This is a genomic window from Franconibacter daqui (assembly GCF_014644275.1).
Lineage (GTDB): Bacteria > Pseudomonadota > Gammaproteobacteria > Enterobacterales > Enterobacteriaceae > Franconibacter > Franconibacter pulveris.
The window spans coordinates 1-57,671 of sequence record NZ_BMKJ01000007.1 but is presented as its reverse complement, the minus strand read 5'-3'; the positions used below and the strand labels follow the sequence as shown (position 1 = coordinate 57,671).

The 57,671-nt window shown below is 56.5% G+C and carries 44 protein-coding genes, 3 pseudogenes and 1 riboswitch (1 of these 48 running past the window's edge); of the genes and pseudogenes, 32 read left to right on the top strand and 15 right to left on the bottom strand.

The window, feature by feature from the left end; translation table 11 throughout:
• From menA to priA, 6 genes are all read right to left on the bottom strand, one after another.
• Window positions 1-289, bottom strand: partial view of a 1,4-dihydroxy-2-naphthoate polyprenyltransferase gene (menA, locus tag IEX01_RS18950; RefSeq protein ID WP_188724359.1) — the beginning only. The gene continues 641 nt to the left of window position 1, outside the view; 289 of the gene's 930 nt are visible here — the first part of the coding sequence; it begins with the start codon at window positions 287-289; its stop codon lies beyond the left edge, outside the window.
• Window positions 290-357: 68 nt separating this feature from the next.
• Window positions 358-1,689: an ATP-dependent protease ATPase subunit HslU gene (gene hslU / locus IEX01_RS18945; protein WP_024556739.1), complete on the bottom strand. Its 1,332-nt coding sequence runs from the start codon at window positions 1,687-1,689 to the stop codon at window positions 358-360.
• A 9-nt stretch (window positions 1,690-1,698) separates the two neighbouring features.
• On the bottom strand, window positions 1,699-2,229 hold the full coding sequence (gene hslV / locus IEX01_RS18940; protein ID WP_024553821.1) for an ATP-dependent protease subunit HslV: 531 nt from the start codon (window positions 2,227-2,229) through the stop codon (window positions 1,699-1,701).
• Between the two features lie 90 nt (window positions 2,230-2,319).
• Window positions 2,320-3,372, bottom strand: coding sequence for a cell division protein FtsN (gene ftsN / locus IEX01_RS18935; RefSeq protein WP_188724358.1), 1,053 nt, complete (start codon window positions 3,370-3,372; stop codon window positions 2,320-2,322).
• 87 nt (window positions 3,373-3,459) lie between these two features.
• Window positions 3,460-4,494 (bottom strand): DNA-binding transcriptional regulator CytR, encoded by a 1,035-nt coding sequence (gene cytR, locus IEX01_RS18930; protein WP_048887627.1) that lies wholly within the window; start codon window positions 4,492-4,494, stop codon window positions 3,460-3,462.
• Window positions 4,495-4,657: 163 nt separating this feature from the next.
• Window positions 4,658-6,853 (bottom strand): primosomal protein N', encoded by a 2,196-nt coding sequence (gene priA / locus IEX01_RS18925; RefSeq protein WP_048887628.1) that lies wholly within the window; start codon window positions 6,851-6,853, stop codon window positions 4,658-4,660.
• A gap of 248 nt (window positions 6,854-7,101) precedes the next feature.
• Between priA and rpmE the strand changes: the two genes are divergently transcribed.
• Window positions 7,102-7,314, top strand: a complete 213-nt coding sequence (rpmE, locus tag IEX01_RS18920; protein WP_024553817.1) for a 50S ribosomal protein L31 — start codon at window positions 7,102-7,104, stop codon at window positions 7,312-7,314.
• Between the two features lie 48 nt (window positions 7,315-7,362).
• On the opposite strand, the gene metJ is transcribed toward rpmE, so the two are convergent.
• The gene (metJ, locus tag IEX01_RS18915; protein WP_024556735.1) at window positions 7,363-7,680 is read right to left on the bottom strand and encodes a met regulon transcriptional regulator MetJ; all 318 of its coding nucleotides are present in this window, start codon (window positions 7,678-7,680) and stop codon (window positions 7,363-7,365) included.
• 276 nt (window positions 7,681-7,956) lie between these two features.
• Between metJ and metB the strand changes: the two genes are divergently transcribed.
• The 7 genes and pseudogenes from metB to IEX01_RS18885 all read left to right on the top strand — a co-directional run bounded on the left by metB (window position 7,957) and on the right by IEX01_RS18885 (window position 28,104).
• Entirely contained in the window at window positions 7,957-9,117 is a 1,161-nt protein-coding gene (metB, locus tag IEX01_RS18910) for a cystathionine gamma-synthase (protein WP_024560423.1), read from the top strand.
• Between the two features lie 2 nt (window positions 9,118-9,119).
• Entirely contained in the window at window positions 9,120-11,552 is a 2,433-nt protein-coding gene (locus tag IEX01_RS18905) for a bifunctional aspartate kinase/homoserine dehydrogenase II (RefSeq protein WP_024556733.1), read from the top strand.
• Window positions 11,553-11,921: 369 nt separating this feature from the next.
• On the top strand, window positions 11,922-12,818 hold the full coding sequence (gene metF / locus IEX01_RS18900; RefSeq protein ID WP_024556731.1) for a methylenetetrahydrofolate reductase: 897 nt from the start codon (window positions 11,922-11,924) through the stop codon (window positions 12,816-12,818).
• Window positions 12,819-13,192: 374 nt separating this feature from the next.
• Window positions 13,193-14,857, top strand: a complete 1,665-nt coding sequence (locus IEX01_RS18895; protein ID WP_188724357.1) for a ShlB/FhaC/HecB family hemolysin secretion/activation protein — start codon at window positions 13,193-13,195, stop codon at window positions 14,855-14,857.
• Window positions 14,858-14,869: 12 nt separating this feature from the next.
• Window positions 14,870-16,049, top strand: a pseudogene (locus IEX01_RS21925) (filamentous hemagglutinin N-terminal domain-containing protein); the annotation flags it as partial.
• A gap of 617 nt (window positions 16,050-16,666) precedes the next feature.
• A complete protein-coding gene (locus tag IEX01_RS18890) occupies window positions 16,667-27,721 on the top strand; it encodes a hemagglutinin repeat-containing protein (protein WP_444542685.1) in 11,055 nt (3,684 codons plus the stop codon).
• Window positions 27,718-28,104, top strand: a complete 387-nt coding sequence (locus IEX01_RS18885) for a contact-dependent growth inhibition system immunity protein (RefSeq protein ID WP_188724355.1) — start codon at window positions 27,718-27,720, stop codon at window positions 28,102-28,104. Before IEX01_RS18890 ends, IEX01_RS18885 begins: the two co-directional genes overlap by 4 nt.
• A gap of 39 nt (window positions 28,105-28,143) precedes the next feature.
• On the opposite strand, the gene IEX01_RS21630 is transcribed toward IEX01_RS18885, so the two are convergent.
• Window positions 28,144-28,407 carry a SymE family type I addiction module toxin gene (locus IEX01_RS21630; RefSeq protein WP_308423983.1) on the bottom strand — a complete coding sequence of 88 codons (264 nt, stop codon included), beginning with the start codon at window positions 28,405-28,407 and terminating at the stop codon, window positions 28,144-28,146.
• Between the two features lie 131 nt (window positions 28,408-28,538).
• On the opposite strand from IEX01_RS21630, the pseudogene IEX01_RS21865 reads away from it, so the two are divergent.
• The 4 genes and pseudogenes from IEX01_RS21865 to IEX01_RS18860 all read left to right on the top strand — a co-directional run.
• Window positions 28,539-28,946 (top strand): annotated as a pseudogene (locus tag IEX01_RS21865) (VENN motif pre-toxin domain-containing protein); the annotation flags it as partial.
• An 848-nt stretch (window positions 28,947-29,794) separates the two neighbouring features.
• Window positions 29,795-30,130 (top strand): hypothetical protein, encoded by a 336-nt coding sequence (locus tag IEX01_RS18870; protein WP_188724354.1) that lies wholly within the window; start codon window positions 29,795-29,797, stop codon window positions 30,128-30,130.
• A 140-nt stretch (window positions 30,131-30,270) separates the two neighbouring features.
• Window positions 30,271-30,897 carry a VENN motif pre-toxin domain-containing protein gene (locus IEX01_RS18865; protein ID WP_188724353.1) on the top strand — a complete coding sequence of 209 codons (627 nt, stop codon included), beginning with the start codon at window positions 30,271-30,273 and terminating at the stop codon, window positions 30,895-30,897.
• 12 nt (window positions 30,898-30,909) lie between these two features.
• The gene (locus IEX01_RS18860; protein WP_029590827.1) at window positions 30,910-31,209 is read left to right on the top strand and encodes a MafI2 family immunity protein; all 300 of its coding nucleotides are present in this window, start codon (window positions 30,910-30,912) and stop codon (window positions 31,207-31,209) included.
• A 50-nt stretch (window positions 31,210-31,259) separates the two neighbouring features.
• Here the strand turns inward: IEX01_RS18860 and IEX01_RS18855 are convergent, their stop codons facing one another.
• Both IEX01_RS18855 and IEX01_RS21765 read right to left on the bottom strand, forming a co-directional pair.
• On the bottom strand, window positions 31,260-31,463 hold the full coding sequence (locus IEX01_RS18855) for a hypothetical protein (protein WP_308423991.1): 204 nt from the start codon (window positions 31,461-31,463) through the stop codon (window positions 31,260-31,262).
• Window positions 31,464-31,523: pseudogene (locus IEX01_RS21765) on the bottom strand (hypothetical protein); the annotation flags it as partial. It lies immediately after the preceding gene.
• Between the two features lie 76 nt (window positions 31,524-31,599).
• Here IEX01_RS21765 and IEX01_RS21625 point away from each other — a divergent pair.
• Window positions 31,600-32,628, top strand: coding sequence for a VENN motif pre-toxin domain-containing protein (locus tag IEX01_RS21625; protein ID WP_308423982.1), 1,029 nt, complete (start codon window positions 31,600-31,602; stop codon window positions 32,626-32,628).
• Window positions 32,629-32,644: 16 nt separating this feature from the next.
• Window positions 32,645-32,911, top strand: a complete 267-nt coding sequence (locus tag IEX01_RS18840) for a colicin immunity domain-containing protein (protein WP_024560417.1) — start codon at window positions 32,645-32,647, stop codon at window positions 32,909-32,911.
• A gap of 54 nt (window positions 32,912-32,965) precedes the next feature.
• On the opposite strand, the gene IEX01_RS18835 is transcribed toward IEX01_RS18840, so the two are convergent.
• The gene (locus IEX01_RS18835) at window positions 32,966-33,163 is read right to left on the bottom strand and encodes a hypothetical protein (protein WP_024560416.1); all 198 of its coding nucleotides are present in this window, start codon (window positions 33,161-33,163) and stop codon (window positions 32,966-32,968) included.
• Window positions 33,164-33,283: 120 nt separating this feature from the next.
• On the opposite strand from IEX01_RS18835, the gene IEX01_RS18830 reads away from it, so the two are divergent.
• The 8 genes from IEX01_RS18830 to IEX01_RS18790 all read left to right on the top strand — a co-directional run bounded on the left by IEX01_RS18830 (window position 33,284) and on the right by IEX01_RS18790 (window position 38,604).
• Window positions 33,284-33,601 carry a DUF6572 domain-containing protein gene (locus IEX01_RS18830; protein WP_188724351.1) on the top strand — a complete coding sequence of 106 codons (318 nt, stop codon included), beginning with the start codon at window positions 33,284-33,286 and terminating at the stop codon, window positions 33,599-33,601.
• 397 nt (window positions 33,602-33,998) lie between these two features.
• Complete coding sequence (locus IEX01_RS18820; RefSeq protein ID WP_188724350.1) at window positions 33,999-34,178, top strand: hypothetical protein; 180 nt, start codon at window positions 33,999-34,001, stop codon at window positions 34,176-34,178.
• Window positions 34,179-34,612: 434 nt separating this feature from the next.
• Window positions 34,613-35,113 carry a contact-dependent growth inhibition system immunity protein gene (locus IEX01_RS18815; protein WP_188724349.1) on the top strand — a complete coding sequence of 167 codons (501 nt, stop codon included), beginning with the start codon at window positions 34,613-34,615 and terminating at the stop codon, window positions 35,111-35,113.
• A gap of 57 nt (window positions 35,114-35,170) precedes the next feature.
• Window positions 35,171-35,503: a hypothetical protein gene (locus IEX01_RS18810; RefSeq protein WP_188724348.1), complete on the top strand. Its 333-nt coding sequence runs from the start codon at window positions 35,171-35,173 to the stop codon at window positions 35,501-35,503.
• Between the two features lie 580 nt (window positions 35,504-36,083).
• Complete coding sequence (locus IEX01_RS18805) at window positions 36,084-36,584, top strand: contact-dependent growth inhibition system immunity protein (protein WP_188724347.1); 501 nt, start codon at window positions 36,084-36,086, stop codon at window positions 36,582-36,584.
• 211 nt (window positions 36,585-36,795) lie between these two features.
• Window positions 36,796-37,404 (top strand): hypothetical protein, encoded by a 609-nt coding sequence (locus IEX01_RS18800; protein ID WP_188724346.1) that lies wholly within the window; start codon window positions 36,796-36,798, stop codon window positions 37,402-37,404.
• Between the two features lie 4 nt (window positions 37,405-37,408).
• Window positions 37,409-37,795 (top strand): CDI toxin immunity protein, encoded by a 387-nt coding sequence (locus IEX01_RS18795; protein ID WP_188724345.1) that lies wholly within the window; start codon window positions 37,409-37,411, stop codon window positions 37,793-37,795.
• Between the two features lie 335 nt (window positions 37,796-38,130).
• Window positions 38,131-38,604 (top strand): hypothetical protein, encoded by a 474-nt coding sequence (locus tag IEX01_RS18790; protein ID WP_188724344.1) that lies wholly within the window; start codon window positions 38,131-38,133, stop codon window positions 38,602-38,604.
• A gap of 192 nt (window positions 38,605-38,796) precedes the next feature.
• On the opposite strand, the gene ppc is transcribed toward IEX01_RS18790, so the two are convergent.
• Both ppc and argE read right to left on the bottom strand, forming a co-directional pair.
• A complete protein-coding gene (gene ppc / locus IEX01_RS18785) occupies window positions 38,797-41,448 on the bottom strand; it encodes a phosphoenolpyruvate carboxylase (protein ID WP_024557930.1) in 2,652 nt (883 codons plus the stop codon).
• 344 nt (window positions 41,449-41,792) lie between these two features.
• Window positions 41,793-42,944 carry an acetylornithine deacetylase gene (gene argE / locus IEX01_RS18780; RefSeq protein WP_024557931.1) on the bottom strand — a complete coding sequence of 384 codons (1,152 nt, stop codon included), beginning with the start codon at window positions 42,942-42,944 and terminating at the stop codon, window positions 41,793-41,795.
• 180 nt (window positions 42,945-43,124) lie between these two features.
• Here argE and argC point away from each other — a divergent pair, with 180 nt between their 5' ends.
• The 5 genes from argC (at window position 43,125) to oxyR (ending at window position 48,884) form a co-directional block, all read left to right on the top strand.
• Entirely contained in the window at window positions 43,125-44,129 is a 1,005-nt protein-coding gene (argC, locus tag IEX01_RS18775) for an N-acetyl-gamma-glutamyl-phosphate reductase (protein ID WP_024557932.1), read from the top strand.
• Between the two features lie 16 nt (window positions 44,130-44,145).
• Entirely contained in the window at window positions 44,146-44,922 is a 777-nt protein-coding gene (argB, locus tag IEX01_RS18770) for an acetylglutamate kinase (protein ID WP_125454208.1), read from the top strand.
• A 26-nt stretch (window positions 44,923-44,948) separates the two neighbouring features.
• Window positions 44,949-46,166: an argininosuccinate synthase gene (locus tag IEX01_RS18765; protein WP_024557934.1), complete on the top strand. Its 1,218-nt coding sequence runs from the start codon at window positions 44,949-44,951 to the stop codon at window positions 46,164-46,166.
• A gap of 136 nt (window positions 46,167-46,302) precedes the next feature.
• On the top strand, window positions 46,303-47,676 hold the full coding sequence (gene argH / locus IEX01_RS18760) for an argininosuccinate lyase (protein WP_188724343.1): 1,374 nt from the start codon (window positions 46,303-46,305) through the stop codon (window positions 47,674-47,676).
• A gap of 290 nt (window positions 47,677-47,966) precedes the next feature.
• Window positions 47,967-48,884 carry a DNA-binding transcriptional regulator OxyR gene (gene oxyR, locus IEX01_RS18755; RefSeq protein ID WP_024557936.1) on the top strand — a complete coding sequence of 306 codons (918 nt, stop codon included), beginning with the start codon at window positions 47,967-47,969 and terminating at the stop codon, window positions 48,882-48,884.
• Here oxyR and sthA read toward each other — a convergent pair.
• A complete protein-coding gene (gene sthA / locus IEX01_RS18750) occupies window positions 48,867-50,267 on the bottom strand; it encodes a Si-specific NAD(P)(+) transhydrogenase (RefSeq protein WP_024557937.1) in 1,401 nt (466 codons plus the stop codon). The two genes, oxyR and sthA, sit on opposite strands and share 18 nt — an antisense overlap.
• Window positions 50,268-50,462: 195 nt before the next feature.
• Here sthA and fabR point away from each other — a divergent pair, with 195 nt between their 5' ends.
• The 3 genes from fabR (at window position 50,463) to IEX01_RS18735 (ending at window position 53,296) form a co-directional block, all read left to right on the top strand.
• On the top strand, window positions 50,463-51,101 hold the full coding sequence (fabR, locus tag IEX01_RS18745; protein WP_034881898.1) for an HTH-type transcriptional repressor FabR: 639 nt from the start codon (window positions 50,463-50,465) through the stop codon (window positions 51,099-51,101).
• A 10-nt stretch (window positions 51,102-51,111) separates the two neighbouring features.
• Window positions 51,112-51,471 carry a YijD family membrane protein gene (locus tag IEX01_RS18740; protein WP_024557939.1) on the top strand — a complete coding sequence of 120 codons (360 nt, stop codon included), beginning with the start codon at window positions 51,112-51,114 and terminating at the stop codon, window positions 51,469-51,471.
• Window positions 51,472-52,015: 544 nt separating this feature from the next.
• Complete coding sequence (locus IEX01_RS18735; protein WP_188724342.1) at window positions 52,016-53,296, top strand: MFS transporter; 1,281 nt, start codon at window positions 52,016-52,018, stop codon at window positions 53,294-53,296.
• Window positions 53,297-53,350: 54 nt separating this feature from the next.
• On the opposite strand, the gene trmA is transcribed toward IEX01_RS18735, so the two are convergent.
• Window positions 53,351-54,463 (bottom strand): tRNA (uridine(54)-C5)-methyltransferase TrmA, encoded by a 1,113-nt coding sequence (gene trmA / locus IEX01_RS18730; RefSeq protein ID WP_188724341.1) that lies wholly within the window; start codon window positions 54,461-54,463, stop codon window positions 53,351-53,353.
• Window positions 54,464-54,582: 119 nt separating this feature from the next.
• Window positions 54,583-54,764: riboswitch (cobalamin riboswitch) on the top strand.
• Window positions 54,765-54,833: 69 nt separating this feature from the next.
• Between trmA and btuB the strand changes: the two genes are divergently transcribed.
• A complete protein-coding gene (btuB, locus tag IEX01_RS18725) occupies window positions 54,834-56,678 on the top strand; it encodes a TonB-dependent vitamin B12 receptor BtuB (RefSeq protein ID WP_188724402.1) in 1,845 nt (614 codons plus the stop codon).
• Entirely contained in the window at window positions 56,623-57,474 is an 852-nt protein-coding gene (gene murI / locus IEX01_RS18720) for a glutamate racemase (protein ID WP_188724340.1), read from the top strand. The genes btuB and murI overlap by 56 nt, the downstream gene beginning before the upstream one ends.
• Window positions 57,475-57,671 lie beyond the last annotated feature (197 nt).

Genomic DNA, 57,671 nt, shown 5'->3' with positions numbered 1-57,671 from the left:
TCATCTGCGTCGCGGTGATCACCCCTTTTTGCATGCCGCGCAACGGGCCGATGCGGTCCGCCTTGTCGCTGCCTTTTACCGCGTCGCCATAATCATTGGCGAGGTTCGAGAGAATTTGTAGAAGCCCGGCGGTGAGCAGCGCCAGCAGAGCGACGAGGGGATCGAACATGCCTTGCCAGTAGGCAAGCGCCGTGCCGACCACAATCGAGGCGAAAGCGAGAGGCAGCGTACGCGGGCGCAGGCTTTCCAGCCAGGCCTGGGTACGGCTTAAAGAAACGGTTTCAGTCATGAGTGCGCCAACAATAAAAAATGGGGGCATTGCCCCCATCAACTGTGATGAAAATGCGTTGCGCGCGATTATAGGATAAAACGGCTCAGATCTTCATCTGCCACCAGCTCATCCAGATGTTTGCTTACGTATTGCGCATCAATGGTAATGCTCTGGCCGCCGAGGTCGCTGGCGTCGTAAGAGATATCTTCCATCAGGCGCTCCAGCACGGTGTGCAGACGACGCGCGCCGATGTTTTCGGTGGTTTCGTTCACCTGCCACGCGGCCTGGGCGATACGGCGGATGCCATCGTCAGTAAAGTCGATGTTCACCCCTTCGGTCGCCATCAGCGCTTTGTACTGCATGGTGACCGATGCGTTCGGCTCAGTCAGGATGCGCTCAAAGTCTTCGGTGGTCAGCGCCTGCAGCTCTACGCGGATAGGCAAGCGGCCCTGCAGTTCCGGAATAAGGTCAGACGGGCTTGCCACCTGGAACGCGCCGGAGGCGATAAACAGGATGTGGTCGGTTTTCACCATGCCGTGCTTGGTGGAGACGGTGCAGCCTTCCACCAGCGGCAGCAGGTCGCGTTGCACGCCTTCGCGGGAGACATCCGGGCCGGAAACGTTGCCGCGCTTACAGATTTTGTCGATCTCGTCGATAAAGACGATGCCGTGCTGCTCAACCGCTTCGATAGCCTGCTCTTTCAGCTCTTCCGGGTTAACCAGCTTCGCCGCTTCTTCTTCCACCAGCAGCTTCATGGCGTCTTTGATTTTCAGCTTGCGCGGTTTCTGCTTCTGGCCGCCCAGGTTCTGGAACATCGACTGCAGCTGGCTGGTCATCTCTTCCATACCAGGAGGCGCCATAATCTCCACGCCCATCGGCGCGGCGGCGAGATTGATTTCAATCTCTTTGTCGTCGAGCTCGCCTTCACGCAGTTTTTTGCGGAACGCCTGACGGGCGGCGGAAGGCTCCTGCGCCTGCTCCGGCTGGCCCCAGTTGTTCTTTGCTGGCGGGATCAGAACGTCAAGAATACGCTCTTCGGCCAGCTCTTCAGCGCGATAGCGGTTTTTCTCGATGGACTGCATGCGCACCATTTTAATAGCGGAATCGGTTAGATCGCGGATGATAGAATCCACTTCTTTACCTACGTAGCCCACTTCGGTGAACTTGGTCGCTTCCACTTTAATAAACGGCGCGTTGGCGAGCTTCGCCAGACGACGGGCGATTTCGGTTTTACCGACGCCGGTCGGGCCAATCATCAGAATATTTTTCGGCGTCACTTCATGGCGCAGCTCTTCGTTAAGCTGCATACGGCGCCAGCGGTTACGCAGCGCGATAGCGACAGAACGCTTCGCCGCGTCCTGACCGATAATGTGTTTGTCGAGTTCGCTGACAATTTCGCGAGGAGTCATTTCAGACATGGGAGATCCTTACGCTTTAGAAGGTAATTCTTCGATGGTGAGGAAGTGGTTGGTGTAGATGCAGATATCACCCGCAATCCCCAGCGACTTCTCTACGATTTCACGAGCGCCAAGCTCGGTGTTTTCCAGCAGCGCGCGCGCCGCGGCCTGCGCGTAAGGCCCGCCGGAACCGATGGCGATCAGGTCGTTTTCCGGCTGCACCACGTCGCCGTTGCCGGTGATGATAAGCGAGGCGTTTTCATCCGCCACCGCCAGCAGCGCTTCGAGGCGGCGCAGCATACGGTCGGTGCGCCAGTCTTTCGCCAGCTCAACGGCGGCTTTGACCAGATGGCCCTGGTGCATTTCCAGCTTGCGTTCAAACAGTTCAAACAGCGTGAAGGCGTCTGCGGTGCCGCCTGCAAAACCGGCGATAACTTTGTCGTTATACAGGCGACGCACTTTTTTCACGTTGCCTTTCATCACGGTATTGCCCAGGGTGGCCTGTCCGTCACCACCAATCACGACCTGGCCGTTGCGGCGCACACTTACTATTGTTGTCACGAGCAATCCCCTTATTGCATAGGCTAAAGAAGGGCCCCGCACGGTGTACGGGGCAGAATGCAATTATAGATGGGGGGCGTTTCGGGGCTTTCAACCCCCGGCGGCGAGACGAATGCAGTTTGAATGGCCCGCAAGCTTCAGGCGGGTGAGGGTGCCGTCGGCGTTCTCTTTGCCTTTCATCGGGCCGATAACCACGCGGTTCCAGCCGTTGTTGGCGGTAATGCGTGAATCAAAGCCCTCGAAGGCCAGCTGCGCGCGTACGGTTTCCGCCTGTTCCGCGCCTTTAAACGAGCCGCACTGCACCATCCAGCGGCGCTCGTCTTTTTTCGCGGCAGGTTGTTTTGCCGTTTCCGCCTCGCGGGTGACCGGTGCGCTCTGCTCGGTTTTCGGCTGCGTACGCGTCGCGGTGTTATGCGGCGGCGTTTGCAGCAGATCCTGATAAGGCTGCTGTTGCGCGTTGCTGCGAACCGGCTGCGCGGTTTTCACTTGCGGCTGCTGATACGCCTCGGTGCGCACAGGCTGTTGCTGATAGCTCTGCGTCTGACGCGTTTGCTGCTGATATGCCTGCGGCTGACGAGTCTGCTGCGGCTGGTATGGCTGCTGCTGCTCGGCGACACGCTGCGGGTTACGCTGCTGCTGCGCCGCCGCGTTCAGCTGTTGCTGCTGAATAAGCCGCTGGCGCTGCAGCGTTTGCTGGCGCTGCTCCGGCGTCTGCTCATTCCACGGCACTTCGCTTAGTTGCGTCGGCTGCTGGCGCATATCCGCCTGCATCTGATCAAGCAGCTGGCGCTGTTCGTTGGTCAGTTGCTCCTGGTTCATGATTTCCCCGCCTGCCGTAGGCTCGGTGGGTTTCACAACGCCAGGCTGGCGGCTTTCCAGCTCTTTAATATAACGCCAGCGCTCTTCCGGCTTCGGCGGCAGCCCGTTGCCCGCCACTTTATGGCCCGGCAGCGTCTCCGCCTCTTCTTTCTTGTGATGGGTAATAAAGTACAGGGCGCCGATAAAAGCGACCACCACAGCGGCCGCGATGGCGACCATAGCCGGGGAAACAGCAGGCAGGTTACGTTGCTTTTTGCGGGTAGGACTCTTTTTGCGCCGCGCGGGAGCCGGCTGTCCGCGGCGTACATAATCTCTTTGTGCCACTATCGTTTCGCTGTATTCGTTCGTTATCAGCCCGCCATGTTACTTAAGGGGCGGCCCTTTGACCAGTCGGGGGCGTCTTAAAGCCGCTTATTTTCGCGGCTTCGGCGCGCTGCTTGAGCCGCGGACCACCAGCTCGCAATCGAGCAGGCGCGAACCGCTGTTGACCGTCTGCCCGTGAAGTTGATCGAGCAGCAGCAGCATCGCTTCGCGGCCGATATCAAAACGCGGCTGCGCGACGGTGGTCAGCGGCGGGTCGCAGAAGGCGGAAAGCGAAATATTATCGAAACCTATCAGCGAGATATCGTCCGGCACCTTATAGCCGCGGCGTTTAGCGAGCGAGAGCGCCCCAAGGGCCATTACGTCGCTGTGACAAAAAACGGCGGTGGGAGGCTTAGGCAGGTCGAGCAGTTGTGAAAGCGCGTTGGCGCCCGCCTCGTAGGTAAAATCGCCCCGGGCGATATAGTGCGGGTCGACGGTAATGCCGCAGCGGCGCAGCGCCTGTATGTAACCCTGCAGGCGATAATGGCACAGCGGCATCTCTTCCGGCCCGGCGATGCAGGCGATGCGCTCGTGGCCCAACTCATGCAGGTAATTGACCGCGTTAAAAGCGGCGGTGAGGTTATCAATATGCACCGTCGGCAGTTCCAGCTCCGGCGCGAATTCATTCGCCATCACCATCGGCGGCAGGTTGCGCTGCTCCTCTTTGCTGGCGTCGAAAGGCAGCCGGGAGCCGAGCAGCAGCATGCCGTCGATTTGCTTGGTAATAATCAGGTCGATGAATGTTTTTTCCTGCTGGTTCTGGTGGGCGCAGTCGCCAATCAATACCAGATAGCCTTGCTCCGCCGCCGTGACTTCAATGCCGCGAATAATTTCGCTGAAAAAAGGGTCGCAAATATCCGGTACGATAACGAGGATAGTGCGGGATTCGTTGCGCTTGAGGCTGCGGCTGAGCGAGTTGGGCAGGTAGCCCACGTCGATAGCCGCCTGTTCAACGCGGTGGCGGGTGGTCTGCGATACCTTTTCCGGGTTCATTAAGGCGCGCGATACCGTGGCCGTCGAAACGCGAGCTTTGGCGGCGACATCTTTCATGGTTGCGGCGGCAACCTGCTTCTTGGGCTTCAACTTCTTCTCCTCACCTGCGCCACGGCGGACGCAGATACATCCTGTATCTGACCTACATCACATTCATATCAGCTATTTAAAGCACCGACTTACAAAAATTACATCAGTAATGTGATGGAGATTTTATTTTTTTCGATATGTTTCGCAGAAATCGGCAGGTTGGTTAACTTTCGATCGGGTCGACATCCAGCACCCACTTCACTTTACGCGCGGCGGGCAGGGTGTTGACGAGCGCCAGGCTGTTGCCAAGCAGGCGCTGTAAATGTTGCCGGGAGGGATGCTGTAAAAGCAGTTGCCAGCGGTAGCGGCCGCCGCGTTTGGGTTGCAGCGCGGGCACCGGGCCGAGGATCCATAAATGGTCGTCCGCCAGCGGGCTGGAGCGCAGCAGGTTATGCATCTGATGCAGGAACTGCGGCGCTTCCTGGTTGTTATGATCTTCAGCGCGAATCAGCACATGGCTGCTGAACGGCGGCAGTGAAACGCCGACGCGCTCCGCCAGCGCCTGATCGGCGAAGGCGTCATACCCCTGGCTTAAGAGCGTCTGTAATAAAGGATGCTCCGGGTGGTGGGTCTGTAGGATCACTTCGCCCTGTTTGCCGGCGCGGCCAGCGCGGCCCGCCACCTGGGTATAAAGCTGCGCGAAACGTTCGGCGGAGCGGAAATCGGCGGAAAACAGCGCGCCGTCGACATCCAGCAGCGCCACCAGCGTGACGTCAGGAAAGTGATGCCCCTTCGCCAGCATCTGGGTGCCGATAAGAATACGCGCGCCGCCGCGATGCACTTCCGCCAGGTATTGCTCCAGCGCCCCCTTGCGGCTGGTGGTGTCGCGGTCGATGCGGGAAATTGGCACGTCGGGGAAAAGCGGCGCGAGCGTCTGCTCCAGCTGCTCTGTGCCCAGCCCCACCGGCACGGTATGCGTGGAGCCGCACTGCGGGCACTGGCGCGGCACCGGGCGCTGGCTGTCGCAGTGATGGCAGCGCAACTGATGCGTCGCCTGATGCAGCGTGTAGTAATGGTCGCAGCGCGGGCATTCGGCAATCCAGCCGCAGTCATGGCACAGCAGCGCAGGGGCGAAGCCGCGGCGGTTAAGAAACAGGATGACCTGGTTATTGGCCTGCAAATGCTGGCGCATGCTGGCGATAAGCGCGGGCGCAAGCCCCGCCTGCAGCGGCTGGCCTTTTAAGTCCAGAACGTGCTGCAGAGCCGGGCGCGCGTTGCCGGCGCGACGGGTTAGCTTCAGCATGCGGTATTTACGCTGGCGCACGTTGTGCAGCGTTTCCAGCGCAGGCGTGGCGGAGCCAAGGATAATAGGGATCTGCTCGGTATGGGCGCGATAAACCGCGAGATCCCGGGCGTGGTAGCGGAACCCTTCCTGCTGCTTGTAGGAGCTGTCGTGTTCTTCGTCGATAACGATGACGCCCAGATTTTTAAACGGCGTGAAGAGCGCGGAGCGGGTGCCGATAACGATGGCCGCTTCGCCGCTTTTCGCCTTAAGCCAGGCGCTCAGCCGCTCGCTGTCGTTAAGCCCGGAGTGTAAAACTTCCACCGGCGCGTTAAAGCGTTCGCGAAAGCGGGCGATGGTCTGCGGCGTCAGGCCGATTTCCGGCACCAGCACCAGCGCCTGGCGGCCCTGGGCAAGCACATTCTCCAGCACGCTGAGGTAAACCTCCGTTTTGCCGGAGCCGGTTACGCCCGCCAGCAGCCAGGCGGAAAAGCTGTCCGCCGCGCTGTGAATGGCGCCTACCGCAGTCGCCTGTTCGGTATTAAGCCGCAGACGATCGCCGGAAACGTGGAACGCGGCGCGCCAGTCGGTAACGGCAGGCGATTCGCTGCGCAAATCGCTTAGCGCCTTTTCCCGCAGCGCCTGGAAAGCGGCGTCGGTAAAGCCGAGCTCATTGACTTCATGGCGCCAGATATTGCGCTGGCGCAGCGCGGCCAGCGCCTGCTGCTGCTTCGGCGCGCGCTTAAGGCTTTGCAGGTCGACGCTGCGTCCTTCGTCGGTGGCGAACCAGTACCATAAAGGCGCCGGGCTTGCGGGTTTACCCTGGCGCAACAGCACCGGCAAGGCGTGAAACAGCACGTCGCCAAGCGGATGATGATAATAATCTGCCGCCCACAGCAGTATCCGCCACAGCGCGGGCGGAAAGAGCGTCTCTGCGTCGAGCGTTTCCACCACGCTTTTTAGCTCATCACGCGGCAGTTCGCTCTGCTCGCTCACGGAGACCACAATGCCGACGCGCTGCTGCTTGCCGAAAGGCACGCGCACGCGGCAGCCTGCGGCCGCCGTCATTTCGTCAGGCAGCAGGTAGTCAAAAGTGCGGGCTAAAGGAACGGGCAAGGCAACATGAGCAACAGGCATGAAAATCATCCGGCTGATAAATACGACGCCATAGTGTACACTGTGTGTCCGTAAAATGGCGCACTCTCTGCTGGGCTGTCCGGCGTTGCCGGCGCGGAAGATTGCAGACAGATTTGCATTGGGTGGTTATTTTCTGTATGATTCGCCGCCTTTGATGTGCAGTTCCGCCATCAAACCTTACTATCAACATCGCGTGGTGTCTGGCGTCAGGGCCGGAAGAGCGACGCGGCCTTAACCGAGGTTTTCCCATGAAAAAAGGTATTCACCCGAATTATGTAGAAATTACTGCAACTTGCTCTTGCGGTAATGTTATCAAAACCCGCTCTACTGTGGGTCACGACCTGAACCTGGACGTGTGCGGCAAATGCCACCCGTTCTTCACTGGTAAGCAGCGTGTTGTTGATACCGGTGGTCGTGTTGAGCGTTTCAACAAACGCTTCAGCATCCCGGGCAGCAAATAAGCTACCCAAAGAAAAGGCGCCGAAAGGCGCCTTTTTTGTTTCTGCGAATCAGTATTCCCAGGTATCCGGGTCGATGCCCAGCTCACGCATAATAACCTTCGCCTCTTCCGGGATCTCGTCGCTGCGGTCTTTACGCAGGTCTTCATCGTTCGGCAGGGGCTGGCCGGTAAACGCGTGCAGGAACGCTTCGCACAGCAGCTCACTGTTAGTGGCGTGACGCAGGTTGTTCACCTGACGACGCGTGCGTTCATCGGTGAGGATTTTTAACACTTTCAGAGGAATGGAAACCGTAATTTTTTTAACTTGTTCACTCTTCTTGCCGTGCTCAGCGTAGGGGCTGATATATTCGCCGCTCCATTCAGCCATGAGATACCTTTAATCCTCTCAGTCATTGGTCCAGGGTCAAAACCTGACGAATCTCACGGTCTTAACCATAACGTCTTTTAGTGTACAGCGTAGAATATACCGTGATGACGGCGCTCGCGCTGCTGCACTGCTCTAAAACCCCAATTTTAACGGTTATTACGCTTTTGCTCAATCTATACGCAAAGAAGTTTAGATGTCCAGATGTATTGACGTCTATTGCCTCAGTGTTTACTCTGTGGCCTGACTTTTATCCGATAAGCCAGGAAACGACTCACCATGACGCGTAAACAGGCCACCATCGCAGTTCGCAGCGGATTAAACGACGACGAGCAGTACGGCTGCGTTGTCCCGCCTATTCATCTCTCCAGCACCTACAATTTCACCGGCTTCAACGAGCCCCGCGCTCACGATTACTCCCGTCGCGGCAACCCGACGCGTGACGTCGTGCAGCGTGCGCTGGCGGAGCTGGAAGGGGGCGCGGGCGCGGTGTTGACCAATACCGGCATGTCGGCCATACATCTGGTCACTACCGTCTTCCTTAAGCCTGGCGATCTGCTGGTGGCGCCGCACGACTGCTACGGCGGCAGCTACCGTCTGTTCGACAGCCTGGCGAAACGCGGCTGCTATCGCGTTAAATTCGTCGATCAGGGCGATGAGGCGGCGTTAAACGCGGCGCTGGCGGAAAAACCGAAGCTGGTGCTGGTGGAAAGCCCGAGCAACCCGCTCCTGCGCGTGGTGGATATTGCGAAAATCTGCGAACTTTCTCGCGAAGCCGGAGCCATAAGCGTGGTGGATAACACCTTCCTGAGCCCGGCGCTGCAAAACCCGCTGGCGCTGGGGGCGGATCTGGTGCTCCATTCCTGCACCAAATACCTCAACGGCCACTCCGATGTTGTGGCGGGGGTGGTCATTGCAAAGGATCCGGACACCGTCACCGAACTGGCATGGTGGGCCAATAATATCGGCGTCACCGGCAGCGCATTCGACAGCTACCTGCTGCTGCGCGGCTTGCGCACGTTAAGCCCGCGCATGGAGGTGGCGCAGCGTAACGCCCAGGCGATTGTCGACTTCCTGAAGACCCAGCCGCTGGTGAAAAAGTTGTATCATCCCTCCCTGCCGGATAACGCGGGGCATGAGATTGCCGCGCGCCAGCAAAAAGGGTTCGGCGCGATGCTGAGTTTTGAGCTGGACGGCGACGAACAGACGCTGCGCCGTTTCCTGGGAGGGTTATCGCTGTTTACGCTGGCGGAGTCGCTTGGCGGCGTCGAGAGCCTGATTTCCCACGCGGCGACCATGACGCATGCAGGCATGGCGCCGGAAGCGCGCGCCGCAGCCGGCATTTCCGAGACGCTGTTGCGCATCTCGACAGGTATTGAAGATAGCGAAGATTTGATTGCCGACCTGGAAAATGGCTTCCGGGCGGCGAGTAAGGGGTAAGCATGAGTGTTACAGCGCCTGCAGGGACGAAGGGTCGTCAACTGCATAAATTTGGTGGCAGCAGTCTCGCCGATGTGAAGTGTTACCTGCGGGTGGCGGGCATCATGGCCGACTACTCCCTGCCTGGCGACATGATGGTGGTGTCGGCGGCGGGCAGCACCACCAACCAGTTGATAAGCTGGCTGAAGCTTAGCCAGAGCGACCGTCTCTCCGCCCATCAGGTGCAGCAGGCGCTGCGCCGCTATCAGAGCGAACTGATTAGCGGTCTGCTGCCGCCGGATGTCGCTGATGGACTGATTAGCGAATTCATCCACGACCTTGAACGCCTGGCGGGGCTGCTCGACGGCACCATTACCGATGCGGTTTACGCTGAGGTGGTAGGGCACGGCGAGGTCTGGTCCGCACGGCTGATGGCGGCGGTGCTAAACCAGCAAGGGCTGGAAGCTGCCTGGCTGGATGCGCGCGATTTCCTGCGCGCTGAACGCGCGGCGCAGCCGCAGGTTAATGAAGGGCTCTCTTACCCTCTGTTGCAACAACTGCTGGTTCAGCATCCTGGCAAACGCGTGGTCGTGACCGGCTTTATCTGCCGTAACGACGCGGGCGAAACCGTGCTGCTGGGCCGCAACGGCTCCGACTACTCCGCCACCCAAATCGGCGCGCTGGCCGGGGTTTCTCGCGTCACCATCTGGAGCGACGTGGCGGGCGTTTACAGCGCCGACCCGCGCAAAGTGAAAGACGCCTGCCTGCTGCCGCTGCTGCGCCTGGACGAAGCGAGCGAGCTGGCGCGCCTGGCCGCGCCCGTGCTGCATGCCCGGACTTTACAGCCGGTATCCGGCAGCGATATCGACCTTCAGCTGCGCTGCAGCTACAACCCGGAGCAGGGTTCCACGCGCATTGAGCGCGTACTGGCTTCCGGCACTGGCGCGCGCATCGTCACCAGCCACGACGATGTCTGCCTGATTGAATTCGAAGTGGCCTCGCACCAGGATTTCAAACTGGCGCATAAAGAGGTGGATGCGCTGCTCAAGCGCGCGCAGGTGCGCCCGCTTTCCGTGGGCGTCCACCCGGACCGCAGCCTGCTGCAGCTCTGCTACACCTCAGAGGTGGTGGGCAGCGCGTTGCAGATCCTGGAAGAAGCGGGGCTGCCAGGCGAGCTGCGTCTTCGCGAAGGGCTGGCGCTGGTGGCGCTGGTTGGCGCGGGCGTATGCCGCAATCCGCTGCACAGCCACCGCTTCTGGCAGCAGCTGAAAGACCAGCCGGTGGAGTTTATCTGGCAGTCGGACGACGGCATCAGCCTCGTGGCGGTGCTGCGCGTCGGGCCGACCGAACACCTGATCCAGGGGCTGCACCAGTCGCTGTTCCGCGCCGAGAAACGCATCGGCCTGATGCTGTTCGGCAAGGGCAACATTGGTTCGCGCTGGCTGGAGCTGTTCGCCCGTGAGCAGGAGACCTTCTCCGCCCGCACCGGGTTTGAGTTTGTGCTGGCGGGCGTGGTGGATAGCCGCCGCAGCCTGCTTAATTACAATGGGCTGGACGCCAGCCGCGCGCTCGCCTTCTTTAATGATGAAGCGGTGGAGCATGACGAAGAGTCGCTGTTCCTGTGGATGCGCGCCCACCCTTACGACGACCTGGTGGTGCTCGACGTGACCGCAAGCCAGGAGCTGGCGGACCAGTATCTTGATTTCGCCAGCCACGGCTTCCATGTCATCAGCGCCAACAAGCTGGCCGGGGCAAGCACCAGCAATAAATTCCGCCAGATCCGCGACGCGTTCGCCAAGACGGGCCGTCACTGGCTCTACAACGCCACCGTCGGCGCCGGGCTGCCGGTTAACCACACGGTGCGCGACCTGCGCGACAGCGGCGATAACATTCTGGCTATCAGCGGCATTTTCTCCGGCACGCTTTCCTGGCTGTTCCTGCAGTTCGACGGCACGGTGCCGTTTACCGATCTCGTCGACCAGGCCTGGCAGCAGGGGCTGACGGAGCCGGACCCGCGCGTGGACCTTTCCGGTAAAGACGTGATGCGCAAGCTGGTGATCCTGGCGCGTGAAGCGGGCTATGACATCGAGCCGGAACAGGTGCGCGTGGAATCGCTGGTGCCGGCGGGCTGCGAAGCGGGCTCGGTGGACCATTTCTTCGAAAACGGCGATGAACTGAACGAGCAGATGGTGCAGCGGCTGGAAGCGGCGCGCGAAATGGGCCTGGTGCTGCGCTATGTAGCGCGTTTCGACGCCAGCGGCAAAGCGCGCGTGGGGGTGGAGGCGGTGCGAGCCGAGCACCCGCTGGCCTCGCTGCTGCCGTGCGATAACGTGTTTGCGATTGAGAGCCGCTGGTATCGCGATAACCCGCTGGTGATCCGCGGGCCGGGCGCCGGGCGCGACGTTACCGCCGGCGCGATCCAGTCAGACCTCAACCGGCTGGCGCAGCTGCTCTAATAAAGGCAGGTAATGAAAAAGGAGCCAATGGCTCCTTTTTTTATGCAGCAAGTTACTGGCAGGCGACGCTTATCGCCATGACCTTTCCCCTCACCCTGTCGGGGTGAGGGGCGAAGCGCAAACGCCGCAGGCGTTAACCCCCGGGCGAGTCAGCGTGGCGCCACCGCCATACGTTACCTGCCTTAAGCTCACCTCCGCTCCCCTTGCCTTAACATGAACTTTTTTCATGTTGGCTGAATATTCGTCACGCAAGATAACTATTTTTCTGTTGACGGCCCCTCGCTTTTCCGTCATTTTTACATCTGGACGTCTAAACGTATAGAAGTTCACGACACAACAACGATTATGTAGCGATTGATGAGGTAAGGTATGAGCTTTTTTCACGCCAACCAGCGGGAAGCCCTGAATCAGAGCCTGGCCGAAGTGCAGGGCCAGATTAACGTCTCTTTTGAATTTTTCCCGCCGCGCACCAGTGAAATGGAGCAAACCCTGTGGACCTCCATCGACCGTTTAAGCAGCCTGAAGCCGAAATTCGTTTCGGTGACCTACGGCGCAAACTCCGGCGAGCGCGACCGCACGCACAGCATTATCAAGGGCATTAAAGAGCGCACCGGGCTTGAGGCTGCGCCGCATCTCACCTGCATCGACGCCACCCGCGACGAGCTGCGCGCCATCGCGCGTGATTACTGGGACAACGGCATCCGTCATATTGTGGCGCTTCGCGGCGATCTGCCGCCGGGCAGCGGCAAGCCGGACATGTACGCAAGCGATCTGGTGGCGCTGCTCAAAGAGGTGGCGGATTTTGATATCTCCGTCGCCGCTTACCCGGAAGTCCACCCGGAAGCAAAAAGCGCGCAGGCGGACCTGCTTAACCTCAAGCGCAAAATCGACGCGGGCGCCAACCGCGCCATCACCCAGTTCTTCTTTGATGTGGAAAGCTACCTGCGCTTTCGCGACCGCTGCGCGGCGACGGGCATTGATGTGGAGATAATCCCGGGCATTCTGCCTGTCTCCAACTTCAAACAGGCGAAAAAGTTTGCCGATATGACCAATGTGCGCATCCCTTCCTGGATGTCGCAAATGTTCGCAGGCCTTGATGACGACGCTGAAACCCGCAAGCTGGTGGGCGCCAATATCGCCATGGACATGGTGAAAATCTTAAGTCGCGAAGGGGTGAAGGACTTCCACTTCTATACGCTCAACCGCGCGGAGATGAGCTACGCCATCTGCCATACGCTTGGGGTAAGACCGGCGGTGGCGGCATAAGCCAGGCAATGAAATAAAGGAGGCGATTGCCTCCTTTATTATTTTGCGCAGAAATGACCTGGTCATCCTGGAATGTGATCTTGCACAGTAGAGATGAAATAAAATTACCGCTTAATTTATGATTTTTCTTTCTTTTTAAATTAATCTTCCTGTTATTTACAGGCATTCATTACACCAATTTAATTTAAGTCGGTAAATGCATTGCCTTTAAATTAAATCAATACCGCCCACCTGTCAGAAAGATATATCTTTCCTGTCTATATTGCTGTCACAGAAAAAATTGATATTCTATCGGAAAACTCTCTTCCTTAAATTTGACGCCATTTAATTTCTGCGCGTTATTATTTAATTTGATCATGGACAGGATCCAGGGAATGTTTTCTCGTTTTTTAATTTTATTATTTGCTGCAGGCCAGATCTGTACTGCGGTAGCTGCGCCTTTATCGCCAGCGGACCGCGATACAATTCGCCAGCAGCAAGAACAATTATTATTACAAAACCAGCAGCAGCGCGAAGAGTTAGAGCGCAGCACGCCGCTGCCGCGCGCGGCCACGCCTGCGCCCGCGCAGCCTGCCGCCGGGCCCTGCTTTCAGATCAACAAAATAATCCTTTCCGGCGCGACGCTGCCTTCCCGTAAGGCGCAGCAGAAACTGACGGCGCCGTGGCGCGGCCAGTGTCTGGATATGAAAAAAATAACCGAGCTGACGGCGGCGGTTTCCGACTGGTATATCAGCCGCGGGTATATTACCAGCCGCGCGTTTTTAACCGAGCAGGATCTCTCTGGCGGTGAATTAACGCTCGCCGTGCTGGAAGGGAAATTAAGTGAAATTCGCCTGGAAGGGAAAAAGCCGCTGATGCTGAAAATGGCCTTTCCGGGGCTTGAAGGGCGGGTGCTTAATTTACGCGATATAGAACAGGGCATGGAGCAAATAAACCGTTTGCGCGCCACGCCAGTGCAGATAGAAATTCTGCCTGCTGAACAGCAGGGCTATTCGGTGGTGAATTTAACCGCCACGCCGGAATTTCCATTAAGCGTTAGCGTCAGCCTGGATAACAGCGGGCAGAAAAGCACGGGCGAGGAGCAGCTCACCGGTTCGCTGACTGCGAATAACCTGCTGCGGATCGCGGATAAATGGTTTGTGAGCGGCGGGCGCAGCAGCGATTTCGCTACCGCTTACGACGCGCAGAATTTCCAGGCGGGCGTCAGCGTGCCGTTTGGCTACGGCTTGCTGGATTACAGCTATTCGTGGAGCAACTACCGCACCACCCTCGACAACATGGGCTACAAATGGATTTCCACGGGCGACACCAAAACCCATCGCCTGAACGCCTCGTGGGTGGTGTTTCGCAACGGCGACATCAAAACCGGCGTCGCGGCGAGCGTAACGCAGCGCAGCAGCCGCAACTGGCTTAACGATGCGCCGCTCGCCAGCAGCACGCGCAACCTCTCAAGCCTCACCCTTGGCATCAACCATACGCAGAAAATGGGGGGCGGCGTCGCCACCTTCAACCCCAGCTACAGCCACGGCGCCCCCTGGTTTAACGCCGAAACCGACGAAAACAAGCATGGCGACGAGCCGCGCGCGCAGTTTCGCAAATGGAGTCTCAGTGCCAGCTTCCAGCGCCCGGTGACGAACAACCTGTGGTGGCTCGCCAGCGCCTACGGCCAGTGGTCGCCCGACCGCCTGTATGGCTCAGAGCGCCTGACGCTCGGCGGCGAAAGTTCGGTGCGCGGCTTCAAAGAGCAGTACCTCTCCGGCGACAACGGCGGCTATCTGCGCAACGAACTCAACTATCTCCTCTTCACCCTGCCGGTTATCGGCCAGGTCAGCGCCACCGCTGCGCTGGATGGCGGCTGGCTGGAGAAAGACCGCGAAGACCGCTACGCCTCCGGCACCCTGTGGGGCGCAGCGGCGGGGCTTGGCAGCGCCAACCGTTGGTACAGCAGCCAGATTTCCGTCGGCACGCCGCTGCGCTACCCCGACTGGCTTGGCCCGGATCACCTCAGCGTCAACTGGCGCATCATGTTCACGCTTTAAGAGATAACGATTATGGATAACCGTCACCCTCCCGTGAGTCTTGCTAAACGTCTGCTGAGCTGGACTATCAGCGTGCTGCTGGTCTGGCAGCCGGTCGCGCCCGCTTTTGCGGCGGCGATGACGCCAACAGGGCAGACCACCATGGACCAGGCGGGTAACGGGGTGCCGGTTGTCAACATCGCAACGCCGAACGCGGCGGGGCTCTCGCATAACCAGTTCCAGGATTACAACGTCGGCAAAGAGGGGCTCATCCTCAACAATACCACCGACAGGCTGACCCAGACGCAGCTGGGCGGGCTTATCCAGAACAACCCGCACCTGCAAGCGGACCAGGAAGCGAAAGGCATTATCAACGAAGTGACGGGCGCCAGCCGCTCGCAGCTGCAGGGCTACACCGAGGTGGCGGGGAAAGCGGCTAACGTGATGGTGGCGAACCCCTACGGCATCACCTGTAACGGCTGCGGATTTATTAACACGCCGAACGTCACCTTAACCACCGGCAAGCCGCAGTTCGACGCGAATGGCAACCTGATGGCGCTGGATGTCACTAAAGGCGCGATTACCGTCGAAGGGCAGGGGCTGGACGCCAGCCAGAGCGACGCGCTTGCTATCATCTCCCGCGCCAGCGAAGTGAACGCCGCTATCCACGCGAAAGATCTCAGCGTGACCGCAGGCGCGAACCGCGTCGGGGCGGACGGTAGCGTGCGGGCGCAGGCGGGCGAAGGCCCGGCGCCGACGGTGGCGGTGGATACCGGCGCGCTCGGCGGCATGTACGCCAACCGTATTCGCCTTGTTTCCAGCGAAAAAGGGGTAGGGGTCAACCTTGGCAACCTCAACGCGCGGCAGGGGGATATTCAGCTCGACGCCAGCGGCCGGATGACGGTGAAAAACAGCCTCGCCAGCGGCGCGCTTAGCGCGAAAGGCGAAGGGGTGACACTGGCGGGAAGCCACCAGACGGGCGGCGCGCTGAACGTCGCCAGCAGTGAGGGGATGACGCTGGATAACGCCACGCTCGCCAGCGGCGGCGACGCGCGCCTTACCAGCGACGGGCATTTGCAGATTAACGGCGGCGGCGTGACCAGCAGCGGCGCGCTTGATGTCGCAAGCGGGCAGGATGCGGCGCTCGCCAGCGCCACTCTGGTAGGCCAGGGCAACACCACCCTCAGCAGCAACGGCAGGCTGAACATCAACGGCGGCGGCATTTCCGGCAACGGCGCGCTGACTATCGCCAGCCAGCAGGACGCCACTATCGCGAACGCTACGCTGGTAGGGCAGGCTGACACTCGCCTGCATAGCGGCGGCGCGCTGAGCGTGCAGGGCGGCAGCCTGGCCAGCCGGGGCGAACTGAAGGTTTCCGGCAACCAGTCCATGCGGCTGGAAAACACCTCCGCAGGCAGTGAAGCGAAGGCGACATTCGCCAGCGGCGGCCACATCGCCGCCGTGGGCAGCACGCTCACCGCTGGCAGCGACCTGCTGCTGAGCGGCGGCTCGCTCGCGGTTTCCGGCGGCGCGCTGTCAGGACATGGCGCGCTTGACCTCAGCGGCGCGCAGGGCTTATCGCTTGAAAACAGCAAAGCGGGCGGCGGCACTCACGCCACCCTGACAAGCAGCGGCCAGCTTACGGTCACGGGCGGCTCGCTCACCGCAGGCAGTGACCTGCTGCTTAACGGCGGCGCGCTGGCTGTTCGCGGCGGCACGCTCTCCGGCAAGGGCGCGCTGACGCTCACCGGCTCGCAGGGGCTGCTGCTTGAAGAGACCACCGCAGGCAGCAGTTTAAGTGCGACCCTCAGCAGCGGCGGCGCGCTTGAGATGACCGGCGGTTCGCTTATCGCCGATGGCGACCTGACGCTTAACGGCGGTTCGCTGGCGGTGCGCAACGGCAGCCTCTCCGGCCAGGGCGCGCTGAGCCTGACGGGCGGGCAGAGCGTCGCGTTAGATAACGCCACGGTCGGCAGCGGCGCGAACGCCACCTTCAGCAGCGGCGGCGCGCTTACCGCAACCGGCAGCGCGCTCACCGCGGGCAACGACCTCACCCTTACCGGCACGCAGATCGCGCTGGATGGCGCCAACCGCGCCGAGGCGAAAGCGACTGTGCGCCTGAACGGCGGCGATATTCATAACCAGGGGCAGGTGAACGCGGGCGGCAACGCGCGGGTTGCCGGCCAGAAGGTGGTGAACGAAGGCCAGCTGGCGGCCAATGGCCGTCTTGATGCGCAAACCGCAAGCCTCAACAACAGCGGGCTGTTGCAGGGCAACGGCGTAACGCTGAAGGGCGACGCGCTGGAAAACAGCGGCACGCTGCAAAGCGGCGCTGCGCTTGACGTTAACGTTAAAAACCTCGCCCAGCAGGGCACGCTCAGCGCGAAAGGCGACGCGAACATCACCGCGGAAGCGGCGCTGCGCAACGGCGGCAGCCTGCTCGCCGACGGCGCGCTTGCGGTGAACACCGCCTCCCTTGAGCAAAACGGCACGCTTTCGGGTGCAAAAAGCCTGACGGTGGAAGCCGCACAGCTTGCCAGCGGCAAAGGCTCGCTGACCACCAGCCAGGGCGACGTGCGTCTTGGGGCAGAGCAGGAAGCCGATATTAACGGCCAGGTGATTGCCAACGGCGCGCTCGACGTACGCGGCGAGAGGGTCACTACGGGCGCGGATGCGCATCTGCAGAGCGATAAAGACCTGACGCTCCAGGCTAACAACGCACAGCTCAACGGCACCCAGGCGGCGAAAGGCGCATTCAGCGTTACGGCGCAGCAAATCGACCATGGCGGGAAATCCAACGCCGACCGTATTGCTTTCAAGGCGCCGCAATCGGTGACCAACCGCGGCACGCTGGAAGCCAACACCTTAATCCTCGGCAGCGACAGCCTCAGCAACCGCGGCGCGCTGCTGGCCGATACGCTGGCCCTGGGCGCGCAGATTCTCATCAACAGCGGCGGCGTGAAGGCGGATGCGCTCACGCTGGAAGGTGAAAACCTCACCAACAGCGGCACGCTGGTGGCGGATACCTTCACGCTGCGCGGCAAGCAACTGACTAACAGCGGGCTGATGCAGGGCACCGGGCTGCTGAACCTACAAACCGACGCGCTCGATAACCTCGCGGGCGGCACGCTTTACAGCGCGCAAAACCTGACGCTGAACCTGCCGACGCTCAATAACAGCGGCCTGATCACGACCGATCGCGACCTGATCCTCAAAGGCGACCGCCTGACCAACGCCGGGGAGATCAACGGCCTTAACCTCAGCAGCGACTATTCCGCGCTGATGAACAACACGGGTGGCCGCCTGCTGGCGGACAACACGCTCACGCTGAACGGCGAAGAGATTGATAACAGCGGCCTGCTGGCGGCGAAAAACCTCTCTTTCACCGCCGATACGCTGAAAAACCAGGGCGAAGCCCAGGGCGACGACGGGCTGGCGATCGCCGCGCAGCACACCAGCAACAGCGGCGCGCTGCGCACCGGCGGCACGCTGGCGCTGCATGGCGCAACGCTTGGCAACGACGGCGAACTGAGCGCCGCCGACCTGCTGCTGAACCTGAGCGGCAACGCGGCCAACACCGGTCGGATGATTGCCGATAACGGCTTCACGCTCACTGCGCCGACGCTTATCAACAGTGGGCTGCTGGCGGCGAACGACCTGCGCGCAGACGCCTCTGCTATCACCAACAGCGGCACCTTACAGGGCGCGGCATCCCTTAATGCGACGGGCAAAACGCTGGATAACCAGCAGGGCGGCGTACTGCTCTCCGGCGGCGCGCTGGCGTTGCAAAATGACCAGCTTAGCAACGCCGGGCTGTTGCAGGGCAAAACCCTGGGCCTGGCGACGGGCGAGTGGATTAACAGCGGCAACGCGCTGGGCGAAGCGGGGCTGACGGCGAAAGTGAACGGCGCGTTCAGCAACCAGGGCAAAGCCCTGAGCCAGCAGACGCTCGACCTGCGCGCGGCAAGCCTTGATAACCGCGGCGCGTTGATGGCGAAGGTGCTGGCGCTGCACGGCGATTTGCAGAACAGCGGCTTGTTGCAGGGCAGCAGCGCCCTGAACTGGGATGGCAACGCCTTTACCAACCAGGCCCAAGGCCAGGCGACGGGCGGCGAAACGCTGACGCTCACCGGCAACACGCTTGATAACCAGGGCCAGCTCCAGGCCCGCAGCGCCACGCTCACGGCGGACACGCTGCGCAACAGCGGTAGCGCGCAGGCGCTGGACAGCCTGAACGCCACCCTTAGCGGGCGCGTGGACAACCAGGGCGCGCTGTTAAGCCAGAATCGGTTTGAACTCGCCGCCGCACAGCTTTTCAACGACGGCCAACTGGCGGCGAAAGCCTTAACGCTCAGCGCGCCGCAGTTAACCAACACCGGCGTGATACAGGGCAACGACAGCCTGGCGCTCGCCACCCGCGACCTGATTAACGGCCAGAACGGGCAACTGGTGAGCGGCAGCGGGCTGAACCTCGACCTCAACAGCCTGCAAAACCAGGGGCTGCTGCTGGCGAACAAAGACTTTACGCTGAAGGGCAATACGCTCGCTAACCGCGGCGATATTCAGGCCAATACGCTTAACGTCACCCTCGCCGACACGCTCGACAACCAGGGCGCGCTGGTGGCGAAAGGCCAGGGCGCGCTCAGCGCCGCGACGCTCACCAACGGCGGCACGCTGGCGGGCCAGACGCTGACCCTTGGCGGCACGGCGATCCGCAACAGCGGCCTGATTCAGGGCAACGGCCAGGCGGACGCCACCGCGAGCAGCATTACCAACGAGGCGGCGGGCAAATGGCTCTCCGGCGGCGCGTTAACCTTTAACGGCGGCGCGCTTACCAACGCAGGCGCGATGCAGGGGAACACGCTGGGGCTGATCGGCAATACGCTGGATAACCGCGGCGTGCTGAACGGCGCCTCGGCGCTCACCGGCGCCTTCACCGGCGCGCTCAACAACAGCGGACAAATTCAGAGCAACGGGGCGCTGGGCCTGACGGCGGGCAGCCTCATTAACCCAGGCCGCATCGCCGCGGATACGCTGACCCTTAACGCCGCCACGCTCAGCAACGACGGGCTGTGGCAGGGAGTGAAAGGGCTGACCATAACGGGCGACACGCTGACCACGGGCGCGGCTTCCCGCACCCTTACCGGCGGCGCGCTGGCGCTGAACGCCGGGCAGCTTACTACGCTCGGCACCCTGCAGGGGCAGGGCGTGGAGGTGAACGCCAGCGGCTGGACGCACGGCGGCTCGCTACTAAGCCTGGGCGACCTGACGGCAGACGTGGACGCCACGCTCGCCAATACCGGCTCCCTGATGAGCAAAGGCGATGCGTCCCTTGGCGCGCAGCTTATCGACAACGGCGGGCAGTTACTTAGCGAAGGCAACGCCACGCTCGACGGCCAGAGCCTGAAAAACAGCGGCGCGGTGCAGGGGAAAACCCTCGCGCTGCACCAGAACAGCATCAACAACCAAGGTACGCTGACTGGCCTGCAAAGCCTGACGCTGGAAGCGCAGCAGCGCCTGATGGCGCGCATGCTGATGGCCGCCCCGCAGCAGGAGCTGATAAACGGCGCGAACGGCGCGCTGCTCACTCAGGGCACGCTGAAAATCACCTCTGGCGCGGTCACAAACGCCGGAAGCTGGCAGGGTCAGAACGTTCTCCTGAACGCGCAGTTGCTCACCAACAGCGGCGCGGTGCAGAGCGCCGACGCGCTGCAGATAACGCTGGCGAACACGCTTAATTCCACGACCGGCAGCAAAATTACCGCCATGGGCAATGCGGCGCTCTCTGCGTTAACGCTTGCCAACCAGGGGCAGTGGGCGGCGAAAAACCTGACGCTCAGCGGCAACACCTTTAACAATGACGGCGATACCAGCGGCGTGAACGGGCTGACCGTAACGCTCAACGGCGCGTTTACCCAGCAGGCGGGGCGCTCGCTGCTCACCGGCGGCGCGCTGAACCTGAGCGCCGCTTCCGTCACCAACCTCGGCAAGCTACAGGGCAATACGCTTGGCGTCACCACCGGGGCGCTGAGCAACAGCGGTCGGTTGCAGGGCGACAACGGCGCCACGCTCAGCCTGAGCGGCAGGCTGACCAACAACACGGGCGGGGAGATCGTCAGCCGCCAGGGGCTTACCGTTACCACGCCTGAACTGTTCAACTATGGGCTGATGCAGGGCGGCGGCGACACCCGCGTGGACGCCGCTTCGCAGGCGCATAACGACGGCAAGCTGCTTTCCGGCGCCGGGCTGACGCTCACCACGCCGCAGTACACCGGCGCAGGCTGGCTGCAGGCGACCAACCTTGTTCTGAACGCCGCGAACGCCACCAACAGTGGCGCCTGGCTTGCGGACCAGGCGACGCTCACCGGCAATCTGTTCACCAACCAGGGCACGACCCAGGGCGGCACGCTTGCCGTTAACTACAACCAGTTGAATAACAACGGCACGCTGCTTGGCACCGGGCAGTTGAACGTGAACGCAGGCCAGGTTAACCAGTCGGCCACGGGCAAACTTTTCAGCGCCGGGAACCTGTGGCTTGGCAGCAACGGCTTCGACGCGCTGGGGCAGGTGGTAGCGCTGGGCGACCTGACGCTAAAACTGACTAACGCCTACACCAACAAAACCGCGCTGGCGGCGGGCAGAACGCTGACGCTGACCAGCAACGGCGCGATTGATAACCAGAGCGTGATGCAGGGCCAGGCGGTGAATGTCAGCGCGGGCGGCGTGCTCACTAACAATAACCAAATCACCACCGGCAACGGCGCAAGCAGCCTCAGCGGCAGCGCGGTAGCGCTTAATGGCGCGGGGTCGATTCAGGGCGGCGGCGATATCGCCATTAACAGCGGCAGCAACATCACCGTAAACGGCTTCACCGGCACCCGCGGCAGCCTGACGCTGAGCGGGCCTGGCTCCATCATCAACACCGCGCTGCTTTATGCGGCCAACAACCTGGCGCTTTACGCCAACAGCATCACCAACCAGCGCGGCGATATCCTCGCGGGCAACAGCCTGTGGATGCAGCGCGACGGCGCGGGTAATGCGAATGCGGAAGTGGTGAATACCTCAGGGACGATCGAGACGCAAAACGGCGATATTACGATCAATACCGGGCATTTGTTGAATACAAGGGATGGGTTGTCGGTAAGCAGTTGGACGGAAAACCAAAATCAGCCTAATGCAGGAAATGCGACGCTCACTATTAGCATTTCTGAGTTTTCGCCAGATGCTTATTTTATTAAAAAGTGGCTAACTCATGAATTTCATAACTGTACATGTGCAACTGATATTTATACATATTATTCACAATATACACCACTTAATGATTATAAAACGCAGAAAATCGCATCCGCTATTGTTCATAATAGTGTAAGTGCAACTGGCGGTGCGGGCACCATTTCCGCAGGCCGCAGTATCGTTATCAATAGTAATTCGTTAGATAACCGTGCCAGTAATTTATTAGCACAGCAGAATATTTCTTTAAGTGGGAATACTTTAAATAACCAAAGTTATGAAGACGGTACGTTATATAATTATTATACGTATGAATATCTGGATACTATTGGTATATCGTCATCTAACCAGCGTTATATAGAGCCTCCAACTAATTCTTATTTCAAATATGAGCTAAAAGGCCAGACTACCGAGTCCTCTAACGGCCAAATCTATCGCGCCGTTATCCAGGCGGGCGGCAACGTCAGCGCTAACTTCACCAGCAACATCAGCAACACCAATACCACCGCTAACGCGGGCGGCGTCAGCAACACGATTTCCACGCCATCGCTCAACATGCTTAGCAACCAGAGCGTTAGCGGCAGCATTGCAAAACAGAACCTGACCAATGCCGGGCCGGTGGCGGTGAACTCGCCGCAGTGGAGAGATCAACTCCAGGGCGCGTTGCAGCAGATTAACGGCGGCGGCGCGCTGGAGACAAACGGCGCGGCGAACGCGTCTCTCGCCACCATTTCTACCACGCAGAAGGGTAACGCCAGCCTCGGCAGCGTGGGCGGCCTTGCGAACGCGGGCGTGACCACGGCGGCGCTTAATAACGCCAAAGGCGGCGCGCTGGGGCAGTATCAGGGCAAGGCGGTGGACACCAGCGCCTACCCGCTGCCATCCGGCGACAACGGCTATTTTGTGGTTTCCACCAACCCGAAAAGCCCGTACCTCATCACCGTTAACCCGAAACTTAACGATCTTGGGCAACTCGACCCGTCGCTGTTTGGCGACCTGAACGCCCTGCTGGGCCTGCAGCCTTCCACCCGCGCGCTCTCTGGCGTTCGCCCGGATGTGGGGGCGCTGACAGGCGTGCAGCCGGGAACAACGGCGCCGCAGGAGACCCGCGCCGTTTATACCGATGAGAAGCAGTTCCTCGGCTCCTCTTACATGCTGGGCCGCCTCAACCTGAACCCGGATTATGACTACCGCTTCCTTGGCGATGCGGCGTTCGACACCCGCTACGTCAGCAACTACCTGCTGAACCAGACCGGCAACCGCTACCTCAACGGCATCGGCTCCGACCTCGACCAGATGCGCTACCTGATGGACAACGCCGCCTCGGCGCAGCAGTCTCTCGGCCTGAAATTCGGCGTGTCGCTCACCGCCGACCAGGTGGCGGCGCTCGAACACAGCATCCTGTGGTGGGAAACCGCGACCATCAACGGCGAAACGGTGATGATCCCGAAAGTGTACCTGTCGCCGAAAGATGTGACGGTGAACAACGGCAGCGTCATTGCGGGCAATAACGTTAGCCTGCAGGGCGGCAACATCACCAACAGCGGCAGCACGCTGGTGGCGAAGAACAACCTCAGCCTCGACAGCCAGAACAGCATCAGCAACCTGAACGACGGGCTGATGAAAGCAGGCGGCGATCTCAACCTGAGCGCCATCGGGGATATCAACAACATCAGTTCCGCCATCAACGGCAAAACCGTACAGCTGGAGAGCCTGGACGGCAGCATTAATAACATCACGCTGGCTGACCAGATTGATATCAACGCCAAAGGCAAATACGGCAGCGTTTCGCTAAAAGACACCGTGCTGGGCTCAACGGCATCCATTACCGCGCAGGACGGGCTTTCGCTTTCGGCGGGCAAAGACATCACGCTGACCGGCGCGAACCTCGCCTCCGGCGGCGACATGCTGCTGGACGCCTGGGGCGACATCGCCGTTAACGCCAATCAGGTGAACGACGCTTACGGCCAGTCCGGTTTTCGCGGCAAAACCAACACCAGCCGCTCCACCGTCTCTTATCAGGGCAGCACCATCAGCACGGGCGGCAACCTGGACGCGAGCGCGGGGCATGACTTCAGCCTGACGGCGAGCGACGTGAAAGCGGGCGGCAGCGCTGCGCTTGCGGCGGGCAACGACCTCAACCTGAACGCCGCACAGACCAGCCAGAACAGCGCCAGCGGCAAGAATGAATCGCACAGCACCGGGCTGGACCGCGCCACCGTAGCGGCAGGCGACAACCTGACGTTGAAAGCAGGTCAGGACATCAATTCCCAGGCGGCGGCGCTGGCGGCGACGAATAACGTCGGCATGCAGGCGGGGCGTGATGTCAACCTGGCGGCGGAGGCCACCACCGAGGGCGACAGCGCCCGCGCGAAGAAAAAGACCGTCATCAACGAGTCGGTGCGCCAGCAGGGCACTGAGATTGCGAGCGGCGGCAACACGGTGATTGTCGCCGGGCAGGATGTGAACGCGCAGGCGGCGCAGGTGACCGCGCAGGGCGATATCGGCGTGGCGGCAGGCCGCGACGTTAACCTCACCACCGCCACCGAGAGCGATTACTACTACAAAGAGCAGACCAAGACTAAAAGCGGTTTCCTGAGCAAAAAAACCACCCACACCATCCAGGAAACCAGCGCCACGCGTGAAGCAGGTACGCTGCTTTCTGGCGACAACGTGCAGGTTTCTGCGGGCAACAATCTGCTGGTACAGGGCTCTGCTGTTGCGGGTGACGGCAATGTAGCGCTTGGCGCGGGCAACAATGTGGATATTGTCGCCGCCACCAATACCGATACCTCCTGGAACTTCAAAGAGACGAAGAAAAGCGGCCTGATGGGCTCCGGTGGCATTGGCTTTACCATCGGCAGCAGCAAAACCACCCACGACCTGCGCGAGAAAGGCACCACCCAGAGCCAGAGCACCAGCACGGTAGGCTCGACGGGCGGCAACGTGACGGTTACCGCAGGCAACCAGGCGCACGTGGGCGGCGCGGATCTTATTGCAGGCAAAGACCTGACGATTACCGGCGACAGCGTAGTGATTGAGCCGGGCCACGACAAACGCACCCGCGACGAGAAATTCGAGCAGAAGTCCAGCGGGCTGACGCTGGCGCTTTCGGGCGTGGTGGGCAGCGCGCTTAACAGCGCCGTGAGCGCTGCGCAGTCGGCGAAAGAGAGCAGCGACAGCCGGGTAGCGGCGTTGCAGGCCACCAAAGCCGCGCTTTCGGGGTATCAGGCTTCTCAGGGTTCGGACCTGCTTCAGGCGACAAACGACCCGAGCAACGGCTTTGGCGTCAGCGTGTCGCTTACCAGCCAGAAATCAAAATCGCAGCAGCATCAGGAGACCGACACGGTATCAGGCAGCACGCTGAATGCCGGGAATAACCTTGCCATTAACGCGACCGGCAAAGGCGGCAGCGCCAACAGCGGCGATATCCTCATCGGCGGCAGCCAGCTGAAGGCGGGCGGCGACACGACGCTGAGCGCGGCGAATGACATTCTGCTTACCGGCGCGGCGAATACCGAGAAAACCACCGGCAAAAACAGCAGCAGCGGCGGCGGTATCGGCGTAAGCATCGGCGGCGGCAGCAACGGCGGCGGCATTAGCGTATTCGCCAATGTGAATGCGGCGAAAGGGCACGACAAAGGCAACGGCACCAGCTGGAGCGAAACGACGGTAGATAGCGGCGGCACGGTCAAACTGCAAAGCGGCCGCGACACCACGCTTACTGGCGCACAGGTGAACGGCGACAAAGTGGTGGCGGACGTAGGCCGCGACCTGACCATCAGCAGCCTGCAGGACAGCGATAACTACAACAGCAAGCAGCAGAGCGTAAGCGCGGGCGGCAGCTTTACCATTGGCGTGCCGGGCGGTTCGGCGAGCTTCAGCTACAGCCGCGACAAGATGAAGAGCAACTACGACTCTGTTATCGAGCAGAGCGGCATTTATGCAGGCGAGGGCGGCTTCGATATCACCGTCGGCAACCATACCCAGCTCGATGGCGCGGTGATCGCCTCCACCGCCACGGCGGATAAAAACCGTCTGGATACCGGCACACTGGGCTTCACCGATATCCAGAACCGGGCGGACTATAAGATTGAGCACCAGGGCGCGAGCTTCAGCACGGGCGGCGGCATTGCAGGCAACCTCATCAGCAATATGGCGAACACCATGCTGGCGGGGATGGGCGGCAGCGGCCACGCCGAAGGCACGACGCAGTCTGCGGTGGCGGATGGCGCCATCACCATTCGCGACCAGACGAACCAGCAGCAGGACCTGGCGAACTTAAGCCGTGATACGGAACACGCCAACGACAGTATCAACCCGATATTCGACAAAGAGAAAGAGCAGAACCGCCTGCAGACCGCGCAGCTGATTGGCGAGATTGGGATGCAGGTCTCGGATATCGTTAAAACGCAGGGCGCGATAGAGGCGGCGCAGAAGGCTAACAGCCAGATGGCGGGCGTTACCCAGGCGCAGAAGGACGAGGCGCTGAAAGCGCTTCAGGCGCAGGACCGGAATAAACAGTACAGCGACAAGGAGATTAACCAGCAGGTCTGGCAGAACTTCTACGACAACGCCCAGAAGAACAGCGACTACGGCACGGGCGGCAAATACCAGCGGGCCGTCCAGGCGGTGACGGCGGCAGTGCAGGGCCTGGCGGGCGGGGACGTTCAGTCGGCGCTGGCAGGTGGCGCAGCGCCGTACCTGGCGGATGTTATCGGCCATAAGCTGAACCTGGACGAGGGCAGTAAAGCGATTGCCCATGCCATCGCCGGAGCCGTCGTGGCGGAGCTTCAGGGACGCAATGCGCTGGCAGGCGCTGCCGGTGCGGTGGCAGGGGAACAGGCAGCTANGGACCTGACCGAAGAAGAGAAGCAGACCATCAGCGCTTTCTCAACGCTTGCGGCAGGGCTTGCTGGCGGCATTGCCGGAGACAGCAGCGCCAGTGCGTTAACCGGCGCGCAGGCAGGGAAAAATGCGGTTGAGAATAACTCGCTGTCTCTGGTTGCCAGAGGTTGCGCGGTTGCAGCGCCGTGCCGGACGAAGGTTGCAGAGCAGTTGCTGGAAATCGGGGTCAAGGCTGGTATTACTGGCGTAGTGGCGAAAACGCTTGCCGACAAACTGACCGCTGATGAACTGGATCATCTTGTTACCCTTGAAATGATGGGTAACGATGAGATCACCGGAAAATATCTCAGCTCGTTGCAGGATAAGTACGGTTCCGGGAGTGCCTCAAATCCAAACATCGGCAAGGATCTGACTGATGCAGAGAAGGTAGAGTTAGGTGGTGCTGGCTCAGGAACCGGCACCCCACCACCGCCGGAAAATGATTCTAAGCAGCAAAATGAAAAACCTGTAGACAAGCTTAATCAGAAGCAAGAAAGTGCGATTAAGAAGATCGATAACACTATAAAAAATGCTCTAAAAGATCATGACATTACTGGCACTCTCAAGGATATGGATGGTAACCCTGTTCCTAAAGAGAATGGAGGATATTGGGATCATATGCAGGAAATGCAAAATACGCTCAGAGGATTAAGAAATCATGCGGATACGTTGAAAAACGTCAATAATCCCGAAGCTCAGGCTGCGTATGGCAGAGCAACGGATGCTATTAATAAAATAGAATCAGCCCTGAAAGGACATGGAATATGATTACCTTCCGTAAATTGATTGGAAGCATCAACGTCACGAAAGAGCCTGAACAACTATCACCGCTTGAACTCTGGTTCGAACGTATCATTGATGTACCTATTGAAAAGTTAACAGTGGAAGATCTCTGTCGCGCTATTAGACAGAAATTATGTATTGATCAGTTGATGCCAAGAGTGCTGGAAGTTCTGACTGAAGATCCGTTGGCGGGTGAATATTACGATGGTGAACTAATTGCAGCCCTATCAACAATAAAAGGAGAAGATCTAAAAGATCAGAAAGTTATTTTTACCCAAATAAGGCAACTTATAAACCAGCTGGCTCCTTCAGATATTAATGATGATTTAAGAAAAGATATATTAAAAATCAATCAAATAATCGTATAACTAATCCCGGCTTCAGCGCCGGGATCGTGTTGCCAGCCGTCAGGCAAAATGCCCGTTCCCGCGCTTGATCACCGACACATCGCCGGTGTCGTTCAGCGCGCCGGGGAAGGTCTTGAACCACTGGAGCATCTTTGGCCTGTTGACGTAAGTCACGCTCAGCCCCTCGGCGCAGCCCCACAGCTCGCGGCTGTTCCAGGTGGTGATGACGATGCAGTCGGTCATCACCCTGATTTTCATTGGTATCCCCACAATAAATCCCGCCTGTGGTATCCACTCGCCGCGTAAAAATATCGCCTTATGCACGGCCCGGCTGTAGTACTCGCAGCGGGTGGTGGGTTGCGGCGCTTCAGTTGTGCGGCGGCAGCCACGCTGAAGGCACGACGCAGTCTGCGATGGGATGGCATCATCACCACTCGCGACCAGGCGAACCAGCGGGCCTGGCGGGCGGGGACGTTCAGTCGGCGCTGGCAGGTGGCGCAGCGCCGTACCTGGCGGATGTTATCGGCCATAAGCTGAATCTGGACGAGGGCAGTAAAGCGATTGCCCATGCCATCGCCGGAGCCGTCGTGGCGGAGCTTCAGGGACGCAATGCTCTGGCAGGCGCTGCCGGTGCGGTGGCAGGGGAACAGGCAGCTCACATCTTGCTGGCGCAGATGTTCCCGGGCAAAAGCGCAGCGGACCTGACCGAAGAAGAGAAGCAGACCATCAGCGCTTTCTCAACGCTTGCGGCAGGGCTTGCTGGCGGCATTGCCGGAGACAGCAGCGCCAGTGCGTTAACCGGCGCGCAGGCAGGGAAAAATGCGGTTGAGAATAATGCGTTGGCCTCCCGTGACCTCGGTGATTGCCGGACGATGTCAGCAGAAGCCTGTGGTAAAGCCAAAGAATTAAGCCAGAAGATCCTTGATAAGAATCTGCCTTCTGTTGAAGATATGCGCGATAAGCTTGCCGCCTGTCAGGATGACAGCTGTAAACAGACCGTCTGGCAGGAATACCGTCAGGCCAGCGACAAGACCATCGAAACCCTGAAACAGATGGCTCTGAATGAGGAGCTGAGCCGTGAAGAACTGGCGTTTATCAACCATGACTTAGCCAGAGAGTTAGCTTTTGGCGGGAGAGTGGATAACGATAAAATTGGTCGCTCTGAATATATGAGCTGGCTGGGTGGGGGTGGTGGCCCTCTGTCTGGGTTCTTCAATGCAGAGCTTCGTGAGAAGGAACTGGTGAATCAAGGGTTTTCACCGGAAGACGCCGCTCAGAAAACCAAAGAAGATCAGCGGAATATGATGCTGATCGAAACGGCTATGAGCGTTATTGGTTCTAAAGTTAGTAATAAGACTAACGCTACTAATGTCACTGATAGAGCAAAAAGAGCACAACAATACTCAAGTAATTGGCCTACTGGTGACCTTAATGCTGCTATTAAAAAATTCGCTGGTAACAACCCTGTTATTACAACAACAGGAAAAGGAAAACGCATTTACACCAATCCTCAAACGGGTATTCAGGTTATAGAAGACACATCAGGAAATTACTTCGTATTTATAATCCCAATGCCAGTGGAAAAGGGCATATTTAGACCTTGATGGAAATATTCCCAATAACAAAACGTTGGAGAATGGTAAGCAAACTAGTAGATCTCAGGATGAATATAACGAAGTAACTCATTTTAACATTGATAGGAAAAAATAATATGAAATGTCTGTCAGTTCCTGTAAATGCAGTTACCATAGAGCGCCTTGAGTATGACGAGTGTATGGATGATGATCTTATAGAGGTGTTTCTTGATGAAAGTGATTATAAGAAGTTATGGGACACTGGCGTGCTTACCTTAATCAATGAAAAGCTGGGGAAGAATATTGATGATTACGAAGACGAAGGAATAATTGGCCTAAATGATCTCTACCAAGCACAAGCGATCACTAAGGAAACAATATTATTTAATCCGGGTGATGATATTCTGAATAAGTTATTATCGCAAATTAACCTTGCTATCAAATTTAATACAGGGATTTTTTTCTTTTTTTAACAAAAGCGATCCCAGTTTGATCGTCGGGATCGTATTATCAGTCATCAAGCAAAACGCCCATCCCCGCGCTTGTACACCGACAGATCGCCAGTGTCATTAAGCGCTCCGAAAACGCCTTCGGCTACTGCACCGCTTTCTTGGTGAAGCGCATAACGTTCAGGCTTCCGGGCAAAAGCGCAGCGGACCTGACCGAAGAACAGAAGCAGACCATCAGCGCTTTCTCAACGCTTGCGGCAGGGCTTGCTGGCGGCATTGCCGGAGACAGCAGCGCCAGTGTGTTAACCGGCGCGCAGGCAGGGAAAAATGCGGTTGAGAATAACTCGCTGAGTGATGATGAAGAGGAAATCAAGAGCCTCCATGGCAACCGTCCAATAAAAGTTATTCCGATTAATCCACTGACACCGAATGTGCTGGACGCTGACGGGGATCCGCTTAAAGGTGGTGGTATTGGTAAGTTTACGATTAATAAAGGACAACAGAACAAGCACTTACCGGGGACGAACGAGTATAAAATAGCTTCCGAAGCGGGTTTGAATAAAAGCGTTCTTACCGTAGCGCCTGATTCATTGCTACCCAAACTGGGAACGGGTCAGCAGGTAGGTAATACTCCTGTAGGCATTCCCGGTTCTAAGGAACGAATAAATTATGGTCAAAATATTGGAAACTATATTGACCCTCAGACAGGAGTATCCATACCTACTACAAATGGCATAGTCCACTATGGTAAAAACGGTGTGCATATTGTTCCCGCAAGACCTTCAGAATAATAAGGATGAGTAATGGTTTTATCTGATTTAAGTGTATACCTGAGACTTTCATTGCAGAGGGCTTTGTTGGGAAACGTTACCCCTAATATTAGAGCCGTTATTGCTGAATTATCAGGTAAGAACATTAGCTTACTTTTTTATTTTGAAGGTGAAGTTGATGAGGACGACGAAGAGCTTGCATCGGTAATAGAAACGGAAATTATTGCCGATTTTGATGATGATTTTACTGTAGATACAACAGTTCAGCGTCTTGATTATCCACAGAGGATAAAGAATACAAATGGTTTACTGGTATATCTAAGAAAAGAGTAGATAAACAGATCCCGGCCACTGCGCCGGGATCTGTTTATCAGCCGTCAGGCTTACCCACAATGCCCATCCCCGCGCTTGATCACCGACAAATCGCCGGTGTCGTTCAGCGCGCCGGGGAAGGTCTTGAACCACTGGAGCATCTTCGGCCTGTTGACGTAAGTCACGCTCAGCCCCTCGGCGCAGCCCCACAGCTCGCGGCTGTTCCGGGTGGTGATGACGATGCAGTCGGGCATCACCCGGATTTTTACCAGCATCCCGTCAGTAAATCCCGCCTGTCCAATCCACTCGCCGCGTAAAAATATCGCATTACGCACGGCCCGGCTGGGGTGGTGGGTTGCGGCGCTTCAGTTGCGCGGCAGCGGTCACGCCGTAGGCACGACGCAGTCTGCGGTGTTGGATGTTATCGGCCATAAGCTGAACCTGGACGAGGGCAGTAAAGCGATTGCCCATGCCATCGCCGGAGCCGTCGTGGCGGAGCTTCAGGGACGCAACGCTCTGGCAGGCGCTGCCGGTGCGGTGGCAGGGGAACAGGCAGCTCACATCTTGCTGGCGCAGATGTTCCCGGGCAAAAGCGCAGCGGACCTGACCGAAGAAGAGAAGCAGACCATCAGCGCTTTCTCAACGCTTGCGGCAGGGCTTGCTGGCGGCATTGCCGGAGACAGCAGCGCCAGTGCGTTAACCGGCGCGCAGGCAGGGAAAAATGCGGTTGAGAATAACCTTCTGGGTGGTGGAACCGAAGAAGGACAGGCGAAGGCGGTCAGAGAGCATGCGAAAAATATCGCATCCTGCAGCACGGACCCGGATTCAGCCTCGTGCCAGAAAGGGCTGGCGATGCAGGATGCGCTGACGGTGGCCCTTCCGGCCGGTCTTGGCGGTGGTATACCGGCTGCAGCTACACCGGAAATCGCAGCGGCGGCGCAGGCGGCAATCCAGTCATGTGCCGGTAATGTTGTACTGTGTCTGAACAGCGTCGGTATCCAGGTATCGGAAGCTATCGTGCCGGGCGGTGTTGGCGCTGGCGGTGCTGTTGGAATAGGTAAGACGGTTACAGAAGCAACGGCGGCAAAATCGGAAGCTGTGGCGGCTAATGCGGCGAAGGGGGTTATTTCACCGAAGAATGTGGCTGATGAGTTAACCGAGATTAGTTTCAAGCAACTCGATAAAAAATTTAAACATGCTGAAGATTTTGGAGTTATGACTACGAAGAAGAATCCGGAAACACTTAGTCAATATGAGGCTGCTATCAGGAACCATATGGGAGATACAGCAACAGTAGAGCAAGGTAGTTATGGGTTTGTGAAAGATTCAAAAGTTTTCTTTAATTCAGCGACTAACAATGCAGTTGTTCTTGATAGCCAGGTGCTTTCGTCACAGGATTTAAACTTACACCAAGAATCCCGCAATATGACAATTTTATGAAAAATGGAGTCTTAGGATGAGCGTTGTGATTTTAGAATTTGCTAAGTCTTTCATTAAAGAAAGATTATCAGCTGAAGTGTTTGCTGATGCTTATATAGAATTATGGCGAATAGAACGTGATAATCATATTATTTTGAAAGACGACGAAAGATTAAGTGAGTGTTTATCTAGCATCTTTTGTTTAGCTGATTTATATAATCCAGAACCGGATCGAGAAGAATATGAACTGGATGATAAACAACTATATGATCAAGTGCTTCAATTAATTAATAAATTGAATTAGTTTTTAGTGGAGAAAGATCCCGGCCATCGAGCCGGAATTTTTACCTTTTAACCGTCACTGACTGCGAAACAGACAGTCATAACGATCGCGCTTAATCACCGGCAGATCGCCGGTGTCGTTAAGCGCCCCCGGAAATCCTTCCAGCCAACGCTTCATCTTCTGCTGGTTGACGTAAGCCACGCTTAAGCCTTCGGCGCAGCCGTACAGCTCGCGGGTGTTCTGGGTGGTGATAACGAGGCAGTCCGGCATCATCCGAAATTGAGAAGCATGGTGGAGTGATTTCTGGAGCGGGTAAGCCCGGTTTTGAAGAGGAATTTTAATTCCACCTGCTAAAGTTAATGTGGTAACACCAGATAAAGGCAAAGGTTAAATATGTCAGTAGAAGATATTAATAAGATAGATTTTATGGGGATACCTGAAAACGAGCCAGACGTTGTTAGTCTGGCTATCTCTGATCATCTGGCATGGAGGAGCGCAACTAATGAACATTTGTATAAGTTGCAGGAGAAAATAAACTCATACATTAGATTTATAGAAGGAGGAGAAATAAAATATAATTTTCCTACAGTTCATAAAGATGCCAAAAAAAGGATTGAAATATATTTCAAAAACAATCCTCCAGATGAAGTAATGTTTTTTTTCATGAAGTCGAGAAAGTACTCGCAGAGGTTGGTGTCTCGTTGCGCTTAAGATTAAATGATTAAGCTTATATATAATATTGTTTTTTTATAAATGAGCCTGTTTTTCAGGCTCTGCCTCTGCCTAAAATTAGAAATGCGGTAGAATATAGAGCGATCTTAATGTGGCTTTGGTATAACAGAGGCTATGACGGCTAATTACATTCTGGAAGCTGTGAATAATTATCCGGCTGGAGCTACTGTTGCAAATTCCATGGAGTACATGTAAAAGCTGAGAGAACATGCTTATAATTTTGGTTGGCTTGTTGGAGGCGCTACTGTCACTGGGAGTAAAGGCGGGATAGGCCTCTCAGTTGGATTCGGACCATCGGTTGGCGTGAGCGGTGAATCTAAATTACCGCCGTTGAATATAGATATAGATGGAGAATCGACCAGGGAGATATACCATCATGATTTCTAATAACTATTTCTTTTATTTTAATGCTGTTGGGTTGGCTATATCGCTGGCAGCTTTGGCAATTATATTTTTTCTTTTTGTCTATAAAGTTTTGGGTGGCGCTAAACCAGGGAAGGATGTTCTTGTTTTTAGTGACTATCTTTTTTTTGCAGGAATACTGGATCGAACCTGACAGCCTTGCTTTTGATTTTTATTTATTGCTTTGGTCTTGCGCTGGAGTTTAACAAGGCGAACGATCCACTAGCGCTTCTTAATAATATTCCTGGTGTGCTTGCTGTTATTTTATTTATTGTGCACGGGAAGTTCTTTTCTGGGTTGGTTTATAATAGTAATAGTAAAATTCTTTTTATAAAAGAATTTTTCTTGAGAGGAGGACTGTCAAAGTGCCTTCTGTTATTGTGGTTGTCAAGATTGCTCTATGTGGCCTGGCTTATATTATTAATGCGTAACAAGCTCACTTATTGAAATGTATTTCATTAATGAATGGCCCAGGTCAAAGTCCGATATTTGCTTGAATAAAACGGATTTCTGAGCTGTTATGATACAGGTGCAGGGTAATAAACTTGATTTGAGTAGAAGATATATTAAGCGGGAATTAAGGAAATAATGAAATTTAACCAAAACCAGGATTACTGGGCTAATGTCTTTATAACGAATGATTTTTTTTGCATTGATACTTATTCTGGGCTAGGCATGACCGGAAGGGACGCTTTGTTCCCTTCTCGTTTGCTTCCACCAGACGCTGATGATATGCGCATAGGTGACGCTATTTTACAGGCATTGTCGGATAGCAGAAGTCTGGTAGTACGCGAAGAGCGTGCGGCTTTTTTTGATGCCGATAAAGTTAAAGAAAGATATAAAAATTGGACAGCTATGTTGCTAGAGCAGTATCAATATAAGACCAAAAAAACGTTATTTAAAGATATGAAAAAATGCACTGTGCACTGCGTGAACGATATCATTACAATAATCCCAACGCGCCATGAAAAGTTAGAAGCCTGGGGGCGGTCTAAAGGCGATGGCATTGAGGACGTTATTCTTTCGACAAATAATTCGCCTGCTGAAATTGGCGCCGGTTTGCGGCTGGCTTTGAGCCGTTGTAAGTAAGCCGGGCGTGGCGGGTGAGATACAAATTCGCATTGATTATCCAGGCTATGGCGGAAGTTGAAAAATATAGGTAGATTCACTGAAAAATTATTGTCCATTTGCAGTGACAGTCAGTCTTCAGAACGCCCTGAAAGCCAGCAGTTAGCGACCTGGCCGTTTCCGGCAGTGAAAGAACTGATCTCCTTTTTAGAAACTAAAAATGGTTTCTATGGGTTTGAGTCCGCGCTTTATCTCTTTCCTTTACGCGCAGAAGGGAGCGAGGTTGGTTTGATAAGCTGGAAACAGCTGTCGCTATGGATTGAGGCCTTTAACCGGATGGCTTCAGAGGCGCTATTTTTCGCTGAAGATATGGACTGGTTGCTTATTCGATCTCTGAACTTGAACCAGTAGCGGATAATACAGAACTGCACAAAAACAACCTGAGCAAAGCGGTCCTGGCGTCGGTGACTGTGGCGTTTATGTTAGATAAACTATCATCAGGAAACGGAAAAGCTTCTCAGGGAACTTTTTTGGCAGGAATACTGGATCGAACCTGGCAGCCTTGCTTTTGATTTTTATTTATTGCTTTGGTCTTGCGCTGGAGTTTAGCAGGGCGAACGATCCAATAGCGCTTCTTAATAATATTCCTGGTGTGCTTGCTGTTATTTTATTTATTGTGCACGGGAAGTTCTTTTCTGGGTTGGTTTATAATAATAATGGTAAAATTCTTTTTATAAAAGAATTTTTCTTGAGAGGAGGACTGTCAAAGTGCCTTCTGTTATTGTGGGTGTCAAGATTGCTCTATATGGCCTGGTTTGTATTATTAATGCGTAACAAGCTCACTTATTGAAATGTATTTCATTAATGAATGGCCCAGGTCAAAGTCCGATATTTGCTTGAATAAAACGGATTTCTGAGCTGTTATGATACAGGTGCAGGGTAATAAACTTGATTTGAGTAGAAGATATATTAAGCGGGAATTAAGGAAATAATGAAATTTAACCAAAACCAGGATTACTGGGCGAGTGCATGTTGCACTGAGGATTTTATTTGCATCGACACCTGTTCAGGATTAGGAAGAGTAGGGCGCGATCCGGCTTTTCCGTCTGATTTACTTATGCCAACAGTGGATGATCATGGCCTGGGCGAAGCGCTCATTCAGGCTTTGTCTAACAGTCGAACACTAAACGATCTGCAAGAGCGCACAGTCTTTTTTAATCCGGAGAAAAGTAAGAGTAATTATTCGGACTGGGTGGCTATGTTGAAGGCGCGTTACGGTTATAAGAGTAACAAGGCCTTATTTAAAGATATGAAAAAATGCACGGTGCATTGCGTGAACGATGTCATTACCATAATCCCCACGCGCCATGAAAAGTTAGAAGCCTGGGGGCGGACTAAAGGCGATGGCATTAAGGACGTTATTCTTTCAACAAACAGTTCGCCTGCTGAAGTTGGCGCCGGTTTGCGGCTGGCTTTTAGCCGTTGTAAGTAAGCCTGGCGTGGTGGGAAGCCAGTGTGGCGGGTGAGCTATAAATCCGCATTGAGTAACTGCTGAGTAACGCCAGCTTAAGCATGCGGTAAAGCTAAACAACCGGTTCAGAAGATACGCAATGTTTATATCGAGAAGATAAAACGAATGCGTGGCTTTGTATGTGGCTGGTCGCACTGCGCTTCCTCTAATATTTTTAATAAAGAGAGCAAACATGAGCGTTCTTAAGCCGGACAGGGTGCCAGGATTTGGCGCAATCTACACATGGTTCGCGATGGATCGACCAGGACGAATAGCTTTTATGCTTAACAACTGCTTTGGTGATTTACCTGAGGCCTTGCTACGTATTGATAACGTTGAAGCGCTGCTTGACAGTATGAGTGAGTTCGTCTGGGAAGAGTCTCCTGATTATTCAACTTATCCCGCTGATAAAGGCGGTGATTTTACGGTGGATTTATTTTCTGCATGGCGTTTCAGGGATAATCTCAATAAAGAGTATATTATAAATAAATTAAAAAATGAGTGGTCAGAATCAGGAAAATACAGCGATGCTAACCTGGCTATCAATAAAGGATTATTTATTTACTGGGGAGTAGAAGGCTCTTCCCCGGGGCAGGACTATCCTTTTGGATATGAAGGTGAAACGAAAATGGGTGATTATTTCAGGTATATAGTTCCCACAAAATTTGCTTCGGTTGACGATTTCCCGCCAGCGCTTCGCAGTGGTATCGCCGTATCCCGCACCCTTGATTTCACGGTTGATCTGGTACTGGATAACGATAAAATTAATGCTTATTTTCCGGCAGTTTTTTCCGCTGACTAACCCCATGACACTTTTTGAAGAATGCAAAGCCGCGCTGAAGGCTGACTTCCACATCGTTGAAGGTGAGCAGGAAAACGTGGCTATCAACATCCTTTCAGGCTACCTTTCTCCACATGGCGGTGTGGCATGGTCTGGAATGGATCATGCCGATCACGAGAGTCTGGATGCGAGCCTTAATTCCGGCCTTCTTAATAATCAGCCGGTTTTTGTGCTGGCGGATGATGCAGATATTCCCGTCTTTAAAACAAATGTAAAGCTGATCGCGGAAAATATCGATGACGTGACGGCTTTGCGCCCTGTTTTATATATTTTCAATGAAGAGATTATTCTTCAGCCTTTATTTCCAACCGAGAAAATACGTGCAGGAAGTAAACCGAAAGCCCACCGTTAACCTGTAAAGAAATATTATCGGGCCAAACTCCGAATCTCCTCGCCTCATCTTGCCTGTACAAATTTACAGCCGTAATCTGCTCCCGCGTCTGCAAAATCAGACGCCGGGATTGGCGTCCTGAAAAATGAATGGAGATACAAGACGCGCTGCGTCTTACGTGTCGTACCCCGTTGCTACCCTTTTTCAGGGTATACTCTCAGCGGCGGCTCGGGCAGGGGAACCGCAAGGTTCGCCAGTATCCATTCAACTTGTACGCCAACCCTGTCCGGGCTGCCACCTGAGTTTGGCGTCTCAGGTGGTCGCGAAAAGCAAATGACTATCGAATGGAAAAAGTCATGACCCAACATATCTTCACCCTGCACGATATCTTCCGCACCACTCCCTGGAACCCGCTGGTCTACGGCGAACTGCGCAGCGAAAAGTGCGACTATGTCGACCTCGCGCAGACCCTTGAAGTGCTCTCCGACCTGCTTATCGACACTAAAAACCGTACCGAGCGGCCCGTGGTCTGCCGCGCCATCGGGGCGTATCTCCACGCGCTGGAAAAACGTCTGGAAGCGCCGCTCTCTCCGGCGCATCAGGAGGCGCTAACCACTGATTCGCTGCCGCCTTTGCCGGATTCGCCCTTCGCGCCGGATGAAGATTTGCTGCGCGAGTACTGCGCCGCGCTCAATACTCTGCTGCTTGATAACAGGCTTGAAGAGGGCATAGCGAAAACCCTGACAGGGCTGCTGTACGAGCTGCTGGGCTATCTGGTGGAAGCACTCACTACGCCCTGCTTTTTACGCGGCGATGAGCAGGCAGACTAAGCTATAACCCCCGACAGGGCAGGCGCAGCGGTCGACGCGGCTGGGCGCCTCGTTGGTGGCGGTGAGTGGCGTCATCGGCTTTATTGGCCTTGTGGCGCCGCCTCTGTTTCTGGTGGGGTGAGGATGGTGTGCATAAATGAAGAATAAAAAAATCCCCGCGTCGGGCGGGGATTTGTTTTTTGACGTCAGCGCTTAACCGGTATTACGCATGCCCGCCGCGACGCCAGCGATGGTGACCATCAGCGCCTGTTCAACGCGTGGGTCAGGCTCCTGGCCCTGTTCTTCCGCCAGGCGTGAACGGTGCAAGAGTTCAGCCTGCAGCACGTTCAGCGGGTCGGTGTAGATATTACGCAGCTGGATGGACTCGGCAATCCACGGCAGGTCCGCCATCAGATGCGAGTCGTTGGCGATATCCAGCACCACTTTGATGTCCGCTTCCAGCAGCTCGCGCAGCTCTTTGCCGAGCGTCCAGAGCTCTTTTTTCACCAGGCGCTGGTCGTAATATTCCGCCAGCCACAGGTCCGCTTTGGAGTAAACCATCTCCAGCATGCCGAGGCGGGTAGAGAAGAACGGCCAGTCGCGGCACATGGTTTCCAGCTCGCTCTGCTTGCCGTCTTCCACCACCTTGCGCAACGCCGCGCCCGCGCCAAGCCAGGCGGGGAGCATCAGGCGGTTCTGCGTCCAGGCGAAGATCCACGGAATGGCGCGCAGCGATTCCACGCCGCCGGTCGGGCGACGCTTCGCCGGGCGGGAGCCAAGCGGCAGCTTGCCGAGCTCCTGTTCCGGCGTGGCGGAGCGGAAGTAAGGCACGAAATCTTTGTTTTCGCGCACATAGCCGCGATACATGTTGCAGGAGATAACCGACAGCTCGTCCATTACCTGGCGCCACGCTTTTTTCGGCTCCGGCGGCGGCAGCAGGTTCGCTTCCAGGATAGCGCTGGTATAGAGCGACAGGCTGCTGATGGTGACTTCCGGCAGGCCGTATTTAAAGCGGATCATCTCGCCCTGTTCGGTGACGCGCAGGCCGCCTTTCAGGCTACCCGGCGGCTGGGAGAGCAGCGCCGCGTGGGCTGGCGCGCCGCCGCGGCCGATAGAGCCGCCGCGACCGTGGAACAGCGTCAGCGCAATGCCCGCCTTCTCGCAGGTTTTGATCAGCGCGTCCTGCGCCTGGTACTGCGCCCAGGAAGCGGCCATCACGCCCGCGTCTTTCGCGGAGTCGGAATAGCCAATCATCACCATCTGCTTGCCCTGAATAAAGCCGCGATACCAGTCGATGTTCAGAAGCTGGGTCATCACGTCGTTGGCGTTGTTCAGGTCGTCCAGGGTTTCAAACAGCGGCGCGACAGGCAGCGCGAAGCCGATGCCCGCCTCTTTCAGCAGCAGGTGAACCGCCAGCACGTCGGACGGTGTTTTCGCCATCGAGATAACGTAGGCGGCGACGGAGCCGCGCGGCGCTTCGGCAATCACGCGGCAGGTGTCGAGCACTTCACGCGTCTCTTCGCTCGGCTCCCACTGGCGCGGCAGCAGCGGACGTTTAGAGTTCAGTTCGCGAATAAGGAACGCCTGCTTGTCGGCTTCGGACCAGCTTTCATAGTCGCCAATGCCGAGGTAGCGGGTCAGTTCACCCAGCGCTTCGGTGTGGCGGGTGCTCTCCTGGCGAATATCGATGCGCACCAGCGGCACGCCGAAACACTTCACGCGGCGCAGCGTGTCGAGCAGTTCGCCGTTGGCGATAATGCCCATGCCGCACGCCACCAGCGACTGGTAACAGGCGTAAAGCGGCTCCCACAGCTGTTCGTTCTGGGTAAGCAGCCCCTGCGGCTTCGGCAGCTTCTGGCCCTTCAGGCGCGCTTCCAGCCAGGCCTGCGTTGCCAGCAATTGCGCGCGCAGCCCTTTCAGCAGATAGCGGTACGGTTCGGTGGCGCCTTCCGCGCCGACCATTTCGCGCAGTTCGTCGGTGCACTCCACCATGGAAAGTTCAGAGATAAGCAGCTGAATATCTTTCAGGAACAGATCGGTCGCTTTCCAGCGGCTCAGCAGCAGCACGTGGCGGGAGATATCGGCGGTGACGTTCGGGTTGCCGTCGCGATCGCCGCCCATCCAGGAGGTAAAACGCACCGGGACAAAATCGACCGGCAGCTTATAACCAAGCTGCGATTCCAGCTGCTCGTTCAGCTCGCGCAGGTAGTTCGGCACCCCTTCCCACAGGCTGTTTTCCACCACCGCGAAGCCCCATTTGGCTTCATCTACCGGGCTTGGGCGGTATTTACGAATTTCATCAGTATGCCAGGACTGAGCCAGCAGCTGGCGCAGACGACGCATAATCTGGTTGCGCTCATAGTCGGCGATGTCTTTATGGTCGAGCTGCTTTAAGCAGTTATTCACTTCGACCATTTTATGAATAAGCGTACGGCGGGTGATCTCGGTCGGGTGGGCGGTGAGCACCAGCTCCAGCGACAGCGATTCCACAGCCTGCTTGATGGCGGCTTCGTTGATGTCCGGTTGGTCTTTGAGTTTACGCAGCGTGCGGGCGATGATTTCCGGATTGCTGGCCGCTTCGCCTTTGGGCGAAATGCTGTGGTACTGTTCGGCGGTGTTGGCCAGATTAAGGAACTGGCTGAACGCGCGGGCGACCGGCAGCAGCTCGTCGTTGGACAGGTTTTGCAGCGTGGTTAACAGTTCCTGGCGGTCGGCTTCATTGCCGGCACGGGACGATTTCGACAGTTTGCGGATGGTTTCCACCCGGTCCAGGATGTTCTCTCCCAGCGCACCCTTGATGGTATCCCCAAGCAACTTGCCGAGCATACTGACGTTACTTCGCAAAGCGGAATATTGTTCGTTCATTTACCCCAGACACCCCATCTCACCTGTAAAAGTCCTGCATCTTTCAAGCCACAGCGGCGTTGGCTGCTCTCGCCCACCCGGGTCACTTACTTAAGTAAGCTCCCTGGGATACGCTCGCTTGCCGCCTTGCTGCGACTCGAAATCTTTCGGACTAAGCCTCTTCGTTGTCTTTTATAAAGCCACGCCAAACCCCGTTCGTCAATTGCTGCGAAATCGCTTCAGCTGACGAGCAGATCTCCGCAATTTACGAAATTTAATTCACCAGATGGCTAATAAGCGTTTCTTATGGAATTTGCCCGATCGGCAGAATAAAAAGGGGGCGATCGCCCCCTTATGCACAACTTTTAATGCCAGCAAAAATGATGCACAACCTGCGTAATTAATTCGCGAGTCGGCTTGATAAAGCGCGTTTCCAGAAACTCATCCGGCTGATGCGCCTGGTTAATGGAGCCTGGGCCGAGCACCAGCGTAGGGCAGAGCGTCTGGATAAACGGCGCTTCGGTGCAGTAGTTCACCACGTCGGTTTGCGCGCCGAGCAGCTTTTCCACCACCTGCACCAGCTGATGATCCGGCGGGCATTCGTAGCCCGGGATCGGCGGGTGCAGCTCAGCCACGTTGATGCGTCCCGGCCAGCGCAGGCTCACCGGCTCAAGCGCGTCGTTCAGCAGGCCGTTTAAGTCGTCCAGCGTCATGCCCGGCAGCGGGCGGATATCCATATGCAGTTCGCAACAGGCGCAGATGCGGTTAGCCGCGTCGCCGCCGTGAATGTGGCCGAGGTTAAGCGTCGGATAAGGCACGGTGAAGGCGTCGTAGTGATAGCGCGCTTTCAGGTTGTCGCGCAGCGCCATGATGTGCGTAATGGCTTCATGCATCAGCTCAATGGCGTTCACGCCGCGCGCCGGGTCGCTGGAGTGGCCCGACTGGCCCAGCACGCGAATAGCGCTGGAAATATGGCCTTTATGCGCGCGCACCGGCTGCAGCGACGTGGGTTCGCCGATGATGGCGCAGTCGGGGCGAAGCGCGGTGGTTTCAGAGAAATAGCGTGCGCCCGCCATGGTGGTCTCTTCATCGGCGGTCGCCAGAATATAGAGCGGCTTTTTCAGCTGCGTCACGTCCACATCCCGCAGCGCATCCAGGATGAACGCGAAGAAACCTTTCATGTCGGCGGTGCCGAGACCGTAAAGCTTATTGTCATGTTCGGTGAGGGTAAACGGGTCGCGCGTCCAGCGCCCGTCATCGAACGGCACCGTATCGGTATGGCCCGCCAGCAACAGGCCGCCCGCGCCGTTTCCGGTGCTGGCGAGCAGGTTGAACTTGTTGCGCGTGCCGGGCACCGGCTGCACTTCCACATTGAACCCCAGTTCGCGAAACCATCCCGCCAGCAGATTGATTAAAGACTCATTGCTCTGATCCAGCGCAGCGTCGGTGGCGCTGATGGACGGCGTGGCGATCAACGCACGGTAAATCTCGATAAATGGCGGTAATTTCGTTTTCACTGTTGACATACCTTAGGTCGGATAGTATCAATATTCATGCAATATTAGTGAATAAAAATACATTAACGTTGAGCGTGAGGGAACTGCAGGGTTCCGGTCATGCGAACCACGCTCGCGAACACGGCTAAGGCCTGCGGCCAACGCCTTAAGCAAATGACGGTAAGAAGGTAAACAGCCCCGATGTTGAACACGCTGATTGTTGGCGCCAGCGGTTATGCCGGCGCAGAGCTTGCGACCTACGTGAATCGCCATCCGCATATGAACATAACCGCTTTGACGGTCTCAGCGCAAAGCAATGATGCAGGAAAATTGCTCTCCGATTTGCATCCGCAGCTGAAGGGCATTCTCGATTTGCCGCTGCAGCCGATGTCCGACATCAGCGAGTTTACCAGGGACCTGGACGTGGTGTTTCTCGCCACCGCCCACGAGGTGAGCCACGATTTAGCGCCGCAGTTTCTGGAAGCGGGCTGCGTGGTGTTCGATCTCTCCGGCGCGTTTCGCGTTAACGACGCGGCCTTCTACGACAAATTTTATGGCTTCACCCATCAGCATCCGGATCTGCTGGAGCAGGCGGTTTACGGCCTTGCCGAGTGGAACGTGGAGAAGCTGAAAGAGGCGAAGCTGGTTGCCGTGCCGGGCTGCTACCCGACGGCGGCGCAGCTCTCCTTAAAACCGCTTATCGACAACGGCCTGCTTGATCTCAGCCAGTGGCCGGTTATCAACGCCACCAGCGGCGTGAGTGGGGCAGGGCGCAAGGCGGCGATGTCTAACAGCTTCTGCGAAGTGAGCCTGCAGCCGTACGGCATGTTCAACCATCGTCATCAGCCGGAAATCGCTACCCATCTGGGGACAGAGGTGATTTTTACGCCGCACCTCGGCAACTTCCCGCGCGGCATTCTGGAAACCATTACCTGCCGCCTGAAGCCGGGTGTTACCCAGGCGCAGGTGACGGAGGCGTTCCAGCAGGCGTATGCCGATAAACCGCTGGTGCGCCTGTATGAGAAAGGGGTGCCGGCGCTGAAAAATGTGGTGGGCCTGCCGTTCTGCGATATCGGCTTCGCCATGCAGGGTGAGCACCTCATCGTGGTGGCGACCGAAGACAACCTCCTGAAAGGGGCGTCGGCGCAGGCGATGCAGTGCGCGAATATTCGCTTTGGTTTTACTGAAACGCAGTCTCTTATTTAACCGACAGTCAGGTGAGATGATGAACCCGTTAATTATTAAATTAGGTGGCGTGTTGCTGGACAGCGAAGAGGCGCTGGAGCGTCTGTTCACCGCGCTGGTGAACTACCGCGAGTCCCACCAGCGTCCGCTGGTCATCGTTCACGGCGGCGGCTGCGTGGTGGATGAGCTGATGAAAAAGCTCAACCTGCCGGTGCAGAAAAAAGATGGCCTGCGCGTTACGCCTGCTGACCAGATAGACATTATCACCGGCGCGCTGGCGGGCTCCGCCAACAAAACGCTGCTCGCCTGGTCGAAAAAACATGCTATTCCCGCCGTCGGCCTTTATCTCGGCGATGGCGACAGCGTCAACGTGACGCAGCTTGATGAGTCGCTGGGCCATGTGGGCCAGGCGCAGCCGGGTTCGCCGAAGCTGATTAATACGCTGCTCGACGCAGGCTTCCTGCCGGTGGTGAGCTCCATCGGCGTGACGGAAACGGGCGAGCTGATGAACGTCAACGCCGACCAGGCGGCGACAGCGCTGGCGGCGACCCTTGGCGCGGATTTGATCCTGCTCTCCGACGTGAGCGGCATCCTGGACGGCAAAGGCCAGCGCATCGCCGAGATGACCGCCGCCAAAGCGGAACAGCTTATCGCCCAGGGCATCATCACCGACGGCATGATTGTTAAAGTGCACGCGGCGCTGGACGCCGCCCGCACGCTGGGCCGCCCGGTGGATATCGCCTCCTGGCGCCACGCGGAGCAGCTGCCCGCACTATTTAATGGCGTGTCCATCGGCACGCGCATTTTAGCCTAATTAAAAGTTTCTAAAGGAAAACGACAATGCAAAATCACGGCATCAAAAAAGTTGTTCTTGCTTACTCCGGCGGCCTGGATACCTCCGCCATCATTCCATGGCTGAAAGAGAACTATGAAGGCTGCGACGTGGTCGCCTGCGTGGTGGATATCGGCCAGGATCGCGACGACCTGAAAGGCGTTGAACAAAAAGCCCTGCGCTCCGGCGCTTCTGAATGCTACGTCGTCGATGCGCGTGAAGAGTTCATCAAAGATTACGTTTACCCGGTGCTGCAGACCGGCGCGCTGTATGAAGGCAGCTACCTGCTCGGCACCTCCATGGCGCGTCCGCTGATCGCGAAAGCGCTGGTGGACGTGGCGAACAAAGTGGGCGCGGACGCGCTCTGCCACGGCGCGACCGGTAAAGGCAACGACCAGGTGCGTTTCGAATCCGCCTGGGCGGCGCTGGCGCCGAACCTGAAAGTGATCGCCCCGTGGCGCGAGTGGAACCTGCGTTCCCGTGAAGCGCTGCTGGATTATCTGAAAGAGCGTGATATCCCGACCACCGCCACGCTTGAGAAAATCTACAGCCGTGACGAGAACGCCTGGCACATTTCCACCGAAGGCGGCGTGCTGGAAAGCCCGTGGAACGCGCCGAACAAAGATTGCTGGGTCTGGACCGTCGACCCGCTGGAAGCGCCGGACCAGCCTGAGCAGGTCACCGTAACCGTCGAAAAAGGCAAAGTGGTGGCGGTGAACGGCGAGCATCTCTCTCCGTTCCAGTGCCTGGAAGCGCTGAACAAGATTGGCGCGAAGCACGGCGTGGGCCGTATCGACATCGTGGAAAACCGTCTGGTGGGCATTAAGTCCCGCGGCTGCTACGAAACCCCGGGCGGCACCATCATGATGGCCGCGCTGCGCGGCGTTGAGCAGCTGGTGCTCGATCGCGATAGCTTCAAATGGCGCGAACAGGTTGGCCTTGAGATGTCTTACGTCGTGTACGACGGCCGCTGGTTCGCCCCGCTGCGTCAGTCTCTGCAGGCGGCGGCAGAGTCGCTGGCTGAGCAGGTCAATGGCGAAGTGGTGCTGCAGCTCTATAAAGGCCAGGTTACTGCGATTCAGAAGAAATCGCCGAACAGCCTCTATAACGAAGCGTTCGCGACCTTCGGCGAGGACGAAGTGTACGACCACAGCCATGCGGGCGGCTTTATCCGTCTGTTCTCGCTCTCTTCACGCATTCGCGCGCTGAACGAGCAGAAGAAGTAATCAGGCTTGATGCAAAGGGCGGGCGGCGCTTCGCTTATCCGCCCTGAGCGAGCCTAAGTATGTTGTCTGGCGGGAAAGCGCGCGCGTTACCCGCCAGTAAAAAGATAATCAGGACAGGAATTTACGGAGCGTAACTATGGCACTTTGGGGCGGACGTTTTACTCAGGCAGCGGATCAGCGTTTTAAACAGTTTAACGACTCCTTACGCTTTGATTACCGACTGGCTGAGCAGGACATCATCGGGTCGGTGGCCTGGTCCAAAGCGCTGGTGACGGTAGGCGTGTTGACGGGCGCGGAACAGCAGCAGCTGGAAGACGCGCTGTCGGTACTGCTGGAAGAGGTGCGGGAAAACCCGCAGGCGATTCTGGAAAGCGACGCTGAAGACATCCACAGCTGGGTGGAAGGCAAGCTTATCGATAAAGTCGGCGCGCTTGGCAAAAAGCTGCATACCGGACGCAGCCGTAACGACCAGGTGGCGACGGACCTTAAGCTCTGGTGCAAAGAGCAGGTCGGCGAACTGCTGGCGGCCAACCGCCAGTTGCAGAGCGCGCTGGTGACCACGGCGGAAAACACGCAGGACGCGGTGATGCCGGGTTATACCCACCTGCAGCGCGCCCAGCCGGTGACCTTCGCCCACTGGTGCCTTGCTTATGTTGAAATGCTGGTCCGCGACGAAAGCCGCTTGCAGGATACGCTCAAGCGCCTGGATGTAAGCCCGCTTGGCAGCGGCGCGCTTGCAGGCACGGCTTATGAAATCGACCGCGAACAGCTGGCGGGTTGGCTCGGCTTCGCATCGGCGACGCGCAACAGCCTGGACAGCGTTTCTGACCGCGACCACGTGCTGGAGCTGCTCTCGGATGCCTCTATCGGCATGGTGCACCTTTCGCGCTTTGCAGAAGATCTGATTTTCTTTAACTCTGGCGAGGCGGGCTTCGTCGAACTTTCCGACCGCGTCACTTCCGGCTCTTCATTAATGCCGCAGAAGAAAAACCCGGACGCGCTGGAGCTGATTCGCGGCAAATGCGGCCGCGTGCAGGGCGCGCTCACCGGCATGATGATGACCCTCAAAGGGCTGCCGCTGGCATACAACAAAGATATTCAGGAAGACAAAGAAGGGCTGTTCGACGCAATTGACACCTGGCTTGACTGCCTGCACATGGCGACGCTGGTGCTGGATGGCATTCAGGTGAAGCGTCCGCGTTGCCAGGAAGCGGCGCAGCAGGGTTATGCGAACGCCACCGAGCTTGCCGATTATCTGGTCGCCAAAGGGGTGCCGTTCCGTGAGGCGCACCATATCGTTGGCGAAGCAGTGGTGGAGGCGATTCGTCAGGGCAAAGCGCTGGAAGCGCTCGCGCTCGATGATTTGCAACAATTCAGTGCTGTAATCGGCGAGGATGTTTACCCTCTCCTGTCGTTGCAATCCTGCCTGGATAAGCGCGCAGCCAAAGGCGGCGTCTCTCCGGTACAGGTGAAGCTGGCGATTGACGCCGCGAAGCAACGGCTGGCTTAACTTTTTTGCTTTGCTCCTCTCAGCCTGGCCTTGTCGCCGGGCTTTTTTTCATTTTTACGCGGCTTTCCGCAGGCAAAAAAAAAGCGGACATCAGGTCCGCTAAAAGTTCACGTTGGCTTTAGTTATTCAGGTCAGAGAGATTCTCTGCCGGCAGGTTCTCAACTTAAGGGGTCGATTAGTTAAGTATCCTGCCGCTGAGGCCTATTATTCATATTCTGACTTGATAGGGATAATCGTTGATTGCTATGATATCTATCGCCATGAACTATCGTGGCGGCGGAGGATGATTAATGAATATTCGTGATCTTGAATACCTGGTGGCGTTGGCCGAACACCGGCATTTTCGCCGCGCGGCGGACGCTTGTCATGTCAGCCAGCCTACGCTGAGCGGGCAGATCCGCAAGCTGGAAGATGAACTGGGCGTAATGCTGCTGGAGCGCACCAGCCGTAAAGTGCTGTTCACCCAGGCGGGGCTGCTGCTGGTCGATCAGGCGCGCACCGTGCTGCGCGAAGTCAAAGTGCTTAAAGAGATGGCGAGCCAGCAGGGCGAAGCGATGTCCGGCCCGCTGCACATCGGCCTTATCCCTACCATCAGCCCCTATCTGCTGCCGCTGGTGATCCCCATGCTGCACCAGACTTTCCCGAAGCTTGAGATGTACCTGCACGAAGCGCAGACGCATCAGCTGCTGGCGCAACTCGACAGCGGCAAGCTCGACTGCGCCATTCTGGCGCTGGTGAAAGAGAGCGAATCCTTTATTGAGGTGCCGCTTTTCGACGAGCCGATGATGCTGGCGGTGTATGAAGATCACCCGTGGGCGAACCGCGACCGCGTGCCGATGGGCGAGCTGGCCGGTGAAAAACTGCTGATGCTGGAAGATGGCCACTGTCTGCGCGATCAGGCGATGGGCTTCTGCTTTGAAGCGGGCGCCGATGAAGACACCCATTTCCGCGCCACCAGTCTTGAAACGCTGCGCAATATGGTCGCCGCAGGCAGCGGCATTACGTTGCTGCCGTCGCTTGCCGTGCCGCCGGAGCGTCATCGCGACGGCGTGGTTTACCTGCCGTGCGTGAAGCCGGAGCCGAAACGCACCATCGGTCTGGTTTACCGTCCGGGCTCCCCGCTGCGCAGCCGCTATGAGCAACTGGCGGAGGCCATCCGCAAACAGATGGATGGCCATTTCGACGCCGCGTTAAAACAGGCGGTTTAAGCCATTCAACGCAGCGACCCGATAGGCTTCCGCCATGGTCGGGTAGTTAAAGGTGGTGTTAACGAAGTACTCAATGGTGTTGCCGCCGCCTTTCTGCTCCATTATCGCCTGGCCGATATGAATAATTTCGGCCGCGCGTTCGCCAAAGCAGTGAATGCCGAGGATCTCTTTCGTCTCGCGATGGAAGAGGATCTTCAGCGTGCCGATGTTCATCCCAACGATTTGCGCCCGCGCCAGGTGTTTGAACTGCGCGCGTCCCACCTCATACGGCACTTTCATCGCCGTCAGCTGCTGTTCGGTTTTTCCGACCGAGCTGATTTCCGGAATGGTGTAAATGCCGGTAGGAATATCTTCCACCAGATGGGCGGAGGCTTCGCCTTTGATCATCGCCTGCGCGGCGATGCGGCCCTGGTCGTAAGCAGCGGAGGCGAGGCTCGGATAACCGATAACATCGCCCACGGCGTAGATATGCGGCAGCGCGGTCTGGTACATGCTGTTTACTTTCAGCAGCCCGCGGCTGTCGACGTCCAGCCCGATATTTTGCAACGCCAGCGAGTCGGTATTGCCGGTGCGACCGTTAGCGTAGAGCAGGCAGTCCGCTTTTACTTTTTTGCCTGACTTCAGGTGAACGATAACGCCGTCGTCCACCCCTTCGATTTTTTCGTACTCTTCGTTGTGGCGAATCACCACGCCGCTATTCCAGAAATGGTAGGAGAGGGAATCTGACATCTCCTGGTCGAGAAACGCCAGCAGGCGATCGCGGGTGTTTATCAAATCAACCTTGACGTTCATGCCGCGGAAGATAGAGGCGTATTCGCAGCCGATAACCCCAGCGCCGTAAATAATCACGTGGCGCGGCTCATGATGCATGCTGAGGATAGAGTCGCTGTCGTAGATGCGGGAGTGGTTAAAGTCGACGTCTGCCGGATGATAAGGACGTGAGCCGCAGGCGATAACAAACTTCTCCGCAGTCAGCGTTTCCACCGAGCCGTCCGGACAGGCGAGCGCAAGCGTATTATCGTCAACGAAATGGGCGTCGCCCTGCAAAATAGTGCAGCGGTTGCGCTCATAAAAACCCTGCCGCATGTTGGTTTGCTGATTAATGACGTTGTCGGCGTGGTTGAGAATATCGGCGAAAGAAGAGCGGAGAGGGCGGGAATGGCTGCTGTATAAAGGATTCTGGTTGAACTCAATAATGCGGCTGACAGCGTGGCGCAACGCTTTCGACGGGATAGTGCCCCAGTGGGTGCAACCGCCGCCGACGTTATGGTAGCGCTCGACTACCGCTACCCGTGCTCCCTGCTTAACCAGTCCCATCGCGGCGCCTTCGCCGCCGGGGCCGGAGCCAATCACTATTACGTCATAATCGTAGGTCTGTGGCATGGTAAGGCTTACCTTATTCTTATACATAAAAACAACAGAATAGTAACATCTCTGTGCGGTTAACCCAATTATCACGCGGTTATTTCCTTGTTAACGGGAGATGGCGCGCGTAAACAATCATTCACAATCCAGTATAAACCCGGTAATTTTGTTCTCTGGTATAGTGCCGTTTCAACAGGAAGGATTCAGGCAAACGTGATGGGTGTAAGAGCGCAACAGAAAGAACGAACCCGGCGATCTTTAGTGGAAGCCGCGTTCAGTCAGCTTAGTGCTGAAAGAAGTTTTGCCAGCCTGAGCCTGCGCGAAGTCGCGCGCGAAGCGGGCATCGCGCCTACCTCGTTTTATCGGCATTTCCGCGACGTGGATGAGCTGGGGCTGACGATGGTGGATGAGAGCGGCCTGATGCTGCGCCAGCTGATGCGCCAGGCGCGTCAGCGCATCGCTAAAGGCGGCAGCGTGATCCGCACTTCCGTTTCCACCTTTATGGAATTTATCGGCAACAACCCGAACGCATTTCGCCTGCTCTTGCGGGAGCGCTCCGGCACGTCGGCGGCCTTTCGTGCGGCGGTGGCGCGGGAAATTCAGCACTTTATCGCGGAACTTGCCGATTATCTGGAGCTCGAAAACGCGATGCCGCGCAGTTTTACGGAAGCTCAGGCGGAAGCGATGGTGACTATCGTCTTCAGCGCCGGGGCCGAAGCGCTTGATGTCGGGCCGGAACAGCGCAGGCAACTGGAAGAGCGGCTGGTATTGCAACTGCGGATGATCTCCAAAGGCGCTTATTACTGGTATCGCCGTGAACAGGAAAAGATGTCGCACCACGCTGAAAACTGAAGGACAGACAATGAAAACTTCTACTCAAGAAAAAGGTACCTTGCTGCTGGCGCTCATCGCCGGCCTTTCTATCAACGGCACCTTCGCGGCGCTGTTCAGCTCCATCGTACCCTTCTCCATCTTTCCGATTATCTCGCTGGTGCTGACGGTGTACTGCCTGCATCAGCGCTACCAGAACCGCACCATGCCCGTGGGCCTGCCGGGCCTTGCCGCCGCCTGTTTTATTCTGGGCGTGCTGCTGTACAGCGCGGTAGTACGTGCGGAATACCCGGCGATTGGCTCCAACTTCCTGCCTTCGGTGCTCTCCGTTGTGCTGCTGTTCTGGATTGGCTTTCGCCTGCGTCGTCGTAAAAACCAGTCTCTGGATTAAGCGCCAGAGCGGAAAGTAGAAAGGGCGCCCTGGCGCCCTTTGTTTTTGGCGCCGTTTTCCGCGCATTATCAGCAACAGCGCCGCACCCGAGTTTGAACTTAAAAAGAGTTTGCGCAAAAAGCGTATAAACACGCTTTTGATCTGCGTTCTGTTTTCCGTTTTTCATCCTGCGCACTGCGGCCTGGCCGCTGTTTTTTCATTATTGCTATAAGCACGAACCTGGGGTGAAACCGTTTTCTTGCCAGGCCGCACGGCATCAGGCCTCCACGCCATTAAAAAATAAATCAGACTGCGATTCATCTGGCTTTTATTACTACCATTCTACAAAACAATGTTTGTTATTAATATGAACCTTGTTTCTTTGTTGTTAATTAATAAATCAAACCAATACTTGAACCACAAATAATTGCTAATTTTCATCATTTGCAGAGTGGGATAGCTGTCACGACTTTCCATAAAGGGATTAAATAACATTATGGAACGCTATTTCATTTTAAATGGATATGCGTTTCCATCCTTCAAGTGTGAGATGACAGGTGTCCTGATGAAAATTATAAAAGGGTTACGCTGGTACATGATCGGCCTGGTCATGCTGGCGACCGTATTAAACTATCTGGCAAGAAACTCATTATCGGTGGCGGCGCCGACAATGATGCATGAACTTAATATTACCATTCAGCAGTATTCTTATATCGATGCCGTTTTTAAAGGCTGTTATACATTAATGCAGCCAGTCGCAGGGTTTATTCTTGACTTTCTTGTTACGAAAACAGGCTATATTATTTTCGCTGTTGCGTGGGGGTTACTAAATATGGCGCACGCTTTCGCCGGCTCCTGGGGCAGCCTCGCTTTTTTGCGCGGCGCGCTGGGCGCTGCCGAAGCGGCGGTGATCCCGGCCGGGCTGAAAGCCTCGTCGGAATGGTTCCCGGCTAAAGAGCGTTCCGTGGCGGTAGGGTGGTTTAACGCCGGTGCTGCTATTGGCGGGGTCATCGCTCCGCCGCTGGTCGCTTGGGCGATTCTGGCGCACAGCTGGAACTTCGCCTTCCTTATTACTGGCGGTGTAAGCTTAATCTGGGCTATCGCCTGGTATAAATTTTATAACAGCCCTGATAAACATAAAAATATCTCTAAGGAAGAGCTTAAATATATTAAAGAAGGTCAGGAAGAGCAGCACCAGGCAACTAATAATAAAAGAGCGCCGGTTTCAACTTTATTGAAAAACCGCCAGTTCTGGGGGATCGCGCTGCCTCGTTTTCTTGCCGAACCAGCATGGGGCACGTTGAACGCCTGGATACCGCTCTTTTTATTTAAAGCTTACGGCATGGATATTAAGCAAATAGCTATGCTGGCCTGGCTGCCGATGGTATTTGCCGATGTGGGATGTATTGTTGGCGGCTATTTACCCGGCTTTTTCCAGAAGCGTTTTGGCGTGACGCTGGTGGTGTCGCGTAAGCTGGTGGTGACGGTCGGTGCGCTGTGTATGATTGGTCCGGGGCTGATTGGTCTTTACAGTAATCCCTACTTCGCCATTCTGATGCTCTGCTTCGGCGGCTTTGCGCACCAGACTCTGTCAGGCGCGCTGATTACGCTCTCTTCCGATCTGTTTGGTCGTAATGAAGTGGCGACCGCGAACGGCCTGACCGGGATGATTGGCTGGGGCGGCTCCACCATCTTTACTCTGGTGGTCGGGGCGTTGGTAGAAACAATCGGCTTTTCGCCCCTTTTCGTCATGCTGACCATTTTTGAAATGCTGGCGATGACGATTGTCTGGACGGTGATCAAAGAGCCGAAGCGTAAATACGAACACCTTAGCGCCAGTTCATAAAGCCGAACGAAGCGGAGAAAGACTCCGCTTCGCGTCGTCAGGCGCGGCGAGAACTTATTTCGCTGCGCCTTTTGCCGTCAACAGCACGCCGCATTCCATGTGATGGGTGTAAGGGAACTGATCGAACAGCGCCAGACGTTCAACGTTATGCGTTTGCGACAGCGTTTCCAGATTTCCGCAGAGGGTTTGCGGGTTGCAGGAGATATAAAGGATGCGCGGGTAAGCCTGCACCATTTTTACCGTGTCGGCATCCAGCCCGCTGCGCGGCGGATCGACGAAGATCGTCTCGCAGTGATAGCTTTTCAGGTCGATCCCTTGCAGACGATTAAATTCGCGCACGCCGTTCATGGCCTGCGTAAACTCTTCTGCTGACATGCGGATAATCTGCACGTTGTCGATGTGGTTGGCTTCGATGTTGTACTGCGCAGCGGCCACCGAAGGTTTGGCGATTTCCGTCGCCAGTACGCGCTCAAAGTTGCGCGCCAGCGCCAGCGAGAAGTTGCCGTTGCCGCAGTAGAGCTCCAGCAGGTCGCCGCGGGCGCCTTTCGTCACATCCAGCGCCCATTCCAGCATCTGAATATTCATCGCCGCGTTAGGCTGCGTGAAACTGTTTTCTACCTGACGATACACCATCTCTTTTCCCGCCACCGGCAGGCGCTCGTCAATGTAATCCTGGTCGAGCTCGATTTTGGTTTTTGTCGCGCGGCCAATCAGGTGCACATCAAACCCTTGCGCACGCAGCGCGTCGCGCAGCGCAGTCGCCTGCTCCCGCCAGGCTTCATCCAGCTTACGGTGATAAAGCAGCGAGACCACCGCCTGATTGCTCATCGTCGTCAGGTAATCAATCTGGAACAGCTTGTGACGCAGCGTGGGGTTATCGCGCACGCCATCAATAATGGCGGGCATTAACGCATTAATCAGCTCGCTTGCCGCCGGGAAGCTGTTCACGCGGATACGCTGGCGGGTCTCTTGATCAAAAATAATATGGTAGAGGTCGTCGCCATCGTGCCAGACGCGGAACTCGGCGCGCATGCGATAGTGACTTACCGGCGAGCGAAACACCTCCGGCGCCGGCGCGTTAAAAGGAGCCATCATGTCCTGCAGGCGTACCATTTTCTCGTCCAGTTGAGCGTCGTACCGTTCTGTCGGGAGGTGTTCGGGCGTCATTATGCTTCCTGAGTGATAAAAATTTACGCGGGGATTGTAGGGAATGCAGGCGTGATGTCCAGCCCGAAACGAATGTTACGCAATATTAATAGCAGTCTGGACATCTATATGGTGCTGAATGTAGCATGCGCGTTCCGGTCTCCTTGAGTGAAAAGGGAATCCAGTGAAAAGCTGGAGCTGACGCGCAGCGGTAAAGACAGGCGGGATGATAGCGATTCGCAGACACTGCTTATATAAGCGGGAAGTCATCGTCCACTTTACGCCTCCAAGCCCGAAGACCTGCCGGAAACACGTCGCACTCTGCACGATCGTCGCGTTCTACCGATCGTGACTGCGGCATCCTTCGTATTAAGCGGATGCTTTGTTAATGATGATAAAAAAAGTCTCGCTGTTGACGGCGCTTTCCGTCACGGCTTTTTCTGGCTGGGCGCAGGAAACAAGCTCGGATTCAATGGTAGTCACCGCAAACCGTTTTCAGCAGCCTGTGAATACTGTTCTGGCGCCGACAGAAGTGATTACGCGTGAGCAGATCGACCGCTGGCAGGCGAAATCCTTAAGCGATGTCATGCGCCGTTTGCCGGGCGTCGATATTGCCCAGTACGGCGGCATGGGCCAGACTTCTTCAACTTTTATCCGAGGCACAGAAGCTAAACATGCGCTGGTGCTGGTGGATGGCGTTCCTGTTGCGCGTTCCGGTATTTCCAATGATCCGGATCTTAATCAAATCCCGATTTCGTTGGTTCAGCGCATTGAATATATTCGCGGCCCGCGCTCTGCTGTGTATGGCTCCGGCGCTATAGGCGGGGTAATCAATATTATTACCCAGGCGAGTGACGCGAAATCGCAAATTAATGCCGGTTTCGGTTCACGCCACTACCAGGAGTATGACGGCGCGCTACGTCAGCGCTTTGGCAATACGGTCGCGACAATTGCCGGGGCCTACAAAAGCACCAGGGGGTTTAACGTTCAGCCAGACTCCAGCTGGAGCCGCGACAGCGATCGTGATGGCTACCGCAATAAAACGTTCTGGGGCGGTCTTGAGCACAAGTTCAATGACAGTTTTGACGGCTTCTTCCGTGGCTATAGCTTTAGCAACAATACGGATTACGACCAGGGTGACTATGGATATGACGCTGGCGGCGATGAACATCAACTCTATAACCAGAACTGGGATGCGGGCCTGCGTTTCAATTCCGGTATCTATTCTTCTCAGCTCATTGCCAATTACCAGAAAATTAAAGATTACAACTACAGCAGCGTATATGGCCGCTATGAGGATGGCACTACGCTTGATGATATGGAGCAGCGTTATATCCAGTGGGGCAATAACCTTATTGTCGGTCATGGCTCGGTAAGCGCAGGGGCGGACTGGAAGCAAGAGCGTCTGGCTTCCTCTGACGACTACTCCCGCGATACCTATAAACGCGAAAATACCGGGCTTTACCTTACCGGGCAGCAGCAGTTCGGCGATGTGACGCTGGAGGCTTCCGGACGTGAGGATAACGACGACGAGTTTGGCTGGCACGGCACCTGGCAGACGGCGGCAGGCTGGGAGTTTATCGAAGGCTACCGAGCAACCGTTTCTTACGGCACCGGTTTTCTCGCGCCTTCTTTAGGCCAGCAGTATGGCGCCGGGCGCTTCGGCATTGCTTCTAACCCGAACCTTAAGCCGGAAGAGTCGAAACAATGGGAAGCGGGTCTTGAAGGGCTGACGGGGCCGCTGGACTGGCGTTTGTCGGCGTATCGTTATGAGATTGATAACCTCATCACTTATGACGATGACGCGTATTACAACATCAACTCGGCGACTATCAAAGGTGTGGAGTGGACCGGCAGCGTAGATACGGGGATCTTTAGCCATCGTGTAACGCTGCAGTATATCGACCCGCGTGATGATGAAACGGATGAAGTATTGCCGCGCCGCTCTAAACGTCAGGCAAAATATCAGCTGGACTGGACGATGTTTAATCTGGATATGGATATTGCATGGCAGTACTTTGGCAAGCGCTATGACAACCGAAGCTCCAGCTATAACCCAGAGCAGCGTGTGTTGCCAAGCTACAGCACGGTAGATATCTCTGCTTCTTATCCGCTGACCTCTCATCTCACAGTTCGTGGTAAAATAGCTAACCTGTTCGATAAAGATTACGAGACAGCTTATGGCTATCAAACTGCAGGACGAGAATACACCTTGTCTGGCAGCTACACCTTCTGATGCCCGGCCTACCGTGCTGGTTTTTGACTCCGGCGTCGGTGGGCTTTCTGTTTATGATGAAGTCCGGCAGCTTCTGCCGGACCTTCATTATCTCTACGCCTTCGATAATGTGGCTTTCCCTTATGGCGAGAAAACCGAAGCGTTTATCGTTGAGCGAGTCGTTGAGATAGTGACTGCGGTCCAGCAGCGTTATCCGCTGGCGCTGGCCATTATCGCCTGTAATACCGCCAGCACGGTTTCGCTGCCTGCGTTGCGTGAAAAGTTCGCTTTCCCGGTTGTAGGGGTAGTCCCTGCGATTAAACCCGCTGCACGGCTCACGGCGAATGGCGTGGTTGGGCTGCTTGCCACCCGCGCTACGGTGCGCCGTCCTTATACGCATGAGCTTATCGCGCGCTTCGCTACCGAATGCCAGATTGAAATGCTTGGCTCGGCAGAACTGGTGGAGCTGGCGGAAGCGAAGCTGCATGGCGAAACGGTCCCGCTGGATGAACTCCGTCGTATTCTGCGCCCGTGGCTGCGTATGCCGGAGCCGCCGGATACCGTAGTGCTCGGTTGTACCCATTTCCCTTTGCTTCATGAAGAACTGATGGCGGTACTTCCGGAAGGCACCCGGCTGGTAGACTCCGGTGCGGCGATAGCGCGTAGAACGGCCTGGCTGCTGGAGCATGAAGCGCCGGATGCAAAATCAGCGGATGAGAACCTTGCCTATTGCATGGCGATGACAGAGGAAACTGAACAGTTACGGCCAGTTCTTGAACGATATGGCTTTAAAAAGCTCGAAAAACTGCCACTTTAAGACGGTGTTGAGCAAAAAAGAAACGGTTGAAAAATTATTTGAAAATAGGGCTTGTCAGTCAGCGAGAACGCCCTATAATGCGCCTCCACTGACACGGCACAACGGCATACACGCCGGCCTGGCAGCAAGAATCAAAACGGAATTAAGCGTAAATTAACGCTTGACTCTGAGGCGGGAAAGCGTAGTATACGCAACCC

Excerpts from the sequence above, each read along its gene's own strand:
- argC (WP_024557932.1), top strand. The coding sequence starts at position 43,125 with ATGTTGAACACGCTGATTGTTGGCGCCAGCGGTTATGCCGGCGCAGAG.
- IEX01_RS18830 (WP_188724351.1), top strand. The coding sequence starts at position 33,284 with ATGTCAGTAGAAGATATTAATAAGATAGATTTTATGGGGATACCTGAA.
- murI (WP_188724340.1), top strand. The coding sequence starts at position 56,623 with ATGGCTATCAAACTGCAGGACGAGAATACACCTTGTCTGGCAGCTACA.
- metJ (WP_024556735.1), bottom strand. The coding sequence starts at position 7,680 with ATGGCTGAATGGAGCGGCGAATATATCAGCCCCTACGCTGAGCACGGC.
- argH (WP_188724343.1), top strand. The coding sequence starts at position 46,303 with ATGGCACTTTGGGGCGGACGTTTTACTCAGGCAGCGGATCAGCGTTTT.
- IEX01_RS18795 (WP_188724345.1), top strand. The coding sequence starts at position 37,409 with ATGACACTTTTTGAAGAATGCAAAGCCGCGCTGAAGGCTGACTTCCAC.
- IEX01_RS18840 (WP_024560417.1), top strand. The coding sequence starts at position 32,645 with ATGAGCGTTGTGATTTTAGAATTTGCTAAGTCTTTCATTAAAGAAAGA.
- metF (WP_024556731.1), top strand. The coding sequence starts at position 11,922 with ATGAGCTTTTTTCACGCCAACCAGCGGGAAGCCCTGAATCAGAGCCTG.
- priA (WP_048887628.1), bottom strand. The coding sequence starts at position 6,853 with ATGCCTGTTGCTCATGTTGCCTTGCCCGTTCCTTTAGCCCGCACTTTT.
- hslU (WP_024556739.1), bottom strand. The coding sequence starts at position 1,689 with ATGTCTGAAATGACTCCTCGCGAAATTGTCAGCGAACTCGACAAACAC.
- IEX01_RS18885 (WP_188724355.1), top strand. The coding sequence starts at position 27,718 with ATGATTACCTTCCGTAAATTGATTGGAAGCATCAACGTCACGAAAGAG.
- trmA (WP_188724341.1), bottom strand. The coding sequence starts at position 54,463 with ATGACGCCCGAACACCTCCCGACAGAACGGTACGACGCTCAACTGGAC.
- metB (WP_024560423.1), top strand. The coding sequence starts at position 7,957 with ATGACGCGTAAACAGGCCACCATCGCAGTTCGCAGCGGATTAAACGAC.
- IEX01_RS18860 (WP_029590827.1), top strand. The coding sequence starts at position 30,910 with ATGGTTTTATCTGATTTAAGTGTATACCTGAGACTTTCATTGCAGAGG.
- IEX01_RS18905 (WP_024556733.1), top strand. The coding sequence starts at position 9,120 with ATGAGTGTTACAGCGCCTGCAGGGACGAAGGGTCGTCAACTGCATAAA.
- IEX01_RS18895 (WP_188724357.1), top strand. The coding sequence starts at position 13,193 with ATGTTTTCTCGTTTTTTAATTTTATTATTTGCTGCAGGCCAGATCTGT.
- oxyR (WP_024557936.1), top strand. The coding sequence starts at position 47,967 with ATGAATATTCGTGATCTTGAATACCTGGTGGCGTTGGCCGAACACCGG.
- IEX01_RS18820 (WP_188724350.1), top strand. The coding sequence starts at position 33,999 with ATGATTTCTAATAACTATTTCTTTTATTTTAATGCTGTTGGGTTGGCT.
- IEX01_RS18765 (WP_024557934.1), top strand. The coding sequence starts at position 44,949 with ATGCAAAATCACGGCATCAAAAAAGTTGTTCTTGCTTACTCCGGCGGC.
- IEX01_RS18800 (WP_188724346.1), top strand. The coding sequence starts at position 36,796 with ATGAGCGTTCTTAAGCCGGACAGGGTGCCAGGATTTGGCGCAATCTAC.
- IEX01_RS18735 (WP_188724342.1), top strand. The coding sequence starts at position 52,016 with ATGAAAATTATAAAAGGGTTACGCTGGTACATGATCGGCCTGGTCATG.
- IEX01_RS18855 (WP_308423991.1), bottom strand. The coding sequence starts at position 31,463 with ATGCTGGTAAAAATCCGGGTGATGCCCGACTGCATCGTCATCACCACC.
- IEX01_RS18835 (WP_024560416.1), bottom strand. The coding sequence starts at position 33,163 with ATGATGCCGGACTGCCTCGTTATCACCACCCAGAACACCCGCGAGCTG.
- sthA (WP_024557937.1), bottom strand. The coding sequence starts at position 50,267 with ATGCCACAGACCTACGATTATGACGTAATAGTGATTGGCTCCGGCCCC.
- IEX01_RS18815 (WP_188724349.1), top strand. The coding sequence starts at position 34,613 with ATGAAATTTAACCAAAACCAGGATTACTGGGCTAATGTCTTTATAACG.
- IEX01_RS18740 (WP_024557939.1), top strand. The coding sequence starts at position 51,112 with ATGAAAACTTCTACTCAAGAAAAAGGTACCTTGCTGCTGGCGCTCATC.
- ppc (WP_024557930.1), bottom strand. The coding sequence starts at position 41,448 with ATGAACGAACAATATTCCGCTTTGCGAAGTAACGTCAGTATGCTCGGC.
- rpmE (WP_024553817.1), top strand. The coding sequence starts at position 7,102 with ATGAAAAAAGGTATTCACCCGAATTATGTAGAAATTACTGCAACTTGC.
- btuB (WP_188724402.1), top strand. The coding sequence starts at position 54,834 with ATGATAAAAAAAGTCTCGCTGTTGACGGCGCTTTCCGTCACGGCTTTT.
- argB (WP_125454208.1), top strand. The coding sequence starts at position 44,146 with ATGATGAACCCGTTAATTATTAAATTAGGTGGCGTGTTGCTGGACAGC.
- IEX01_RS18790 (WP_188724344.1), top strand. The coding sequence starts at position 38,131 with ATGACCCAACATATCTTCACCCTGCACGATATCTTCCGCACCACTCCC.
- IEX01_RS18805 (WP_188724347.1), top strand. The coding sequence starts at position 36,084 with ATGAAATTTAACCAAAACCAGGATTACTGGGCGAGTGCATGTTGCACT.
- IEX01_RS18870 (WP_188724354.1), top strand. The coding sequence starts at position 29,795 with ATGAAATGTCTGTCAGTTCCTGTAAATGCAGTTACCATAGAGCGCCTT.